This is a genomic window from Microbacterium sp. T32 (genome assembly GCF_001619615.1).
GTDB lineage: Bacteria > Actinomycetota > Actinomycetes > Actinomycetales > Microbacteriaceae > Microbacterium.
Window position 1 is genome coordinate 1 of sequence record NZ_LQQP01000020.1, and the last position, 55,802, is coordinate 55,802.

56 protein-coding genes and 2 pseudogenes (1 of these 58 running past the window's edge) are annotated in these 55,802 nt (G+C 68.6%); 25 read left to right on the plus strand and 33 right to left on the minus strand.

Annotated elements, in window-relative coordinates; translation table 11 throughout:
• Positions 1–185 precede the first annotated feature (185 nt).
• Entirely contained in the window at positions 186–884 is a 699-nt protein-coding gene (locus AVW09_RS11605; protein WP_156496075.1) for a nucleoside-diphosphate sugar epimerase, read from the minus strand.
• Positions 885–917: 33 nt separating this feature from the next.
• Between AVW09_RS11605 and AVW09_RS17730 the strand changes: the two genes are divergently transcribed.
• Positions 918–1,427 (plus strand): hypothetical protein, encoded by a 510-nt coding sequence (locus tag AVW09_RS17730; RefSeq protein WP_156496076.1) that lies wholly within the window; start codon positions 918–920, stop codon positions 1,425–1,427.
• A gap of 334 nt (positions 1,428–1,761) precedes the next feature.
• Here AVW09_RS17730 and AVW09_RS18470 read toward each other — a convergent pair.
• Positions 1,762–2,249, minus strand: a pseudogene (locus AVW09_RS18470) (MmyB family transcriptional regulator).
• Here AVW09_RS18470 and AVW09_RS18255 point away from each other — a divergent pair.
• Complete coding sequence (locus tag AVW09_RS18255) at positions 2,152–2,442, plus strand: hypothetical protein (protein WP_231901833.1); 291 nt, start codon at positions 2,152–2,154, stop codon at positions 2,440–2,442. The pseudogene AVW09_RS18470 and the gene AVW09_RS18255 sit on opposite strands and share 98 nt — an antisense overlap.
• Positions 2,443–2,455: 13 nt before the next feature.
• Here the strand turns inward: AVW09_RS18255 and AVW09_RS18260 are convergent, their stop codons facing one another.
• The 5 genes from AVW09_RS18260 to AVW09_RS11635 form a co-directional block, all read right to left on the minus strand.
• Positions 2,456–3,523, minus strand: coding sequence for a hypothetical protein (locus tag AVW09_RS18260; RefSeq protein WP_231901827.1), 1,068 nt, complete (start codon positions 3,521–3,523; stop codon positions 2,456–2,458).
• Between the two features lie 2 nt (positions 3,524–3,525).
• Positions 3,526–4,167, minus strand: a complete 642-nt coding sequence (locus AVW09_RS11620; protein ID WP_442922746.1) for an ATP-binding cassette domain-containing protein — start codon at positions 4,165–4,167, stop codon at positions 3,526–3,528.
• Positions 4,155–5,051, minus strand: a complete 897-nt coding sequence (locus AVW09_RS11625; protein ID WP_082822942.1) for a peptidoglycan-binding domain-containing protein — start codon at positions 5,049–5,051, stop codon at positions 4,155–4,157. The genes AVW09_RS11620 and AVW09_RS11625 overlap by 13 nt, the downstream gene beginning before the upstream one ends.
• Positions 5,052–5,181: 130 nt before the next feature.
• The gene (locus AVW09_RS11630) at positions 5,182–5,811 is read right to left on the minus strand and encodes a hypothetical protein (protein ID WP_156496077.1); all 630 of its coding nucleotides are present in this window, start codon (positions 5,809–5,811) and stop codon (positions 5,182–5,184) included.
• Positions 5,812–6,423: 612 nt separating this feature from the next.
• Positions 6,424–7,185, minus strand: a complete 762-nt coding sequence (locus AVW09_RS11635; RefSeq protein WP_063258288.1) for an alpha/beta hydrolase — start codon at positions 7,183–7,185, stop codon at positions 6,424–6,426.
• 185 nt (positions 7,186–7,370) lie between these two features.
• Between AVW09_RS11635 and AVW09_RS11640 the strand changes: the two genes are divergently transcribed.
• Positions 7,371–7,949: a hypothetical protein gene (locus AVW09_RS11640; RefSeq protein ID WP_063258289.1), complete on the plus strand. Its 579-nt coding sequence runs from the start codon at positions 7,371–7,373 to the stop codon at positions 7,947–7,949.
• A 42-nt stretch (positions 7,950–7,991) separates the two neighbouring features.
• Here the strand turns inward: AVW09_RS11640 and AVW09_RS11645 are convergent, their stop codons facing one another.
• The gene (locus AVW09_RS11645; protein ID WP_156496078.1) at positions 7,992–8,285 is read right to left on the minus strand and encodes a hypothetical protein; all 294 of its coding nucleotides are present in this window, start codon (positions 8,283–8,285) and stop codon (positions 7,992–7,994) included.
• The gene (locus AVW09_RS11650) at positions 8,282–8,821 is read right to left on the minus strand and encodes a PadR family transcriptional regulator (RefSeq protein ID WP_063258236.1); all 540 of its coding nucleotides are present in this window, start codon (positions 8,819–8,821) and stop codon (positions 8,282–8,284) included. The genes AVW09_RS11645 and AVW09_RS11650 overlap by 4 nt, the downstream gene beginning before the upstream one ends.
• A gap of 56 nt (positions 8,822–8,877) precedes the next feature.
• On the opposite strand from AVW09_RS11650, the gene AVW09_RS17980 reads away from it, so the two are divergent.
• The 4 genes from AVW09_RS17980 to AVW09_RS11670 all read left to right on the plus strand — a co-directional run bounded on the left by AVW09_RS17980 (position 8,878) and on the right by AVW09_RS11670 (position 10,903).
• Positions 8,878–9,153, plus strand: a complete 276-nt coding sequence (locus AVW09_RS17980; RefSeq protein WP_063258237.1) for a hypothetical protein — start codon at positions 8,878–8,880, stop codon at positions 9,151–9,153.
• A 10-nt stretch (positions 9,154–9,163) separates the two neighbouring features.
• Positions 9,164–9,457, plus strand: coding sequence for a YciI family protein (locus AVW09_RS17985; protein WP_063258238.1), 294 nt, complete (start codon positions 9,164–9,166; stop codon positions 9,455–9,457).
• A 153-nt stretch (positions 9,458–9,610) separates the two neighbouring features.
• Positions 9,611–10,015 (plus strand): hypothetical protein, encoded by a 405-nt coding sequence (locus AVW09_RS11665; protein WP_231901828.1) that lies wholly within the window; start codon positions 9,611–9,613, stop codon positions 10,013–10,015.
• Positions 10,016–10,060: 45 nt separating this feature from the next.
• Complete coding sequence (locus AVW09_RS11670) at positions 10,061–10,903, plus strand: formate/nitrite transporter family protein (protein ID WP_063258240.1); 843 nt, start codon at positions 10,061–10,063, stop codon at positions 10,901–10,903.
• 18 nt (positions 10,904–10,921) lie between these two features.
• Here AVW09_RS11670 and AVW09_RS11675 read toward each other — a convergent pair whose 3' ends face one another.
• Both AVW09_RS11675 and AVW09_RS11680 read right to left on the minus strand, forming a co-directional pair.
• Positions 10,922–12,514, minus strand: coding sequence for an ABC transporter permease (locus tag AVW09_RS11675; protein WP_063258241.1), 1,593 nt, complete (start codon positions 12,512–12,514; stop codon positions 10,922–10,924).
• A complete protein-coding gene (locus tag AVW09_RS11680; protein ID WP_063258242.1) occupies positions 12,511–13,419 on the minus strand; it encodes an ABC transporter ATP-binding protein in 909 nt (302 codons plus the stop codon). The genes AVW09_RS11675 and AVW09_RS11680 overlap by 4 nt, the downstream gene beginning before the upstream one ends.
• 86 nt (positions 13,420–13,505) lie before the next feature.
• Between AVW09_RS11680 and AVW09_RS11685 the strand changes: the two genes are divergently transcribed.
• Positions 13,506–14,120, plus strand: a complete 615-nt coding sequence (locus tag AVW09_RS11685) for a TetR/AcrR family transcriptional regulator (protein ID WP_063258243.1) — start codon at positions 13,506–13,508, stop codon at positions 14,118–14,120.
• 12 nt (positions 14,121–14,132) lie between these two features.
• Here AVW09_RS11685 and AVW09_RS11690 read toward each other — a convergent pair whose 3' ends face one another.
• The 5 genes from AVW09_RS11690 to dnaB form a co-directional block, all read right to left on the minus strand.
• Positions 14,133–16,268, minus strand: a complete 2,136-nt coding sequence (locus AVW09_RS11690) for an MMPL family transporter (protein WP_063258244.1) — start codon at positions 16,266–16,268, stop codon at positions 14,133–14,135.
• 6 nt (positions 16,269–16,274) lie between these two features.
• Entirely contained in the window at positions 16,275–16,934 is a 660-nt protein-coding gene (locus AVW09_RS11695; RefSeq protein WP_063258245.1) for a hypothetical protein, read from the minus strand.
• Between the two features lie 68 nt (positions 16,935–17,002).
• The gene (locus AVW09_RS11700) at positions 17,003–18,388 is read right to left on the minus strand and encodes a sensor histidine kinase (protein ID WP_156496080.1); all 1,386 of its coding nucleotides are present in this window, start codon (positions 18,386–18,388) and stop codon (positions 17,003–17,005) included.
• Positions 18,385–19,092: a response regulator transcription factor gene (locus AVW09_RS11705; protein ID WP_063258247.1), complete on the minus strand. Its 708-nt coding sequence runs from the start codon at positions 19,090–19,092 to the stop codon at positions 18,385–18,387. Before AVW09_RS11705 ends, AVW09_RS11700 begins: the two co-directional genes overlap by 4 nt.
• Positions 19,093–19,144: 52 nt before the next feature.
• A complete protein-coding gene (gene dnaB / locus AVW09_RS11710; RefSeq protein WP_063258248.1) occupies positions 19,145–20,515 on the minus strand; it encodes a replicative DNA helicase in 1,371 nt (456 codons plus the stop codon).
• Between the two features lie 591 nt (positions 20,516–21,106).
• On the opposite strand from dnaB, the gene AVW09_RS11715 reads away from it, so the two are divergent.
• A complete protein-coding gene (locus tag AVW09_RS11715; protein WP_063258249.1) occupies positions 21,107–22,087 on the plus strand; it encodes a hypothetical protein in 981 nt (326 codons plus the stop codon).
• Between the two features lie 81 nt (positions 22,088–22,168).
• Positions 22,169–23,686 carry a DUF320 domain-containing protein gene (locus AVW09_RS17990; protein ID WP_063258250.1) on the plus strand — a complete coding sequence of 506 codons (1,518 nt, stop codon included), beginning with the start codon at positions 22,169–22,171 and terminating at the stop codon, positions 23,684–23,686.
• 906 nt (positions 23,687–24,592) lie between these two features.
• Here AVW09_RS17990 and AVW09_RS11725 read toward each other — a convergent pair.
• From AVW09_RS11725 to rpsF, 6 genes are all read right to left on the minus strand, one after another.
• A complete protein-coding gene (locus AVW09_RS11725; protein WP_063258251.1) occupies positions 24,593–25,024 on the minus strand; it encodes a cupin domain-containing protein in 432 nt (143 codons plus the stop codon).
• Positions 25,017–26,342 carry an amidohydrolase family protein gene (locus AVW09_RS11730; protein WP_063258252.1) on the minus strand — a complete coding sequence of 442 codons (1,326 nt, stop codon included), beginning with the start codon at positions 26,340–26,342 and terminating at the stop codon, positions 25,017–25,019. The genes AVW09_RS11725 and AVW09_RS11730 overlap by 8 nt, the downstream gene beginning before the upstream one ends.
• A gap of 92 nt (positions 26,343–26,434) precedes the next feature.
• Positions 26,435–26,887 carry a 50S ribosomal protein L9 gene (gene rplI / locus AVW09_RS11735; RefSeq protein ID WP_022879874.1) on the minus strand — a complete coding sequence of 151 codons (453 nt, stop codon included), beginning with the start codon at positions 26,885–26,887 and terminating at the stop codon, positions 26,435–26,437.
• Positions 26,888–26,897: 10 nt separating this feature from the next.
• Positions 26,898–27,152 carry a 30S ribosomal protein S18 gene (rpsR, locus tag AVW09_RS11740; RefSeq protein WP_013584646.1) on the minus strand — a complete coding sequence of 85 codons (255 nt, stop codon included), beginning with the start codon at positions 27,150–27,152 and terminating at the stop codon, positions 26,898–26,900.
• 101 nt (positions 27,153–27,253) lie between these two features.
• Positions 27,254–27,757: a single-stranded DNA-binding protein gene (locus AVW09_RS11745; protein WP_022879873.1), complete on the minus strand. Its 504-nt coding sequence runs from the start codon at positions 27,755–27,757 to the stop codon at positions 27,254–27,256.
• Between the two features lie 5 nt (positions 27,758–27,762).
• On the minus strand, positions 27,763–28,155 hold the full coding sequence (gene rpsF, locus AVW09_RS11750; RefSeq protein ID WP_022879872.1) for a 30S ribosomal protein S6: 393 nt from the start codon (positions 28,153–28,155) through the stop codon (positions 27,763–27,765).
• A gap of 178 nt (positions 28,156–28,333) precedes the next feature.
• Here rpsF and AVW09_RS11755 point away from each other — a divergent pair, with 178 nt between their 5' ends.
• A complete protein-coding gene (locus tag AVW09_RS11755; RefSeq protein ID WP_063258253.1) occupies positions 28,334–29,422 on the plus strand; it encodes a hypothetical protein in 1,089 nt (362 codons plus the stop codon).
• A 72-nt stretch (positions 29,423–29,494) separates the two neighbouring features.
• Here the strand turns inward: AVW09_RS11755 and AVW09_RS11760 are convergent, their stop codons facing one another.
• From AVW09_RS11760 to AVW09_RS11785, 6 genes are all read right to left on the minus strand, one after another.
• The gene (locus tag AVW09_RS11760) at positions 29,495–31,174 is read right to left on the minus strand and encodes a dipeptide ABC transporter ATP-binding protein (protein WP_063258254.1); all 1,680 of its coding nucleotides are present in this window, start codon (positions 31,172–31,174) and stop codon (positions 29,495–29,497) included.
• A complete protein-coding gene (locus AVW09_RS11765; protein WP_082822943.1) occupies positions 31,171–32,235 on the minus strand; it encodes an ABC transporter permease in 1,065 nt (354 codons plus the stop codon). The genes AVW09_RS11760 and AVW09_RS11765 overlap by 4 nt, the downstream gene beginning before the upstream one ends.
• Position 32,236: 1 nt before the next feature.
• The gene (locus AVW09_RS11770; protein WP_063258255.1) at positions 32,237–33,310 is read right to left on the minus strand and encodes an ABC transporter permease; all 1,074 of its coding nucleotides are present in this window, start codon (positions 33,308–33,310) and stop codon (positions 32,237–32,239) included.
• A gap of 65 nt (positions 33,311–33,375) precedes the next feature.
• On the minus strand, positions 33,376–35,007 hold the full coding sequence (locus tag AVW09_RS11775; protein WP_063258256.1) for an ABC transporter substrate-binding protein: 1,632 nt from the start codon (positions 35,005–35,007) through the stop codon (positions 33,376–33,378).
• A gap of 199 nt (positions 35,008–35,206) precedes the next feature.
• Positions 35,207–35,956 carry a 3-hydroxybutyrate dehydrogenase gene (locus tag AVW09_RS11780; protein WP_063258257.1) on the minus strand — a complete coding sequence of 250 codons (750 nt, stop codon included), beginning with the start codon at positions 35,954–35,956 and terminating at the stop codon, positions 35,207–35,209.
• A gap of 5 nt (positions 35,957–35,961) precedes the next feature.
• Positions 35,962–37,329: an MFS transporter gene (locus tag AVW09_RS11785; RefSeq protein ID WP_063258258.1), complete on the minus strand. Its 1,368-nt coding sequence runs from the start codon at positions 37,327–37,329 to the stop codon at positions 35,962–35,964.
• A gap of 104 nt (positions 37,330–37,433) precedes the next feature.
• On the opposite strand from AVW09_RS11785, the gene AVW09_RS11790 reads away from it, so the two are divergent.
• Both AVW09_RS11790 and AVW09_RS11795 read left to right on the plus strand, forming a co-directional pair.
• Positions 37,434–38,336, plus strand: coding sequence for a LysR family transcriptional regulator (locus AVW09_RS11790; protein ID WP_063258259.1), 903 nt, complete (start codon positions 37,434–37,436; stop codon positions 38,334–38,336).
• A 145-nt stretch (positions 38,337–38,481) separates the two neighbouring features.
• Positions 38,482–39,543 (plus strand): LLM class flavin-dependent oxidoreductase, encoded by a 1,062-nt coding sequence (locus tag AVW09_RS11795; RefSeq protein WP_197462619.1) that lies wholly within the window; start codon positions 38,482–38,484, stop codon positions 39,541–39,543.
• A gap of 326 nt (positions 39,544–39,869) precedes the next feature.
• Here AVW09_RS11795 and AVW09_RS11800 read toward each other — a convergent pair whose 3' ends face one another.
• Both AVW09_RS11800 and AVW09_RS11805 read right to left on the minus strand, forming a co-directional pair.
• Complete coding sequence (locus AVW09_RS11800) at positions 39,870–41,174, minus strand: O-acetylhomoserine aminocarboxypropyltransferase/cysteine synthase family protein (RefSeq protein ID WP_063258260.1); 1,305 nt, start codon at positions 41,172–41,174, stop codon at positions 39,870–39,872.
• Positions 41,167–42,108 (minus strand): ATP-grasp domain-containing protein, encoded by a 942-nt coding sequence (locus AVW09_RS11805; protein ID WP_063258261.1) that lies wholly within the window; start codon positions 42,106–42,108, stop codon positions 41,167–41,169. The genes AVW09_RS11800 and AVW09_RS11805 overlap by 8 nt, the downstream gene beginning before the upstream one ends.
• Positions 42,109–42,247: 139 nt before the next feature.
• Between AVW09_RS11805 and AVW09_RS11810 the strand changes: the two genes are divergently transcribed.
• From AVW09_RS11810 to AVW09_RS11850, 9 genes are all read left to right on the plus strand, one after another.
• A complete protein-coding gene (locus tag AVW09_RS11810) occupies positions 42,248–43,078 on the plus strand; it encodes a class I SAM-dependent methyltransferase (protein WP_063258262.1) in 831 nt (276 codons plus the stop codon).
• Positions 43,079–43,167: 89 nt separating this feature from the next.
• Entirely contained in the window at positions 43,168–43,518 is a 351-nt protein-coding gene (locus AVW09_RS11815) for a DUF6507 family protein (RefSeq protein WP_156496082.1), read from the plus strand.
• The gene (locus AVW09_RS11820; RefSeq protein WP_063258264.1) at positions 43,518–45,395 is read left to right on the plus strand and encodes an alpha/beta hydrolase; all 1,878 of its coding nucleotides are present in this window, start codon (positions 43,518–43,520) and stop codon (positions 45,393–45,395) included. Before AVW09_RS11815 ends, AVW09_RS11820 begins: the two co-directional genes overlap by 1 nt.
• On the plus strand, positions 45,392–45,877 hold the full coding sequence (locus tag AVW09_RS11825; protein ID WP_156496083.1) for a hypothetical protein: 486 nt from the start codon (positions 45,392–45,394) through the stop codon (positions 45,875–45,877). Before AVW09_RS11820 ends, AVW09_RS11825 begins: the two co-directional genes overlap by 4 nt.
• Positions 45,878–45,926: 49 nt before the next feature.
• Entirely contained in the window at positions 45,927–46,397 is a 471-nt protein-coding gene (locus AVW09_RS11830; protein ID WP_063258266.1) for a hypothetical protein, read from the plus strand.
• A gap of 77 nt (positions 46,398–46,474) precedes the next feature.
• Positions 46,475–47,410 (plus strand): ABC transporter ATP-binding protein, encoded by a 936-nt coding sequence (locus tag AVW09_RS11835; RefSeq protein WP_063258267.1) that lies wholly within the window; start codon positions 46,475–46,477, stop codon positions 47,408–47,410.
• Positions 47,407–48,204: an ABC transporter permease gene (locus tag AVW09_RS11840; protein WP_063258268.1), complete on the plus strand. Its 798-nt coding sequence runs from the start codon at positions 47,407–47,409 to the stop codon at positions 48,202–48,204. The genes AVW09_RS11835 and AVW09_RS11840 overlap by 4 nt, the downstream gene beginning before the upstream one ends.
• A 20-nt stretch (positions 48,205–48,224) precedes the next feature.
• Positions 48,225–49,367, plus strand: a complete 1,143-nt coding sequence (locus AVW09_RS11845; RefSeq protein ID WP_082822944.1) for a sensor histidine kinase — start codon at positions 48,225–48,227, stop codon at positions 49,365–49,367.
• A gap of 46 nt (positions 49,368–49,413) precedes the next feature.
• On the plus strand, positions 49,414–50,019 hold the full coding sequence (locus tag AVW09_RS11850; protein ID WP_063258292.1) for a response regulator transcription factor: 606 nt from the start codon (positions 49,414–49,416) through the stop codon (positions 50,017–50,019).
• A gap of 1 nt (position 50,020) precedes the next feature.
• On the opposite strand, the gene AVW09_RS11855 is transcribed toward AVW09_RS11850, so the two are convergent.
• On the minus strand, positions 50,021–50,332 hold the full coding sequence (locus AVW09_RS11855; RefSeq protein ID WP_156496084.1) for a hypothetical protein: 312 nt from the start codon (positions 50,330–50,332) through the stop codon (positions 50,021–50,023).
• Between the two features lie 400 nt (positions 50,333–50,732).
• Between AVW09_RS11855 and AVW09_RS17745 the strand changes: the two genes are divergently transcribed.
• The 3 genes and pseudogenes from AVW09_RS17745 to AVW09_RS18265 all read left to right on the plus strand — a co-directional run.
• Positions 50,733–50,963 (plus strand): hypothetical protein, encoded by a 231-nt coding sequence (locus tag AVW09_RS17745; protein WP_197462620.1) that lies wholly within the window; start codon positions 50,733–50,735, stop codon positions 50,961–50,963.
• 102 nt (positions 50,964–51,065) lie between these two features.
• A complete protein-coding gene (locus tag AVW09_RS11860; RefSeq protein WP_063258270.1) occupies positions 51,066–52,247 on the plus strand; it encodes a hypothetical protein in 1,182 nt (393 codons plus the stop codon).
• Positions 52,248–52,674: 427 nt separating this feature from the next.
• A pseudogene (locus AVW09_RS18265) lies at positions 52,675–52,869 on the plus strand (DNA-binding response regulator); the annotation flags it as partial.
• 91 nt (positions 52,870–52,960) lie between these two features.
• On the opposite strand, the gene AVW09_RS11870 reads toward AVW09_RS18265, so the two are convergent.
• Together AVW09_RS11870 and AVW09_RS11875 are read right to left on the minus strand one after the other, a co-directional pair.
• The gene (locus AVW09_RS11870; RefSeq protein WP_063258272.1) at positions 52,961–54,052 is read right to left on the minus strand and encodes a DNA cytosine methyltransferase; all 1,092 of its coding nucleotides are present in this window, start codon (positions 54,050–54,052) and stop codon (positions 52,961–52,963) included.
• A gap of 56 nt (positions 54,053–54,108) precedes the next feature.
• Positions 54,109–55,802, minus strand: partial view of a DUF1998 domain-containing protein gene (locus AVW09_RS11875; RefSeq protein ID WP_331709264.1) — the 3' portion only. 223 nt of this gene lie beyond the right edge of the window; 1,694 of the gene's 1,917 nt are visible here — the last part of the coding sequence; its start codon lies beyond the right edge, outside the window; it ends in the stop codon at positions 54,109–54,111.

Here is a 55,802-nt window from a genome sequence, read left to right on the forward strand (position 1 = left end):
CCCCCCCCCCCCCCCCCCCACGAATCGTAGCGACGCGACCGTCGACGCCGCCTCGTCCGCCCAGTCGCGATGCAACTGGCGCGTTTGCCAGCAGAGGAACAGCAACCGCATCGGGTTCGGACGCGTCGCCGGATCATCCGGATGGATTGCACGCCCGACCAGCAACGCCCCCAGCGAACTACCCTTCAGCCCGCGAACGCCGGCGCGATGACCTCCTCCGCGAACTGGCGGAACGTCGTCGGGGTCGTGTTCTCGGGAGTGCGGGGCACGACGAGGTCAAGACCGTTCTCTTTCGCGGCATCCAAGTCGATCATCGCCTGGGCGACGGCATCCGAGAATCCGTAGCCGATCAGGGTGTTCTTGGTCTCTTCGCGCGAGCCGCGCTCGTACCGGATCGGCGTGCCCAGCACCTCGCTGAGCGTCGTGGCCATCTCGGCGAGCGAGATATCAGCGGCGCCCAGGAGGTCTACCGTGTCCTGCCCGACCCACCCGCGGTCGCGCAGCAGCCGGTCGGCGACTTCCGCGATATCCCGCGTCGCGACCGCGGGAAGCGCGAGGTCTGTCGGGTGCGTGCCCGTCAGAACCCCCGCGCGCAGCGACGGCAGCTGGCGCAGCACGTTGTCCATGAACGACGGGTTTGCGAGCGCCCGCACGTGCACGCCGGTCGAGCGGAACAGATCCTCCATCGCGAGCGACGCCGACACGTGACCCGCGTACACCCCCGAACCGCGCCCGAGCGCCGACACGATGACCACGCGCTCCACCCCGTGCCGATGCACGGCCTCCGCCCCCGGGATGCTCGCCGTCACATACGTGTCGAAGATGTCGGTTAAAGGTCGCTTTGTCAGTGATGTTGTTGGATGGACCGGCAGATAGGTGCTCACGGGAAGGTCGTGTCGCTGGCTACAATCCCAGTCATGACCGAGCAGACGCAGCCCGCCCCGACGCCAGACGAGGCGGGTCGCGCTCGCTTTGCCCGTGTTCGACTTCTGAACGAGGAGCTTGACAAGCTGACGACCGACGCCGCAGACCGTACAGCGAGCGTGACCAATAAGGCGTCATTTCTTGCAGTCTCGGCCGGCGTGCTGATAGCCGCTTCTACCGCGCAGCTCTGGACGCGGCTCGCGTGGTTTGGTGTCGCAGCACTGGCACTCGCCTGCGTCGCCCTTGCCTGCGCTGCCGTTGCGGTACGCCCAGGTAAACGTCTGGGCATCCAGGCGCGGCGCCTTGTCGACCGTTTCGTGGATAGCCCGTTCCCAGCAATGCAGGTCGAATCGTTGATCCTCGAAGACAAGGCGAATTCCCTGGTCCAGCGAGAAGAGGATTTGCGCGGTCGCGCTTTCTGTGTCTGGTGCGGATTTGCTGCGCTCGCTGTCGCTGCGGCGTCGCTGACCGTAGTATTTGCAGGGGAAGTGCTTGGAGGGTGAGCTATGGGACGACCTGACTACGAAGATAGCGCCGCGGGCGGTGAGTACGATGCGGGTCATCTGTATGCAGTTGGCGACTCGACGGGCTCCCTGACCGCTAGCGGCGCTCGCGACCCTGGCTCCGTCTCTGGCAGGCTTCAGGAAAGCGACAATGGGACGCCCTGACTACGACGATTCTGTCGCCGGAAGCGATGACCCACCGGCACACCTGACAACGCAGGGCGACACCACTGGGTGGCTTCAGCATGGTCATGACCTGGGCGAAATCGAGTTCCGCGGCCGGGAGTGATGGCGTGGCGGTCGAGCTCAGCACCCCTGCGCGTGCACAGAGTGATCAACCGCGCAGCGCCAGCGCATCCGCCGCCGCGCTCCCCACCGCCGCCGTGTGCGTCAGCAACCGTTGGCCGTTGCTGTCGGGGAGGTGCAGCACCTCGTAATGCAGGTCGAGGTCGCCCACCTGCGGGTGGTGCAGCCGCTTCGTCCCGCTCGAACACAACCGCACGTCGTGCTTCGCCCACAAGTGCGCGAACTCCGACTGTTCATCGACAACGCCCCCACCAGCTCGGCGAGCGCGCGATCGTCCGGATACTGCGCCGCGACGAACCGCAGCGACGCGACCGCCGACGCCTCCTCGTCCGCCCAGTCGCGATGCAGATCTCGCGTGTGCGGGTCGAGGAACAGCAGCCGCATCTGGTTCGGACGCGTCGCCGGATCATCCGGATCCGTGAACGCCAGATGCCCCGCCACCAGCGCATGCCCCAGCGGATTCCACGCCAAAACGTCATTCCGCCGCCCCAGCAACAACGCCGGCACCGACGGCATCGACCCCAGCAACGCCAACGCCCCCGGCACCGCCACCTCCGCACGCGACACGCGCTTCCGCCGCGCCGGAACCGGACGCGCCAGCGCGAACAGATGCCGCCGCTCGTCGTCGTCGAGGTCGAGCGCCCGCGCGAGCGCCTCGATGATCGCGTCACTCGCGTTCGACGACTGCCCCTGCTCGAGCCGCGTGTAGGTCGGAGCGCGATTCAGATCCGCCGCTTGAACGATCGGAAGAGACGGCTCTCGGACAAGAAGGCGATCGGCGCGATTCCGCCCAGTACGGCTCCAAGCACTGCCACCACAATGCTTGAGACGTAGGCCGGCAGTAGCTGGTCGGTGGCCGCGGGGAGGAGCAATCGAACGATCCACGCAACCACCGCGAAGGCCGCCATGCCGACGACGAAGACCGTGATGAGTGACTCGAAGAGGGTCACCATCACGAGATCGATGTGCGTCGCTCCGGCATGCAAATTGCTCGACATCTCAAGGCGCCGGCGGGCCGTTGCCCCGGCGGCCACGATCGCCGCGACCACGACGACCGCTAGCAACCCGTACTTGCTCGGCCTCTCCTGGAATTCGCGGTACCCGTCGGCTCCAACGTGCACGGCGGGGTTGAAGGCAGAGATCTGGATATCGGCCGTCGTCACAGCATCGGGAGCGACGGCAGTGCGGAGCAGGTCGTCGTAGCTCGAGCCGGCTCCCGGCGGCGTCTCCATCCAGCACTCGGACGCCATCTTCATCACCGCGAGGTCTACGAACGCGTTCGCCAAACGGGGATCGCGCCCGTCGGTCTCGTCGAACTCGAACGTCCCCAGCAACTCGCCGCGTCCGGAGTCGGTCTCGATAAGGCTTCCCGTGTGCATCCCCCATTGCTCCGCAAGGCTCGTCGGGAGGTAGAAGCCCGCCCGGTCGACAACGTCGATACCCAGGAGGTCCGCTGCCCCGGGAGAAAGTGCGTAGTGCGGAACCTTCAGTCCCGGCATCGCATCCATGACCACAGGAGCCTGCTCCTGCACGGCGCCCGAAGCCACGACACCAGCGATTCGGCCCAGCCGTTCACACGCGTCGACATCGACACCATCGCGCGCGACGAGGACGCGCACCGCGCCCCCGGCCTCTCGAAACGACTCGGCCTTCGAGGAGATCAGCACCACGCTCACGGTGTCGAACAAGATCGCGACGAGCACGACGACAAGAATCACGACGGCGAGAAGACCCGACCGTGCGGTTCCCGTTCTGACATTCGCGAACGCCTCGCCGATCGGAAACGACACCCTCACCTGGTCGAACTCGCATTCCGTCGGCGCAGGCCCTCCAGATCCAACCGGTACTCGCACGCGTTCATGGTCTGCGCATCATGGGTCGCCACGATGACGATGGCTCCCCGCATGGCCAAGTGACGCAGCACACCGTTCACCACTTCGGCCGCCGCACGATCGAGCTGGGCGGTCGGCTCGTCGACCAAGAGCAGGTCAGCCTTCGTCGCAACGGCGCGCGCGAGCATCAGCCGCTGAGCCTCACCCCCCGAGAGGCTGGAGAATGCACGCTCCGCGACGGCCGTGAGCCCGAACAGGTCCAGGATGTGTGTCGCCTCTTCGAGAGCGTCGGCTCTCGAAGAGCCTGCCGCGGCGAGGGGATAGATGACGTGGTCGACCGCCGCGCGGTGGGGCTGACCGTGGGGGTTCTGAAAGATCCACGCCGTCCTGTTCACCCCTACCCGATTCACGGCACCGGACGACGGCTGCTCCCACCCCGCGATCAGCCCGAGCAAGGTCGACTTTCCGGAGCCCGAGGGCCCGGTCAGTGCCCACGATTGACCGCCGTGCATGTGCGCTTGCAGTCCGCAGAACAGGGGTGGCTGACCGTCGTACGCAAAGCTGAGACCCGAGAGCTCGACCCGCGAACTCACGCCGCGCACCCGGTGCCCGCGAGCGATGAACCCAGGACGACCTCGCTCGGCGTCGAACCACCGGGAAATCGCACCAACGTCGCGCCCATGCCCGTACCGACGATCTCCACCGGTACAGCGCCGACAGGACCCTCCACACACGCGGCTGATCCGGACACATCGAACAGAGCCGCCGGTGGGAGGGAAACGACCTGGACGGGTGTCGCGAGGGCGCTCTGCGCGGTGAGTGGCGTGGATTCGATCGCTGCGAGCGTTGCCGCGAAGGTGGGCGCGGATTGGATGTCGCTGACCTGCTCAGGATCATCGACCACGCCGTCTTCTGAGAGGCTGGCCTGTACGCCGAGTACCGTGACCCGACGCGGACCCGGCACCATGACATTGTCGACGTCCTGCACGACGCGAAGTGACCGCAGATCACCACGGACGGTCGCGAAGAGATCTCCTCCTGCATAGGTCTGCCCGAGCGAGAGCGAACATTCGCTCGGGACGGTCTGCGCGTTCGGAATCCACAGAATCGACGAGAGCAGCAGGGAACCGTCCGCCGGCTCGATACCGCGGTCTCGTTGAAAAGCTGCGACGGCGTCGTGAAGATCTCCGCCATACCTTCCCGACGCGGAGACCGAGTATTCGAGGTCGCGGAGTGCGACCCGCAACCCGTCAACGTCCGCTCCTTCCGCGCCCCACGTGATGTCGCGATAGAACGGCTGCTCGCTCGCGAGCGCTGCTACGGGCTGACCGTCGATCCGCATCGCGATGTCTCCGCTTCCCAGCACTCGACCCTTGCTGCAGGCCAGGGCCGTCACTCGTCCGCTCGCCGACGAGCTGAGCTCTATGGACGGAGACATGTCCATCTCGAGCGGCAACGTTCTCGGGTCCGCGAAGGCCGAGGTCACGACCTCGAAGGTCGTGGGCCGGTTCCCCGGGGCGAGACTCGTCGGCGGAGATGGGAGGGCGGCATACGCCAGCAGTGACCCGGCTGCCAGGCCGACCGTTACGACGAAAGCGATGAGGAGGCGCGAGACTTCACTCCGAATCGTCAATGTCGTACACCATCCCTGCCGCGTAGAAGCACGACTTCACACCCAGGTCGTGCGCATCGAAGGGGTACTGGTTCCGGTGGCTCTCCGTCAGGAAAGCCGAGACCTGGGCGACCGTGACATCACTGGTGATCAACGAATGATCTTTCAAGCACGTATATGCGATTGTTGCTGGATCTGAATAGAGGCCGGGGTTGCCTTGCTGAGTCTCGTACCCCATCACCACGAAGACCGACGTGTTCTCTCGACAGAGTTGATCCGCTGTCATCAATGCATCCACATCGTCAACAGCGGGTGGGGGCTGCACGTTTATCACGCCCGTCGAGTACCGAGTTCGCTGGAGCTCATACCCGGAATCAGACATGCAGGAGATGTACAGGTCGAGCGCTTTTTGATACTGCGCTTGGGTGATGGATCCCGTCTTCACGGCCTCTTCGAGAACATCCCGGTCATAGTCCGTGGCCTCCGGCGAAGAAAGCCACTGAGAGAAAAGATCCTGCAAAGACGAAGCGATTTTTGCAGTCGAACTGCCGTCTTGCGCTTCGGAGCAGCCGCTCATGGCAACAGTTGCTGACACGAGCAATGCGGCAGTAAGAAATGGGGTGGCGCGTCTCACGCGAACTCCTCGCACGATAAGTGGGCCCCCACCTGAACACGTGAGAGCCCACAGTGGATTTTCAGTCGCAGAAGACCGAGTTCCCGCGTAAAATCTTGCCGTCGTGGGTCGTGCTGTAGCCGGTCCGGCGAGCAGACGTATTGCTACTACTGCTCACGCCCCACGTGACAGAATTTCCGAGTTGTGCGTATGCCCGGTAGACGGTGCTGTTCCCGGCCGCAGTCAACGCCCCGTATGCCTCGAACCAGTTGCTCCCGCAACTGTAGAAGACGGTGGCCGCGTGCGCGGGCGCCGCCGTGACCACGGCACCCGTCGTCATGAGCGCGAAAGCGCCCACAATCGCCGCAACACGAGAATTCCAGCGTCGCCAATTACCACTAGCCATATTTGCCCCTTTGAGTTTTCTGTATTTCATGCACCCGATTCCGACTTCGGACACACGCGGGCGAATCTATACGCCAAGCACGCATAGGGACTACTGATTTCGCCCACAGGATCACCCCGGCAAATGTCTTGCGCAGAGGCACACGCAGATGACGCATACGGCGGGGCCGGAGCAGGCGAGGCACAGCGCGATGCGGGAACACCCCGCTTGCCGACAAAGGATCGCTCTTACTGGGCCACGGTTGCGCCTGTGAGGTGCCGGACGAAGAACCTCCCGGCATCCTTCCCCGCGAACGCGGGAACGCCCGTGTGCCCGCCCATGTTGGCGACGAGCGTCTTCTCGTGCGAGCCGAACGCGTCGAACAGGTCCAGGGCCGCCTGACGGTCGTTGCCCTCGTCATCCCACTGCAGAAGGACATGGATCGGGATGCCGGTCCCCCGCGCCTCCTCCATCGTCGAGCGGGGCACGTAGCTTCCGGCGAAGAGCCCCGCAGCCCCGATGCGCGGCTCGGTGGCGGCGAGGCGGACGCCGACGGCGATGACTCCGCCGGAGAAGCCCACTCGTGTGCCGATCTCGGGGAGCGCGAGAACCGCGTCGAGCGTCGTCTGCCAGTCCGGGACGGCCTGGTCCACGAGCGGCAGGATGAGCCGGTCGATCACGTCCGCGCTCGGCGTCTCGCCCGCGGCGAGCGCGGCGCGCAGGTCGGCGCGCGCCTCGTCCGCACCGGGAAGCGGTGGGCGGTCGCCGGTGCCGGGGAGCTCGATTGTCACCGACGCGAAGCCCTCTGCCGCGGCGGCTGTCGCGCGGGCGACGAGCCGCGGGTACATCCGGCGCGTGCCGAAGTCGCCGGGCTGGTTCAGGAGGAGCAGCGGCACCGGCGAGGACGGGGTGGCGGTGGGTGGCATCCACAGGATGCCGGTGAAGTCGGCGAGCGTGAATTCGCGCTCGAGGACGCCGTCGTCGAGCAGGGTGTGTGTAGTGAAGCGCATGATCATGCCTTTCGGGAGCACCGGGTGGGGGGCTCCCGGGCGACCTAGCGCCGGACCGTGACTCCGCGGAGGAGCACCCACGTCGATTCGTTCACGGGGACCACCTCCTCAGGCTTCAGCACGGATGGATGAACTGTATCCCGCCGGTCTGGCCCGTGTCGGTGCCCGGGAGTACGGTCGGCGCCATGAAAACGGACGAGCTCTTCCTCCTCTCCGACGCCGCGCTGCGCGACGTCATCGACCGCATCGATCCCGCCGACTTCTCGGCCCCCGCGCCGCAGGAGTGGACGCAGTTGCCGTCGCCCACGCTCCGCGACATCATCGGGCGCCACGCCTACGACGAGGCGTGGATCCCCGACGTGATCGCCGGACGCGCTGCCGCCGACGGTGACCCGTTCGCCGACGCCGACCTGCTCGGCGACGACCCGATCGCGTCGTACGACGCTCTCAACGATGCGGCCGGGACAGCTGTGCGTTCTGGTCAGTTCGCGGAGACGTTCCGGTTCACGTACGGCGACTACACCGCCGCCGACGGCTTCTCCCACCTGTCGATGTACCGCGCGTTCCCGGCCTGGTCGATCGCGAAGCACTTCGGCATCCCGTTCCACCTCTCCCCCGAACTCATCGCCGGACTCAACGAACACGTCGTCCCGTACGCCGACGAGTGGCGGCAGTGGGGCGTGTTCCCGCCCGCGATCGAGCCGCCCGCCGGCGCGGACGAGGAGACGCGGCTGCTGTGTGCGGTGGGGTACTGGGTGGAGTAGACGGCTCGCGCCGCGACGCCGTCCGCGGGACCGATGGCACGGTCAGGCGGCGACGAGCGCGAGAACGAGAAGCGCGTAGATCACGGCCGCCACGAGAGCCAGCAAGCCGCTCATCCACTGCCACCGTGTACGGACGGCCGCAACCACGAACGCAATTGACAGCAAGAGCCACACCCCCGCATGCCCCCACCGCGGTAACAGGGCCAGAGGTCCGGTGAGATGTGGCGCGGAGACACCGTCCCCGGCGGCGAGGAACACCACGGCCACGGCGCCCGCGACGACGGCAGCGCCGCTGAACACCCGTCGCCTCAGATGATCGGAGGACGAACTCGTCATTCGCTTGCCGCCCTCTCTCGCGATGCGAGCTCCGAGAACCAACGCCCGGTGGTGGTGTAGTGCGTGATCCCCTGCTCGAGCACCAGCCGCTGGTAGCGGATGATGTCGGCCAACTCGGACGGGATACGTGCCGAGTCGATGACATCCGCGATGCCGTTGAGTTCCGTTGCCTTGGCGTCGTAGAGCGCACCGAACCGGTCGAGGACCTCGGGCCGATCTTCGCTGTCCACCAAACCCAGGAAGAACAGCCGACCCAGGATGCCGGTCTCCACATCGCTGGCATCCGGCTCGGATTTCAACCACTCGAGGAACACGCGGCGCCCGTCGACCGTCGCCGAGTAGACGACCTTGCGCCGACCCTGGCCCGAGGGCTCCCCTCGCTCGATGAGTCCCGCGTTCACCAGCCCCGTGAGCGCCGAGGTCAGACTGCCGAAACTCGCCCGGTAGAAGAGCGAGACGGACGTCTCGAACTGTTTTCGCAGTCCGTACAACGTGTCGGGCCGGAGGAGGAGGAGTCCCAACACCACGAATTTCATGTTCCCAACAATATCTCGAATAGGTATATTGTTGCGAGCCAAGAGGAGGCAAGGAAATGGTCACGTGGCTCTGGCTCGCCGTCACCGGGGTGTCCCTCACCGTGGCCGTGGTGTTGATCGTGCGCGGCGACGGTTCCCGCGTGCAGAAGCTCCAGCCCGTGCATGCGGCGGTCTGGGTGCAGTTGGCGCTGGCGTTCGGTTTCGCGGCGATCCTGGGCGGTTGGAACGTCATTTCCGGCGGCATTGCGGGGTGCGCCGCCGCCACCTACGTCATTTTCCTCGCGCTCCTGCGAAACGCGACCACCCCTCCCCGACACCAAGACCGACGATGAACGGAGCCCCATGAGCACCTTCGCCTACACCTTCGCTCCGCGGCGGAGCGACTTCCTCACCACGATGAGCGAGGCCGAGCGCAGCGCATTCGGCGGCCACGTCGGGTATACCGATGAGTTGTTCGCCGCCGGTGTGATCCTCTTCAAAGGAGCCGCACAGGATGGCTCCCTCGGCATCGTCGTCTTCGAAGCCGACGACGACACGTCGGCACGTCGGATCGTGGATGCCGACCCTGCCTCCTCCGTGACGGACCTGGAGATCCGGCTCCTGCCGTTCTCCGTCGCAGCCATACGGAGTCGATGACGCCTCTCCGACGCCGCGCTGCGCGGGGTCGTCGATCAGATCGATCCCGCCGACTTCTCGGCGCCGGTACCGAAGGACTGGAGTCAGCTCGAGTCGCCGACTCTGCTCGGCATCCTGGGCCGGCACGCGTACGACGAGGCGTGGATCCCCGACGTGATCGCCGGACGCGCCTCCGCGGACGGCGACCCCTACGCCGACGCCGACCTCTTGGGCGACGACCCGATCGCGTCGTACGACGCGCTGAATGACGCGGCTGGGGCGGCTGTGCGTTCTGGTCAGTTCGCGGAGACGTTCCGGTTCACGTACGGCGACTACTCCGCCGCCGACGGCTTCTCCCACCTGTCGATGTACCGCGCGTTCCAGGCCTGGTCGATCGCGAAGCACTTCGGCATCCCGTTCCACCTCTCCCCCGAGCTGATCGCCGGGCTCAACGAACACGTCGTCCCGCACGCCGACGAATTGCGACAGTGGGGCGTCTTCCCGCCCGCGATCGAGCCGCCCGCCGGCGCGGACGAAGAAACTCGGTTGCTGTGCGCGGTGGGGTACTGGGTGCCGTAGACGCGCGACGGCCCCGGCGACACGGGCGACTGCGAGACTGGCACGATGAGCGACTCGCGCGAAGCACGCGCAGAGCAACGACGCCAAGACGGCTCCAACGACGAAGCGGTCGAAGAAGAGATCGAGGTCGAGTTCGAAGAGGTCGTCGGCGAAGGAGCCGAGCGACTGCACCGGACGTTTCGCGCGACCCTCGTCACCGGCTTCCTGGGCGGAGTCGAAGTCGGCGTCGGCGTCCTCGTCTACCTCGGCATCCTCCCTGAAACGGGCGACCACCTGCTCGCCGGACTCGGCTTCAGCGTCGGATTGATCGCGCTGCTCCTCGCGCACAGCGAACTCTTCACCGAGAACTTCCTCATGCCGGTCGCCGCACTCGTGGCCCGCGAGGGCACCGTGATGCACATGCTCAAGCTCTGGGGCGGCACCCTGCTGGCCAACCTGATCGGCGGGTGGCTGATCATGGCGATCATCGTCGCGGCGTTCCCCGACTGGCATCCGGTGCTCTCCGAAACCGCCCTGCACTTCATTGATGCGCCGTTCAGCCTCGAGTTCGCGGCGCTGGCGATCCTCGGCGGAGCCGTCATCACGCTCATGACCAGAATGCAAGCCGGCACCGACTCCGAGCCCGCGAAGATCGTGGCGGCCGTCGCCGGCGGATTCATGCTCGCGGGGTTCCAGCTGTTCCACTCGATCCTGGACTCGCTGTTCGCGTTCGGAGCGATCATCAGCGGGGCCCCGATCACCTACCTCGACTGGCTGCTGTGGTTCCTGCCCGTCCTGGGGCTGAACCTCGCCGGCGGGATCTTCCTCGTCACCCTGCTGCGCATCGTCCGCACGGGTGAGCTGTTCAAGCTCCGCCGCCGCCGGAACGAAGAACGCAACGACCGGTAGGGGTCGGCGCACACCCACTCACCGGGCGATGTCGCGCCTCCGGAACGCGGCGAACGCCAGCGCGAGAAACACCGCGACCACCGCGACCGTTCCGAACACCCCGGTCAGGTCGGCACCCTCCTCGATCACCGGAATGTGCCAGAACGGGCTGATCGCCAGGACCTCATCGCTGAAGTCGAACGTCGGCCCGAGGATCGTGAGACCGAACGTGGCGACGACGCCCACCCAGGCCACCACGGCCACGTGCGGACGCGCCGCCAACACGACAGCGGCGAGCGCGACGAGCGACCACACGGCCGGGAGCGACGCGAACGACTGCAGGAACGCCCCGTCGAACGTCAGCCCGATGTCCGCCCCGGCCGCCAACAGCGCCACGAGCACCCCCGCGAGCAGGACGCACACGGTCGACAACCCGAGAGCCATGACGAGGTTGCTGCCGAGATACGTCGCGCGGTGAATTCCCCCGGCGAGGACGGGTTCGACACGATCCGCGGCCTCCTCGGTGCGCATCCGGAGCACGACCTGCACGCCCGGAATCGCGGCGAGGATGCCGATGAGACTCATCACCGTGAGCAGGAACGCCGACATCAGCTCGTCCGACGTGGTCGCCCCGGCCGCGAGCACCTGGGCCACCGCGGGGTTGTCGCCGAGCAGATCCTGGATCGACGTCACGAAGTACCCGAAGACGAGCCCGAGCGCGAGGAACGCGATCACCCACACCACCGCCGACGGAGCAATGAGACGTGCGGCGAGCGCCCCGGTCGAGCGGACGCGCCCGCGCGCGGGCCCGGGGCGCGGCGCGATCACCCCCTGCCCGAAGTCGCGACGCGCCTGCAGGGCGAACGCCGCCGCCACCAACGCGGCCGCGAACACGACCGCCCACAGCAACGGCCACCAGTCATCGCCGCTGGCCGGGCGCGTCTCGGTCATCCACCCGAGGGGATTCGCCCACAGCGTCCACTCGGGCGCCTCGACCGCGTAACTGAACCCGCGCAGCACGAACAGGACGCCGAGAACCCCGACCGCCAACGAGCTCGCCGTCCGCGCCTCCGATCCCAGCTGCCCGGCGACGGCTGCGACACCGGTGAACATCCACCCCGTCGCGGTGAACGTCGCTCCGAGCAGCAGCGATGACCCCACCGCTCCCCCGCACGCGATGGTCGCACCGGCGGCGACGATCCCGATCACCAGCGAGCCGATCGCCGCCATCGCCACCCCCGAGAGCAGCCGCGACGCCCGGCTCAGCACCCCCGACGCGAGAAGCTCCGCCTGACCCGAGTCCTCCTGCTCGCGCGTCGCCCGCACCACCGTGAAGATCGCACCCAACGCGGCCAGGAAGCCCCCGAGCGCCAGCGACCGCCACGCGGCAAAGCCGTCGCTGGTGGTCAGATCGAACGCCGGCCCGAGGATGAGACTCAGCGCGGGGTTGGCGCCGACGGCGGTCGCCAGCGCGGTGCGGTCGGCCTCGTCGGGAAAGATCCACGGGAAGACGAGAACCGAGGATGCCGCGAGCACCGTCACCCCCACGGTCCACGGCGCGAACGAGCGGCGTGCGTCGTACCGGATCGAGGCCCGCAGCAGAGGGCCCGTGCCCGCGATCGTGTCGTTCATCGCGCAGCCTCCGCCTCGGGTTCGGACTCGTACAGGCGCAGGAAGAGCGACTCGAGCGACGGTGGCTCGACGGTCAGTGCCGACAGGCCGGCCGCGGCGAGCGCCGTGATCGCCTCGCCGATGCGGGCGGCGTCCGCGGTCGCGCGCACCTGCGACCCCTCGACGTGCACGTCGTGAAGGAGGGCGAGGGCCGCCGCGTCGGGAGCCTGATCGAGGGTGGCGTGGATGGCCGTGCGGGCATGGCCGCGCAGTTCGGCCAGCGTCCCCGTCTGCACCGTCCGGCCGCCGCGGATGATGGAGATGCGGTCGGCGAGCGTCTCGACCTCGGCGAGGATGTGGCTCGACAGCAGAACCGACACTCCGCGCGCCTTCGCTTCGGCGACGACGTCCTGGAACACCGCCTCCATCAGCGGGTCGAGCCCGCTCGTCGGTTCGTCGAGGATGAGCAGCTCGGCATCCGAGGCGAGGGCGGCCACGATCGCCACCTTCTGGCGGTTGCCCTTCGAGTACTGACGCCCGCGCTTCGTCGGGTCGAGCTCGAACCGCTCGATGAGTTCCCGTCGTCGCGCCTCGTTCAGCCCGCCGCGCAGCGACCCGAGCAGGTCGATCGCCTCGCCGCCGGTCATGCTCGGCCACAGCGAGACGTCGCCGGGAACGTAGGCGAGACGCCGATGCAACCGCACCGCGTCGCGCCACGGGTCACCGCCCAGCACCCGCGCCGTACCGCCATCGGCACGCAGTAGCCCGAGCAGGATGCGGATCGTCGTCGACTTCCCCGCGCCATTGGGTCCGAGGAAGCCGTGCACCTCGCCCGCGTGCACCTCGAGGTCGATATCGGTGAGCGCCCGGAACCGCCCGAACGACTTGGTGAGCGACGTCACGTCGATCACGGGGTTACCTGTCATGGCCCTTCCTCCTGTCGATGTGGCGCCATCGTAGCGTGTTAATTCCTCGCGTGGGGAAATAATTCTCCACGCGATAGGATCGCACGATGACGACGGCGGAAGATCCCGCTCCGCAGCGCTCCCCCGGGCGGCGAGGGGCGGGGAGCGGCACGCGAGAAGCGATCCTGGATGCCGCTCGCGACCTCTTTGCGGCACAGGGGTTCGAGGCCGTCTCCGTGCGCTCCATCGCCGCGAAAGCCGGCGTCGACCCGGGCCTCATCCGCCACTTCTTCGGCGACAAAGACCGGCTGTTCGCCGCCACCGTGGCCGATCGCACCGTGATCCCGCAACGCATCGCGCAGGCCCTCGCCGGACCTCCCGAGACGATCGGCGTGCGGGTCGCCGACACCTACTTCTCGCTCTGGGAGGACGAGAAGACGCGGCCGATCTTCGAAGGGCTCGTGCGCACCGCGATCACCTCGCCCCACGGGGTGAGCATGCTGCTCGACGTGCTCGGCGGCCGCGTGCAGCAGACCACCCCGTTCCCACCCGGCCGGGAAGGCCGGATGCGAGGAATGGCACTGACGTCGTCCCACCTGTTCGGTGTCGCCGTCGCGCGCTACATCCTGCAGGTGCCGATGCTCGCGGACATGCCCCGGGACGAGCTCATCGCCGCGATCGCCCCCACCCTGCAGCGGTATCTCACCAGCCCCGACATCTGACGCGGCGCGGCGTCATGCCCGGGCCCCAGAGCCCTCCCCCGACGAGGGCGCACCGCTTCGCCGTCGGGGCCTGCCCGGCCACCACCACGCCGCCCTGCCGAGCAGCGTCATGATCGCCGGCACCAGCAGGAGCCGGATCACGGTCGCGTCGACGAAGACGGCGACCGCGAGCCCGACGCCGAAGACCTTGATGACCGGGTTCGGGCTCAGCGTGAAGCTCAAGAACACCGCGATCATGATGACGGCGGCGGCCGAGATGACACCGCCCGTCTCGGCGAGGCCCGTGGTCACGGCATCCTTCGCCTGCGCTCCCCGAAGCCACGCGTGACGCACCGACGAGAGCAGGAAGACCTCGTAGTCCATCGACAGCCCGAAGAGCACCGCGAACAGCATCATCGGCACGTACGGGTCCAGCGGCATCGGGCCGTCGAGACCGAACAGCTCGACGCCGTGTCCCTCCTGGAACACCCACACCAGCACCCCGAAGGCGGCGGTGATCGACAGCCCGTTGCACAGCGCCGCCTTCACCGGCAGCACGACCGACCGGAACGTGAAGGCCACGAGCATCATCGCCGCGGCGATGACGATGCCGATCAGCCACGGCAGCCGTTCCGAGATCCGGTCGCTCAGGTCGATACGGGTCGCGACCGCACCGCCGACGTGCGCCGACACGTCGCTCGACGGGATCACCTCCGACCGCAGGGCGTGGACGAGATCCGCGGTCGCCGGGTCGCTCGGACCCGTCTCGGGCACGACTTGCATCGTGATCACGCTGTCGGCCGAGGTCGCCGGAGAGACCGACGCGACGCCGTCGAGTCCGGTCACCTCGGCGGCGAGATCGGCCCACGTCGCCGGATCGTCACCCTCCCCCACGAGCAGAAGCGGCGCGTTGTACCCGGCACCCCAGTGCTCGGCCAGCAGATCGAACGAGACGCGCTGATTCGACTCGGGCAGAGCGTTCCCCGGGCTCGACTGCCCCAACTGCAGCGCGAGCGCCGGAAGAGAGATGGCCAGGAGAAGAGCGAGGGATGCCACACCCGCGACGATCGGGTGACGGGTGAGCCGCGGCGCGATCCGGGTCCACACACCCGGCCGCGACCCCGCCGACGTCGGGGAGATCGATGCCCGGTCGCGACGGCGCAGCGCCCGCCGTCCGATGATCGCCAGCACCGCGGGGGTCAACGTCAGGGTGGCGGCGACCGAGAACAGCACCACGACGGCGGTCGCGAACCCCAGCCACGCCACGAACTCCACGCCCGAGATCGCCAGCCCCGTCGCGCACACGGCCACCGTCACCCCCGCCACCATCGCGGCCTCGCCGGCGTCATGGCCCGTGTCGGCGACGGCATCCACCACGTCCCGCCCGTCTCCGAGAGCCTGGCGGAAACGCGACAGCAGGAACAGCGCGTAGTCGATGCCGACGCCGAGCCCGACCATCGTCGCGAGGGTGACGGCGCTCTCGGGAATCGAGAACCCGTTGCTGAGCAGCCAGATCGACGCGATCCCGCCGGCCACGGCGATGATGCCCGTCGCGACGGGCACGAGAGCCGCCAGCGCCGACCCCAGCGCGATGAACAGGACGATCACCGCGGCGATGACCCCCACGAGTTCGCTGTTCACGGTTCCCGCGCGGTCGAGCTGGGTGCCCAGCGGAGCTCCGATCGCCACCTCGAGCCCGGCGTCTCGAGCGGGATCGAGCGCGGCATCCACCGCTTTCTGCCAGTCCTTGCCCTCGATCTTCGGATCGCCCGGCACGCTCAGCCGCACCGCGTCGCCGTCCGGGGAGATTCGCCCGGTGCGCGCCGCCGCGATCGGGTCGTCGAGCGGGTTCTCGATGCTCTGACCTGCCGCATCGCCCACGGCGGCGACGACGTCGTCGATGACCTCGGTCTGGCTCGCGATGTCGTCTCCCGCGATCACGATCTGGCTCGACGGAGTGTCCTCGGCGGTGTCATCGTCGCCGGCGGTGGTGAGCAGCTGCGCGGCGGACTGGCTGTCGCTCCCCGACACCGCGACGTCGTCCTGCAGGGCAGGCCCCACGACGTACGCGGTACCGAACACACCGGCGACCACGACGACCCACGCGATCAGCGTGAGCCAGCGATGGCGCGCACTGGCACGAGCCAGCGCAGAGACGGTTCGTTTCATGGTTCGTCACCCTTCCGGGTTCTCGGAGCACTCGCGGAAGCGAGCGATCCCCGCTCCCTCCCCGGTGCTCGGGCTGGCGAAAGCGGTTCGTGCGTCGAGGATGGCAGCGCCGTCCACGAAATGCACCGCCGTGACGGTGAATCGCCCGTCACTGGGGAGCGGGATGCCATCGAGCAGCCGCGACACCGCGGAGGAACCCGGCCCGTCCGTGCCGCCGAGCATCTTCAGCGCGCGCGTGGCGGGAAGGGAGATACCCCCGGCGCTGACCGAATCGGCGACCACGACCCAGGCGCCGTCCTGTTCGCGGGCCACGAGCCTCACCTCCACGGGCAGCGTCATCCCGCGCACCGTGCGCTCGGTCGCGACGATCAGCGCACCGTCGACCGCGTGGACCGTGAAGCCGCGGTCCGCGCGGCAGTTCACGAGCGAATCGAGGGCGTTGTCGGGCACGCGCATCTCGGCATCGATCCGGCCGAGCGCCACCTGGAGGAGCGCGGGACCGCCCGCGAGGGAGGTCGTCACGCCCTGCACGGTGTCAGCGGCGGAGGCGAGTCGACTCTCGATCTGACCGCGGGCGACCGCCTCGCCGGTCAGCGCTCCGGCGACGAGGAGGCCGACGCCGATCGCGATCCCGACGACCCGGCGCCGTCTGCGAAGTGCTGTCACGTGAGCACTTCATCGTGTCGTCCTCCCGGAATCCGGGCGTCGGCCTGACGAAATGCTGACGATGCGGCTCACTCGTCCGCCGAGGGTACGCGCACGGTGACGCGTGTGCCCTTCTCGACCTCGGATGCCAGGTCGACGGTGCCACCGTGCGCTTCGACGATCGCCTTCACGATCGCCAGCCCCAGACCCGTGCCGGTCTGTCGATCGCCGGTGACGAAGCGCTCGAACACCCGCGTTCGGATCTCCGGGGGCACTCCCCTGCCGTCGTCGCTCACCGTCAGCTCGACCCGACCGTCGACGGTCACCGCGGACAGCACCACGGTCACCCCCGGGCCGCCGTGGCGCAGAGCGTTCCCCATGAGATTCCGGACGACCTGCGTCCACGCCGCGCTATCTCCCCACACGGCCGCGCCCGCGGAGTCGGCCGCGAGAACGGTCGCCTCCGACTCCCACCGCGCCACCTCGTCCGCCGCCTCGCGGCACAGGGCGGCGAGGTCGACTCGCTCCCGCGCAGGGGCGGTGCTCTCGGCGCGGGCGAGCTGGCCGAGCTTGTCGACGATCACCCGCATCCGTTCCGATTCGTCGACGACGCTCTGGAACGCCTGGTCGGTCACGGCCGCCTCCCCCGCGCGCTGGAAGTGCAGCTCCGCCCACCCCTGGATCTTCGTCAGCGGCGTGCGGAGTTCGTGCGAGGCATCCGCGACGAACTGGCGCAGCCGCCGCTCCGTGGCATCCCTTCGCTCGTCCAGTTGCGCGATGGCGTCGGCGATCGCCTCGATCTCGACGAAGTCGGCCGCGGGCGGGTCGGCGAGGCCATCGAGCTCGCCGCGTTCGACGCGTCCGGCGAGCGCGGTGAACGACCGCGTCGTGCGCGAGACCACGGCGGTCACGACCGCGGCGGCCAGCACCAGGACGAGACCCAGCAGCGCCAGTGCCACCGCGGCGGACGCGGCGACGAGCCGGTCCGCCCCCTCCACCCCGATACCCACCAGGGCACCGGCCACGGGGATCTGCGTGCCGTCGTCGGCGAAGACGACGCCTCCCGGCAGCGAGATCTCGGTGAAGAGCAGCGTGCGCGACCCCACGTCCTGCCGCACGGTCTCCCCCGGCGACAGCGTCGAGGCCAGCGACTCGGCTACCGACACCGTCAGCGACGGGGTCGAGGTCGCGGCAACCACTCGTCCCTCGGCATCCATGAGGGCGACGACGGTGGATGCCGAGTCGCCCGCGTCGAAGTGACCCGCGTCGATGACCCGGATGCCATCGCGGTCGGCTCCCCACGTGCGCACCGCCTGGGCGGCGATCTCGACCTGCCGCTCGGCGTTGCGATCGGTGAGGACGCGCAATCCGCCGACGCTCACGATGCCCACGAGGATCATCGCGACCGCCACGACGGCCAGCAGCCGGTAGCGGAGCGCTCGAACCATCGACCGGCGGGCGGGGGGACGTGTCATCCCTCCTCCTCGCGGAGGCAGTAGCCGAACCCCCGCACGGTCTGGATCAGCGGCGCACGACCCGCGTCGACCTTCTTGCGCAGGGTGGACACGGCCTTCTCGACGACCTCTCCCCCGCCGAAGTCGTACCCCCACACCTGCTCGAGGAGCTGACCGCGCGAGAGCACGCGCCCGCCGTTCTCGAGAAGGAACTGCAGCAGACGGAATTCGGTCGGTGTCAGCGCGAGCGAGGAACCGGCGCGCCACGCCCGGCGTCCTGCGAGATCCATCTCGACGTCGGAGTAGCGCAGCGTGTCGGGGTTGGCCGCCGGCACCCGCGCGCGGCGCTGGACCGCCTCGATCCGAGCGATCACCTCTGACACGTGGAACGGCTTCGTCAGGAAGTCTTCGGCTCCGGCGCGCAGCCCGGCGACCCGCCCGTCGAGATCGTCGATGGCGCTGAGCATCACGATCGCCGCCCCGGGGAGCGCGGCCCGGAGGGCGGCGACGATCTGCACGGCATCCGTCTCGGGCAGGAACCGGTCGAGCAGAACGGCGTCGAACTCCTGCGCGCGCGCAACCCGCAGGGCGTCGGCGGCCGTGCCCACGCTGGTGGTCACGTAGGCCGGTGGCGCCAGCACGGTCTCGAGCAGCGCGCAGATGCCGTCATCGTCGTCGACGATCAAGACCGCGACCGAATCCGTGCCCCGACGATCGCTGCTCATGCTCACCAGGGTAGGAGGCGAGGGGAGTCCCGGTTGCGCGCTCGGTCTGTCGTCACATCCCCGGCGCCATGTCGGCGAACCGGGAGTAGTGACCCTGGAACGCCACGGTGATCGTGTCCGTCGGACCGTTACGGTGCTTCGCCACGATCAGGTCGGCCTCACCGGCACGCGGCGAGTCCTTCTCGTACGCGGCCTCGCGGTGCAGGAGCACCACCATGTCGGCATCCTGCTCGATCGAGCCCGACTCACGCAGGTCGGACAGGGCCGGCTTCTTGTCGGCGCGCTGCTCGGCACCACGGTTCAGCTGCGACAGCGCGATGACGGGAACCTGAAGCTCTTTCGCCATCAGCTTCAGCGCACGCGAGAACTCGCTGACCTCCTGCTGACGCGACTCCACGCGCTTACCGCTCGTGAGCAGCTGCAGGTAGTCGATGACGACCATCTTCAGACCCTCTCGCTGCTTCAGGCGACGGCACTTCGCCCGGATCTCGACGAGCGTCATGTTCGGGCTGTCGTCGATGTACAGAGGCGCGTCGTTGATGCGACCGCGCGTCGCGGCGACCGTCGTCCAGTCGCGCGAATCGAGCGTGCCCTTGCGCATGCTCTGCAGCGGGATCGCGCCCTCGGCACTCAGCAGACGCATCGCGATCTCGCTGCGCCCCATCTCGAGCGAGAAGAAGATCGTCGGGGCGTTGCTCCGGATCGCCGCGGCGCGGGCGAAGTCCAGCGCGAGCGTCGACTTGCCCATGGCGGGACGCGCGGCGAGCACGATCATCTGCCCCGGGTGCAGACCGTTCGTCAGCTGATCGAGGCCGGCGAAGCCGGTCGGGATGCCGGTCATCGACCCGTCGCGACCGCGAGCGGCCTCGATCTCGTCGACCGCGGCATCCACCGCCACCGTCAGGGGGATGTAGTCCTCGGCGCTGTCGTCGCCCGAGACGTTGTAGATCTCGGCCTGCGCGCTGTTGACGAGCTCGGTCGGGTCGCCCTCGCCCGCGTAGCCCATCTGCACGATGCGCGTCCCGGCCTCGACCAGGCGGCGCAGCAGCGCGCGCTCGGCGACGATCGACGCGTAGTACCCGGCGTTGGCCGCGGTCGGCACGATCGAGGTGAGCGTGTGCAGGTAGTCAGCGCCGCCGGCGCGCTGCAACTCACCGGTCTTGATGAGCTCGTCGGTGACCGCGACGACGTCGGTCGGCTCGCCGTGCGAGTACAGCGTGAGAATCGCCTCGAAGATCAGCTCGTGCTTCGGCACGTAGAAGTCGGGCCCGCGCAGCGTCTCGATGACGTCGGCCACCGCGTCCTTCGAGAGCAGCATGCCGCCCAGGGCGCTCTGCTCGGCGAGCATGTCGTGGGGCGGGGTGCGCTCCGGCCGGGGCTTGGCTCCCCCGAGACGCTCGTCGGCGATGTCGGCAATCGACACAGGCACTCCTTCTCGGTATCGGACGCACTCCCCATCAGGACGATTCACGCACGCGAAGCGCAATGAACCTTCGGGATGTCGACCTCGGGCAGCATCGAATCACGGACCCCCGACATGGACGCGGGGTACGACACGGGTGTGCCCGATGGGATGCACCCACGCTAAGGACGACCCCTCCTCCACGCAAACAAGCCTGTGGATAACCCTGTGGAGAGTCTGCGAGAAACGCCGCGATTGCTGTGCACAACTCCTGTGGAGAACTCGGTGGATGATGTGGAATCTCTCGCGCAATACCTCCCCTGACCTGGACTTAATCTCTCCACAGAAAACCTGTGGGAATCCTGGTTGAAGCAGGAGTTGAAGGTTGCTCGACTTGACAAAAGTGTGTGGACAACCCGGGGGAAAACTCAGCGCCACGGATATCCAGAACGGCGCGCGGTGTCAAGTCATGTTCACGTGCGGCGTGTCGGTTGGTTACGCGGCATCCACTTCGTGCTATCTGCGTGTTCGCTGAGACTCTGGCCTTCCCCGGGGCGCGGGCGTAAAGTCGCCCGTCAGAGATCACCGTCGATCGACTTTGGGGAGTCAGACATGGATGCCGCGACCGGGCGAAGCGCATTCGGTGCGCTGCGTCTGCTCGGTCTGGCCTTCCTCGCTGCTCTCGCGTGGGTCGTTCTGTCGCTCACTCTGTCGACCGCTTCCGCGTCCGCGAACGACGATTCGGGCTCGGGGCTTCTCGGTGCGGTCTCGAACACCGTGATCGGCACGACCGACACGGTGAGCGGGGTCGTCGACACCGTGGCATCCGTGGTCCAGGCCGTCGAGCCCGCGGCGGCTCCGGTCGTTCCCGCCCCCGTGAGCGCGCCCGTCCAGGCGGTGACCGACACCGTGAACGCGGTAGTCGACACGGTCGAGGACACCGCGGCGAGCGCTGTGAACACCGTCTCGGACGTCGCCGACTCGGGCGTCGTCGGAGCGGTCGTGACCCCCGTCGTCGACACCGTCGTCTCGGTTCCCGTCGTGGGTGACGTCGTGTCGGGCATCGGCCTCGATGACGTCGTGACCGGCGTGGTCGACACGGTCGACGGGACGCTTCCCGTCGTCGTCGGCGAGGCGCCCTCCACCGACCCGCTGCCGCCGGCCCTCCCCGGTGGCAGCGCCCAGCCCGTCGCCCCGGTCACGAGCGTCGATGCGGCAGCGCCCGTGGCCGCTCCCCCCGGAGCACCGGCCGCATCGGCAGAACCCACCGACGCCGTCCGGGCGACCGCCGCGTCCTTCGCCGCGGCCGCGAGCACCGCGTTCACCGAAGCCGGGTTCGTGGCCGGCGCGTCCGTCGACGGCTCCGCCCACACCGCGGCCCCTCCGGCCGAAACGCCTCCCGCGTATAGCCTGGGCGATGGCATCCCGGGTTCTGCCTCGGCATCTTTCGCGTCCGGCGGAAGCGGCCCCGCGGCCGCGCGCCTCGACGACCGTTCGGGATCGCCGACCTTCGTTCTTCTCTTCCGCAGCGCACTCGTCGACGACGATCTCCCCGGCGCTCCCACCTTCGCCACCGACGTCTCTCCCGACTGAGGCGGACCGCGTCGTGCCACGGCACGACAGACGGTCCCGCGCGTTCCGCGCACCCTCATTCACAACCAGGAGAGAACTCTCATGCGCAAGATCTACTCGCGCGCCATTCTCGGCGCGCTGATCGGCGGCGGCTTGGCCGTCGTCGGAGCCGGCATCGCCAATGCCGCGGAGACGTCGGGCACCGACGGCCTCCTCTCGGGCGATCAGGCGATCATCTCGGTCGACCTGCCCGTCACCATCGGCGGGAACGCCGTGTCGCTGATCGGCGACAGCCATTCCTCGGATGCCACCACCTCAGCGCCCGCGTCGGGGGGCTCCGGCGACGTGGTTACGGACGGCGGCGACAGCCTTCTCGGCGGCAACCAGGGCCTCGTGTCGGTGGACGTGCCCGTGACCGTCGGCGGGAACGCCGTGTCGGTCATCGGGGACAGCTCGTCGACGGATGCCAGCACCTCGACGCCCGCGTCGGGGGGCTCCGGTGACGTGGTTACGGACGGCGGTGACAGCGTCGGCGGCGGGAACCAGGCTTCCGTCCCCGTGTCGGTTCCGGTCACCGTCGGCGGGAACGCCGTATCGGTGATCGGTGACAGCTCGTCCACGGATGCCAGCACCGCCGGCGGCTCGGCCTCGGGCGGTTCCGGAGACGTCGAGACCGACGGCACCGACAGCCTCGGCGGCGGCAACCAGGCCGCGCTGCCCGTGTCGGTTCCGGTCACCATCGGCGGGAACGCCGTGTCGGTCATCGGCGACAGCACCTCCGAGCACGCCACCACCACCGGCGGCACCACGACGGGCGGTTCCGGTGACGTCACCACCGACGGCACCGACAGCCTCCTGGGCGGCAACCAGGCGGTTCTTCCCATCTCGCTGCCCGTCACCATCGGCGGGAACGCCGTGTCGGTCATCGGCGACAGCACCTCCGAGCACGCCACCACCACCGGCGGCTCGGTTTCGGGTGGCGCGGGTGACGTGCTCACGGATGGCTCGGACAGCATCCTCGGCGGGAACCAGGCCGTGCTCCCGATCTCGCTGCCCGTCACCATCGGCGGCAACGCGATCTCCGGCATCGGCGACAGCACCTCCACCGACGCCACCACGACCGGCGGCACCCCGGGCGGCCTGCTCGGCGATGTCACCACCGACGGCTCGGACAGCATCCTCGGCGGCAACCAGCTGATCATCCCGATCAGCCTCCCGGTCACCATCGGCGGCAACGCGGTCTCGGTCATCGGCGACAGCACCACGGACGGCTCGGAGACGGGCACCCCGGGTACCCCCGGAACGCCTGGCACCCCGGGAACCCCCGGCACCCCGGGCACTCCTGGAACCCCCGGCACCCCGGGCACTCCTGGAACCCCGGGAACGCCCGGGACCCCCGGCACCCCGGGAGCCCCGGGAACCCCCGGGACCCCCGGCGTCACCGGCTCGGTCGCCTCGGTGTCGTCGGTCTCGGCGGTGTCGTCCATGGCCTCGGGTAGCGGTCAGCTGGCCGTGACCGGGGTCGAGAGCGGCATGCTCTGGATCCTGCTCAACGCCGCGCTGGTGATGCTCGGCCTCGGAGGCGTCCTGCTCGCCCGCCGTCGCCGCGCGATCGCCTGACACCGACGTCGGGAGGGCTTCGGCACCTCCCGACTCCGGCACCGGATGCCACCCCATTGGGGGGCGTGACATCCGGTGTCCGGTGTGTCCGGGCTCATCCCCACCTCCGCCGCGGGAGGAGAATCGCGGAGCGGAGGCTGCATGGCATCCATTCCGTCCTCCGCTGGCCGGATTTCCTCCCCTCGCCACCGCGCAGATCATCGGAACAGCCCGCGGGTGCAATTAGGGCTCGCTGCGACGCGAGGAGAATCGCCGAGCGGAGGACGCGGGGCATCCCTCCCGCCCTCCCTCCGCCGAATCCCCTCCCCCGTGCCCGCGGCACTCAGCCCGCCCCAATGCCATGGCGCTTCGCGCAGCATGGACCTCGTGGCATCCGCCCTCTCGGCCGGGAACCTGGATGCCATCACCCCCACGCCCGTGACGAAGGGAGGATCAGGGGCCAACGGAGGATCCCCGGGCGCAGAAACCACCCTCCGCTCCTCCCACACCCTCCGCCCCTCACACGAAACCGCGGCTCAGTCGTCCAGGCGCCAGTGCTCGAGACGCAGCAGAGAGGCGTGGCATCCCCACGCCCGTGAAGACGGGAGGGTCAGGGACGTACAGAGGAGCCGCGGCACCGCGAGCGTCCTCCGCCCCTCACACGCCCTCCGCCCCTCACACGCGCACCGGCTCACTCGCACGGCGGCGACGCCTGGCATCCGCCCTCTCGGCCGGGAACCTGAATGCCATCACCCCGCGCCCGCGAGGGAGCCCCCACGCCCGTGAGGAAGGGAGGACAGGGGGCCAACGGAGGAGCCCCGGCGCAGAAACCGCCCTCCGCTCCTCCCACATCCTCCGCCGGTCACGCGCGACGCCGCCCCGCGCCCACGAAGCCGCCCGCACGCGTCCGCACGCACCAAGAGCGGCTCAGTCGGCGAGGCGCCAGTCTTCGAAACTGAATCCGGGCGAGACGAGGCAGCTCACCACGGCCTCGGTGTCGTCGATGAGGCGCGCGGACTGCCACACCCCCGCCGGCACCGTGGCCTGCAGCCGCTCCCCCGCCGCGAGGTCCGCGCCGAGCACCATCGACTCGGCGTCCGAAGGCGCGGAACCGGACCCCCCGAACGACAGCTCGAGGCGGCCCGGACCGTGCCACAGCCACACCTCGTCGCTCGTCACGACGTGCCACGCACTGTGCTCGCCGGGCGTGAGCAGGTAGTGGATGAGCGTCGCCGCGGGCCGCGCGCCCGCGGGGGTGTCGACGGCGTACGTGCCGGTCCACATGCGGCGGAACCACCCGCCCTCGGGGTGGGCTTCGAGGTCGAGGAGCTGGGCGGTGGTGGGGCGGTCGTCAGTCACGGGACACTCCGGTCTCTCGGGCGAAGGCGGGGGATGCGAAGCGCACGTCGCCGTCGATGAACGTCGCGGCCGCGCGCCCGGCGCCGTCGACGACGAGGTGCTCGAGCATGTCATCCGCCGCGGCGACGTCGATGTCGAAGAACGCGAGGTCGGCCACGGCGCCGACGGCGAGGTAGCCCGTGCGCTGCGGGCCGGTGTCGAGGCCCATGGCGTGTGCTCCGCCGAGCGTCGCGGCGCGCAGCAGCAGCGCGGCCAGGTCGCGGTGCGCGTAGCCCTGGTGCCGCGCGAGCCGGTGCAGCGCGGCCACATCTCCCAGCAGGTCGAGCGACGGAGACGACGACACCGAGTCGGTGCCGACCGCGATCGCGTTGCCCTCGACGAGGTACGCCGCGACGGGCGGCTCGTCGAGCCCGATCACGGCGTTCGACCGCGGGCACAGGGCAACGGTCGTCCCGCGCTGCCGTAGCACCGAACGGTCGCGGGCCGTCATGTAGACGCCGTGCGCGATGTGGCAGTCGGGTCCGAGGACGCCGAGCTCGTCGACGAACTCCGTCGCTCCCGTGCCGAAGCCCTCGTCGCGCAGCGCCTGGAAGCTCGCCGGACGCCGCTCGCGCCACGGCAGCGCCTCGCCGTGCTCACGCTCGAACGCGGCCTCGCCGAGGTGGATGTGCAGCCTGCTCCCCCGCTCGCGCACGATGTCGGGGATCTCCAGCGGCGGCTCGACGTCGAGCGAGTAGGGCGCGTGCGGTGACAGGCCGGTTCCGGGCGGCGACGGCAGCGAGTCCAGCCGCGCCTCGACCTCGGCCCTCCCCCGCTCGGCCCACGCGGCGTTGGTCCAGCTCATGACCTCCCAATAGGTGATGCCGTGCAGCCCCGCGTCGTGCAGCGCGGAGGCCGCTTCGACGTCGGTGACGATGTCGGCCACGGCGGTCGTGCCGGCAGCGATCATCTGGGCGGCGCCGGTCCTGGCATCCGCCGCCCAATCCAAGCCCGACTCGTAGACCGGCTGGAAGGCCGCGGCCCACTCCTCGAACCCCGCGTACGATCCCCGCCCGACCTCGGCCATGCCCGTGTACTGCAGGTGCGAGTGCGCGTTGACGAGGCCGGGAGTCAGGATGCCGGGCCAGTGCACCTCGTCGAACTCCACGCCGCGCTGGCGCAGCTCGTGCCGCACCCACTCGCGGTCACCGACGTGCCGGATGCGCCCGCCCGCGACAGCGATCGCCCCCTCGACGATCGGTGGGGCGGTGATCGGAAGGACGAGGGATGCCGAGTACAGCACGACCCGCGGGCGCTCGGGTGCGCGATCGACGGTCATGCCGACCAGCCTAGGATCCCCGTGTTTCGGGTTCGGACACGCAGAACGGCCCCGACCCGCCGAAGCGGGACCGGGGCCGTATCCGAAGCGAATTACTTCGCGGCGACCACCTGGAGGGTGATCACGGCGGTGAGGTCGTCGCGGAGGCGAACGGTCGCCTCGTGCTCGCCCACCGACTTGATCGCCGAGGTGATCTGGATCTTGCGCTTGTCGAGCTCACCGAGACCGGCGGCCTTGACCGCGTCGGCGACGTCGCCCGTCTTGACGGACCCGAAGAGGCGACCCTCGGCACCGGCCTTGACGGCCAGCTTGACGGTGTTCGACTCGAGCGTGTTCTTCAGGGCCACGGCCTCTTCGTGGTCGTGGATCGCGCGGGACTCGCGAGCGGCGCGGATCGACGCGACCTGCTTCTCGCCACCGCGGCTCCAAGCCACGGCGAAGCCCTGCGGGATGAGGTAGTTGCGGGCGTACCCGTTCTTGACCTCGACAACGTCACCGGCGCTACCGAGCCCGGTGACCTCATTCGTGAGAATCAGCTTTGCCATCGGGTGCTCCTTAGCGGCCGGCGCCGGCGTAGGGCAGGAGAGCCATCTCGCGCGCGTTCTTGATGGCGCGGGCGATCAGGCGCTGCTCCTGCACGGAGACACCGGTGATACGACGGGCGCGGATCTTCCCGCGCTCCGAGATGAACTTGCGGAGGGTTGCGACGTCCTTGTAGTCGATGACGCCGACGCGGATCGCCTTCGCGGGGGCTGCGTTCTTCGCGCCCTTCCGCGGCTTGCGGCGGTCGCCAGTGGCCTTTCCAGCCATGCTTCCTTCTTTCGTGTGGATTCGGATGCCGGGGGCGCTTGCGGCGTCCGGACTCGGCATCCGGAATATCGGGGTTCGTCACGCCGTGAGGCGCAGCGAGATCAGAACGGGGTGTCGTCTCCGTAGGAACCGGGAGTGCTCCAGGCGTCGGCGCCGCCCTGGCTCGACCCGGGGGTCGACCACGGCTCGTCGGAGCCCTGCTGCACCTGCGGGCGCCCGCCGCCACCGCCGCCGCCCGAAGAGGCGGCGCGGGTGACCTGGGCGGTCGCGTAGCGGAGCGAGGGGCCGATCTCGTCGACCTCCAGCTCGATCGAGGTGCGGTTGTTGCCCTCGCGGTCCTGGTACGAGCGCTGCTTCAGGCGACCGGTCGCGATGACGCGGGAGCCCTTCGTCAGCGATCCGGCGACGTGCTCGGCGAATTCGCGCCACACCGAGGCGCGCAGGAAGAGCGCCTCGCCGTCCTTCCACTCGTTCGCCTGACGGTCGAACGTGCGGGGGGTCGACGCGATGGTGAAGTTCGCCACCGGCAGCCCGTTCTGCGTGTACCGCAGCTCGGGGTCGGCCGTGAGGTTCCCCACGACGGTGATGACGGTTTCGCCGGCCATCGTCGTTACTTCGCAGCCTTCTCGGCGGACTCGACCTTGCGGGGAGCGGCGGCCTTGCGAGCGGCCTTCTCCTCGGAGCGCTTCGCCTCGGCGGCGACCTGCGCGATGGCTTCCTCGGCACGGAGGACCTTGGTGCGCATGATCTGCTCGCTCAGCTTCAGCTGGCGGTCGAGCTCCTGCGTGGCCTCGCTCGTGGCGGTGAAGTCGACGACGGCGTAGATGCCCTCGTTCTTCTTCTTGATCTCGTAGGCCAGACGGCGGCGTCCCCAGACATCCACCTTCTCGATGGTTCCCCCATCGTTGGTGATGACCTTGAGGAACCCGTCGAGCTTCGGAGCGACCTGGCGCTCGTCGATCTCGGGGTCGAAGATGACCATGAGTTCGTACTGGTGCGTCACTAACCCACCTCCTTCGGACTAGAACGGCTGACGGGCATTTCCCGGCAGCAGGAGGGTGTGGTGCACGTCGTCTCGGGCTTACACGCGCATGGGCGTCGCCAGACAACCTTCGTAGTCTAACGGATGCCACCCCGCAGCGGGAATCGAGCTTCGCCGACGCCCTCGGTAGCGTGGGGCCATGAGCGGTACTCCCCCGGACACCTCAGCCCTGACCGCCCCGGTCGATCGCGCCGCCGTCCGCGCGTTCACCGCCCAGCTCCGCCGCGAGGGGAAGCTGAACAGCGTCGTCGTCGCCACGATCGGGTTGGTGGTGGTGGGCGGCATCCTTCTGGTGTCGGCGATCCTGATGGCATCCGTCGTGAGCTTCGCGCTCTTCGCCGACGACGGGCGGCCGAGCCCGGTCGGCATCGGCTTCCTGATCTTCTTCGCCGCGGTCATCGCCATGCTCGTGTTCGGATTGACGGCGATGTTCCGCGGCCGCGCGGTGCGCCGCTACCGACTCGCGCACTTCGCCGAGGCGAACGGACTGACGTGGTTCCCCGCCGTCCCGAGCCCCGACCTGCCCGGCATGATCTTCGCCGAGGGCCATTCGCGCGAGGCCACCGACGTGATCCACGGCCCGCGCCCGCGCTGGGTCGAGGTCGGCAACTACACGTACAAGACCGGCTCGGGGAAGAGCGAACAGACGCACAAGTGGGCCTACGTCATGCTGCGGCTCGACACCCCGCTCCCCCATATCGTCCTGGATGCCGTGGGCAACAACGGCCTGTTCGGGGCGTCGAACCTGCCGGCGACGTTCTCGCGCGACCAGCGGCTGAGCCTCGAGGGCGACTTCGACCAGCACTTCGCGCTGTACTGCCCGACCGGATACGAGCGCGACGCGCTGTACCTCTTCACCCCCGACGTCATGGCGCGGTTCATCGACAATGCCGCGGCGCTGGACGTCGAGATCATCGACGACCGGCTCTTCCTCTACGCGCGGCGCGAGCTCTCGACCCTCGACCCGGCCGTGTGGCAGTGGATCTTCGGAACGGTGGATGCCATCGACGCGAAGCTCGGACAGTGGGCGCGGTGGCGCGACGAGCGGTTGGCCGCGGCGCCGGCGCCCGTGGCATCCGGTGTCCCGCTCCTCACTCCCCCGCCCGTCGGGGTCGCGCGCGAGGGACGCCGCCTGCGCCGCGGCTTCTCGTGGGTGGGCGGCGTGCTCGCGGTGCTGGCGATCGGCTGGTGGCTGCTGACGGTGCTCTCGGACACGTTCTTCCGTTGATCCGGCGCGTGAGGGGTCAAAAACTGTCGCCTGAGCGGACGCGAAGCGACAGTTTTTGACCCCTCACGCGGGTCAGCGCCGCCAGAGCTCCCGACGCTGCTCCTGGGCGACCGGGTCGGGCACCGGGAGGGATGCCAGCAGCCGCTTCGTGTAGTCGTCGGTGGGCTCCGTGAGCACCTGCACCGTCGTGCCCTGCTCGCGGATCACGCCCTGCCGGAGCACGACGATGCGGTCGGCCACCTCGTCGACGACCGCGAGGTCGTGGCTGATGAAGAGGCACGCGAAGCCGAACTCTTTCTGCAGCTGCGCGAACAGCTGCAGCACGCGGGCCTGCACCGACACGTCGAGCGCCGAGGTCGGCTCGTCCGCGATGAGCAGCTTCGGGTCGAGCGCGAGCGCCCGGGCCAGGGACGCGCGCTGACGCTGGCCGCCCGACAGCTCGTGCGGGTACCGGTCGCCGAACGCGGTCGGGAGCTGGACGGCATCCAGGAGTTCGTTCACGCGCGCACGCGCGGCGCGGGCCCCGGACGCGCGCCGGTGCACCAGGAGCGGCTCGGCGATGCACTCGGCGATCGTGAGGAGCGGGTTGAAGCTCGTCGCCGGGTCCTGGAACACGAAGCCGATGTCGGGGCGGGTCTTCGCGAGGGCGCGGGGCTTCGCGCCGCGCATCTCTGTACCGAGCACCTTGAGCGATCCGCCGACGACGGAGGTGAGGCCCACCATCGCGCGGCCGATCGTGGTCTTGCCCGAGCCCGACTCGCCGACGAGACCGAGCACTTCGCCGGGACCGATCCAGAAGTCCACGCCCTTCACGGCGATGACGCCGGTCGTGCCGAAGCGCCCCGGGTAGCCGATCTCGACCTTCTCGGCCACGACCAGGCTGCCCTCGGGCGGCGCGGTCGGGGCGGGGGTGTCGAGCTTCTGCTCCGCGCTCTTCCCACGACCGACGTGCGGCACGGCGGCCAACAGCTCGCGCGTGTACTGCTGCTGCGGAGCGGCGAACAGCTCGCGCACGGGCGCCTGCTCGACGATGTCGCCGCGGTACATCACGATGACCCGGTCGGCGAGGTCGGCGACCACGCCCATGTTGTGGGTGATGAGCACGATCGTCGCGCCGAACTCGTCGCGGCAGGTGCGCAGCAGCTCGAGGATCTCGGCCTGCACCGTGACATCGAGGGCCGTGGTCGGCTCGTCGGCGATGATGAGGCCCGCGTTGAGCACGAGCGCCATGGCGATCACGACGCGCTGCTTCTGCCCGCCCGAGAACTGGTGCGGGTAGTCGTCGACGCGCTTCTCGGGATTCGGGATGCCGACCCGGCGCAGGATGTCGACGGCCTGGGTCTTCGCTTCGGCGCGCGACAGCTTGCCGTGGGCGCGCAGGCCCTCGGCGATCTGCCACCCCACGGTGTACACGGGGTTCAGCGCGGTCGAGGGCTCCTGGAACACCATCGCGGCGTCGTGTCCGCGCATCGCGCGCAGCTGCGCGTGGGTCGCGTGGACGATGTCGGTCTCGTCGCCGTCGCGCCCGCGGACGATCACGGCGCCCGACAGGGTCGCGGTCTCGGGCAGCAGCCCCAGCAGCGTGTTGGCCGTGACGGTCTTGCCCGACCCGGACTCGCCGACGATCGCGAGCACCTCGCCGGCGTGCGCCTCGAGCGAGATGCCGTTGATGGCCGCGACGGGCTCGCCGTCGGTGGCGAAGGTGACCCGCAGGTCGTCGATGCGGGCGACGGGCGCGGTGGTGCCGGTCATGAGGGGCTCCCCTCGGAAGAAGTGGATGCCGGCGGCCCGGCGGGAGCGGCGGTCGCCGAGGTCGGAGCCGGGGCGGGGTCGACCGCGGTGACGGGCGCCGGGGCGCCTCCGGCGCGGCGGCGCGTGCGCAGGCGCGGGTCGCTGAGGTCGTTGAGGCTCTCGCCGACGAGCGTGATGCCGAGTACGGCGAGGACGATCGCGACGCCCGGCGGGACGGCCGTCCACCAGATGCCGCTCGTCACGTCGCTGACCGAGCGGTTGAGGTCGTAGCCCCACTCCGCCGCGGCCGTGGCCTCGATGCCGAAGCCGAGGAAGCCGAGGCCCGCGAGGGTCAGGAGCGCCTCCGAGGCGTTGAGCGTCACGACGACCGGTAGCGAGCGCGTGGAGTTGCGCAGCACGTGACGGAGCAGGATGCGCGCGGTCGGCACACCGATCACGCGGGCCGACTCGACGAACGGCTCCGCCTTCACGCGCACCACCTCGGCGCGGATCACGCGGAAGTACTGCGGCACGAAGACCACCGTGATCGAGATCGCGGTGGCGAGGATGCCGCCCCACAGCGTCGACTGCCCGCGCGTGATCGCGATGGACATCACGATCGCGAGGAGCAGCGACGGGAAGGCGTAGATCGCGTCGGCCAGCACCACGAGGATCCGGTCGATCCATCCACCGAAGTAGCCGCTGACCAGCCCCAAGAAGATGCCGAGGAAGATCGAGAAGACGATCGCGCAGAGGATCACCAGCAACGCGGTCTGCGCACCCCAGATCACGCGGGACAGCACGTCGTACCCGCCGACCGTGGTGCCGAGGAGGTTCATCGCGCTCGGCGCCTGCTGCGTGCCGAACTTCACGCCATTCGCCTCCTGCTGCGCGAAGCCGTAGGGGGCGAGGAGCGGCGCGAGAGCCGCGACGAGCACGAAGACGATCGTGATCACCAGGCCGATCACGAGCATCGTGCGCTGCAGGCCGACGCTGCGACGCAGGTGCGACACGATCGGCAGACGGTCCCGCAGCGGGACCTTGCGCTCGGTCAGGGCCGCGGGGGTCGTGGCATCCGTCATGTCAGTACCTCACTCGCGGGTCGATGATCGCCGCGATGACGTCGACGAGGAAGTTCGTGACCGCGACGATCAGCGCGATCATCACGACGATGCCCTGCACCGCCACGAAGTCGCGCGCCTTCAGGTACTCGCTGAGCATGAAGCCCAGCCCCTTCCACTCGAACGTGGTCTCGGTGAGCACCGCGCCACCGAGCAGCAGGGCGATCTGCAGTCCGATCACCGTGATGATCGGGATGAGCGCGGGACGGTACGCGTGCTTCGTCACCAGGCGGAACTCCCCCACGCCGCGCGACCGCGCCGAGGTGACGTACTGCGCGCCGAGCGTGCCGATCACGTTGGTGCGCACGAGGCGCAGGAAGATGCCGGCGGTGAGGATGCCGAGCGCCAGACCCGGCAGGATCGCGTGGGTCAGCACGTCGCCCACCGCGGCTCCGTCGCCGAGGCGGATGGCATCCAGGAGATATATGCCGCTGGGGTTATCGAGGCCCTGGAGCTTCAGCTCGGTGCGGGTGCTGGCGCGACCGGCGACCGGCAGCACGCTCAGCCACACCGCGAAGACGAGCTTGAGCAGGAGGCCGACGAAGAAGATCGGGGTGGCGTAGCCGAGGATCGCGCCGATGCGCAGCACCGCGTCGGGCCAGCGGTCGCGGCGGTAGGCGGCGAGAAGACCGAACGGGATGCCGACCAGCAGCGCCACGACGAGCGCGTAGATCGCAAGCTCGAGAGTGGCCGAGCCGTATTGGAGCAGGATGCCGAGGACCGGACGGTTGTCGGTCAGCGTGGTGCCGAAGTCGCCGCGCAGCACTCCCCAGATGTACTCGAAGTACTGCTCGTAGAGAGGCCGGTCGTAACCCGCCTCATGGATGCGCTCCGCGAGCTGGTCCGGTGGGAGGCGCCCTCCGAGCGCGGCGGTGATCGGGTCGCCCGTGACCCGCATGAGCAGGAACACCACGGTCACGAGGATGAAGACCGTGGGGATGATCAGCACGAGGCGGACGAGGATGTAGCGCCAGAGACCGCCGCCCTTCGGGGCGACGGGCGCAGCGATGACGGGGGCGTCGACGGCGGTGGCCATGGGAACCTAACGAGAGGAACGCAGCGGGTGCCCGGCCCCGCGAGGGACCGGGCACCCGGCGTCGATTACTTGTTCAGCGGGGCGTAGCGGAACTTGAAGGAACCGTCGAGGACGGCGCCCTTCACGCTCGAGCCGACGATCGCGACCTGCTTGCCCTGGAGCAGCGGGAGGGTCGAGAGGTCGGCAGCGACGGCGTCCTGGATCTTGCCGATCTCGTCCTCGCGCGTGGCCTTGTCGGTCTGCGTCGCCTGGTCGACGATCATCTTCTGGACGTCGGCGTTGTCGTAGTGGTTGCCGAGGAAGTTGTCCAGGGAGAAGAACGGGGTCAGGTAGTTGTCGGCATCCGAGTAGTCCGGGAACCAGCCGAGCTGGTAGGCGGGGTACACGTCGGCGACGCGGTCCTTGGTGTACTGCACCCACTCGGTCTGCGCGAGGTTCACGGTGAACAGACCGTCCTTCTCGAGCTGCGCCTTCACCGCGGCATACTCGTCACCCGACGAGGGGCCGTAGTGGTCGCCGTTGTACTGCAGGTTCAGCGTGACGGGCGTCGTGATCCCGGCAGCCTCGAGCGTGGCCTTGGCCTTCGCGGCATCCGGGGCGCCGTTGCCGTCGCCGTACAGACCCTTGAGCGCCTCGTTGGCGCCCGCGAGACCCTGCGGAACGTAGGAGTAGAGCGGCGAGTAGGTGTCCTTGTAGACGTCGGTCGCGATCGCCTGGCGGTCGATCAGGTCGGCCGCGGCCTGACGGACGGCGAGCGACTTGGCGGCGTCGGCCTCGGGGGTCTTCGCGCCGAAGGGCATGGTGTCGAAGTTGAAGACGATGTAGCGGATCTCGCCACCGGGGCCGTCGACGACCTTGACCGCGTCGTTCTTCGACAGGTCGTCGATGTCGGTCGCGCTGAGGCTGCGGTACGCGACGTCGATCGCACCCGACTGCACGTCGAGCTTCAGGTTCGAGGCGTCGGCGTAGTACTTCGCCGAGATGCCGCCGTTCGCGGGCTTGGGCAGCGAGCCCTGGTAGTCGGCGTACGGCGTGTAGGAGATGAGCTCGTTCAGCTTGTACGAGTCGATCGTGTACTGACCGGCGAAAGCCTTGCCCTCGACGATGGTGTCGTCCGGCGTGACGGCGTCGGCGGAGAAGACCTCTTCGTCGACGATCGGGGCGGCCGGGCTCGACAGGATCTGCGGCCAGACCTGGTCGTTGCCGTTCTTCAGCGTGAAGACGACGGTGGTGTCGTCGGGAGTCGAGACGCTGTCGAGGTTGCCGAGCAGCGACGACGGGCCGTTGGGGTCGGCGATCTTGACCTGGCGGTCGAACGAGAACTTCACGTCGGACGACGTGAGGTCGTGGCCGTTGGCGAACTTCAGGCCCGACTTGAGCTTGACCGTGTACTCGGTCGGCGAGGTGAACTCGGCCGACTCGGCGATGTCGGGGGTGACCTCCGACGTGCCGTACTGGCTGTTGAGGAGGAACGGGTAGACCTGGGTCATCACGGCGAACGAACCGTTGTCGTATGAGCCGGCCGGGTCGATCGAGCTGATCTTGTCCGTCGTGCCGATGACGAGCGGGTCGGTCGAGCCGCTGTCCGAGCCGTTGTCTCCCCCACCGGCGGAGCAGCCCGCCAGGACGAGAGCCGAGACGCCGACGGCGCCGAGAGCGAGGCCGAGACGGCCTCGACCACTGTTGTGCAGTGTCATGGAGTTACCTCTGCTGTGAAGTGTCGATCGCGACAAGTGCCGCAGTCCTCCGGACATCCTTGTCGCCGGGAGGCCACACACCAACTCTTGGCCTGTCTTTTTACGATAACGAAACCTCGGACATTCTCCGGTTGCCCGGATGCCGCGTCGGAGATGTTCCGGGCGAGAGCGCTCCCGGCGGTGAGCTCTCGCCGGCCGGTCAGTGCGCCGACCAGCCGCCGTCCATCACGTAGCTCGTGCCGGTGACCATCGCGGAATCCGGTCCGGCCAACCACAGCGCGAGTGACGCGACCTCGGACGGCTCGACGAGCCGCTTGATCGCGGCATCCTTCAGCAAGACCGTCTCGAGCACCTCGGACTCCGGGATGCCATGTGCCCGCGCCTGGTCCGCGAGCTGCTTCTCGACGAGCGGCGAACGCACGTAGCCGGGGTCGATGCAGACGCTGGTGACGCCGTGGCGCGCGCCCTCGAGGGCCGTGGTCTTGGAGAGTCCCTCGAGTCCGTGCTTCGCGGTGACGTACGCGGACTTGTATTCCGATGCGCGTATACCGTGCACGCTCGACACGTTGAGCACCCGGCCGAAGCCGCGCTCGTACATCCCGGGGAGGGCCGCGCGGATGAGGAGGAACGGCGCCTCGAGCATCAGTCGCAGCATGAACGAGAAGCGCTCGGGGGCGAAGTCCTCGATCGGGCTCACGTGCTGGATGCCGGCGTTGTTGACGAGGATGTCGACGTCGAGGCTCAGGTCGGCCAGGGCCGCCGTGTCCGACAGGTCGACCGCCCACGCGCGGCCGCCGATCTCGGCGGCGAGGGCTTCTGCGCCCTCGGCGTTGAGATCGGCGACCGTGACGGTGGCGCCCGCCTCGGCGAACGCGCGCGCGATCGCCGCTCCGATGCCGCTGGCACCGCCGGTGACGAGGGCGCGACGCCCGCTGAGGTCGATGCTCATGTGTCCTACTTTCCCCGCGCGGCGAGCTGGGCGTCCGCGGCGTCGATGTCGCGCAGCGAGATGCCCCGCGTCTCCTTCAGTGACAGTACGGCGATCGCCGTGACCACGCAGGCCGCCACGATGTACAGCGCGATCGGCAGCCACGACCCGGTGTCCTTGAGCCACTGCGTCGCGAGGATCGGGGCGAGCGACCCCGCGAGGATCGCCGTGACCTGGGCGCCGAGCGAGACGCCCGAGTAGCGCATGCGCGTCGGGAACAGCTCGGCCATGACCGCCGGCTGCGGCGCGTACATGCCGGCGTGGAACACGAGTCCGAGCGCCACGGCGGCGACGATGACGACGGGGTTCAGCGTGTCGAACATCGGGAAGGCGAAGAACGCCCAGGCCGCGCTGAGGATCGCGCCGGTGAGGTACACGGGCTTGCGGCCGATGCGGTCGGCGAGGCGCCCGATCGGGGGGATCACGGCGAAATGGATGATGTGCGCGATCAGCAGCGCGAGGAGCAGCTGGCTCGTGTCGTACGAGTGCACGACCTTCAGATACACGATCGAGAAACTGACGACGATGTAGTAGACGATGTTCTCCGCGAAGCGCACGCCCATCGCCTGGACGACTCCCTTCGGGTAGCGGCGCAGCACCTCGACGACGCCGAACGACGTCGCCTTCTCCTGCTCGACCTGCTTCTTGGCCTCGAGGAAGATCGGTGCCTCCTCGACGTGCGTGCGGATGTAGAAGCCGACCAGCACGATCACGGCCGAGAGCCAGAACGCGACGCGCCAGCCCCAGTCGAGGAACGCGGCGGGGGAGAGGGCGAACGACATGATCAGCAGGACCGTCGTCGCAAGAAGATTGCCGACCGGAACCGCGGCCTGCGGCCAGCTCGCCCAGAACGCGCGCGAGCGGTTCGGGCTCTGCTCGGCGACCAGCAGGACGGCACCGCCCCACTCACCGCCGACCGCGAAGCCCTGGATGAAGCGCAGCGCGACGAGCATCGCGGGCGCCCAGTACCCGACGGTCGCGAAGCCGGGGAGGCATCCCATCAGGAAGGTGGCCGCGCCGACGATGATGATCGTCGCCTGCAGCGTCGGCTTGCGGCCGAACCGGTCACCGATCTGCCCGAAGACGATGCCGCCCAGGGGGCGCGCGACGAAGCCGACCGCGTACGTGACGAAGGCGGCGATGATGCCGTCGAGCGGTGAGCCCGACGACGGGAAGAAGTACGTGCCGAAGACGAGGCTCGCGGCGGTGGCGTAGAGGAAGAACTCGTACCACTCGACGACGGTGCCGGCCATGGAGGCGGCGACGACGCGGCGGATCTTGCTGGTCGAGATTTCGGGGGAGGCGCTGCGTTGCGCGGTGGTGGGGGATTCCATGCTGCTCCTTCGGTGTCGACGGTGACATCCGGGGACGAGTCTGCGGTGAGGTCGGATCCGCGGCAATGCCCAGTGCTGCCGACCGGGTGTGCAGAATTGCACACATGGATGCCACGAACGTCCGCGCCGACGACCTCCTGATGCTCCTCGCGGTCGCCCGCACCGGCCGATACACCGCCGCCGCGCAGGTCCGCGGCGTCGACCACACCACCGTCGCCCGGCGCATCGCGGCGCTCGAGGACGCGCTCGGCGGCCGGGTCGTCGCGGCCTCGGGCCGCGGGTGGGAGCTCACGGCGCTCGGAAAGCACGCCGTCGAGACGGCCGGACGCATCGAGGCCGCGATGTCGCGGCTGTCGGGCGGGGGAGAGGAACCGGACCCCGTCTCGGGCGTCGTGCGGATGTCGGCGACCGATGGCTTCAGCGCGTACGTCGCGGCTCCCGCGATCGCGGCCCTGCGTCAGCGGCATCCGGAGCTGACCGTCGAGATCGTGGCCACGCAGCGGAGGGCCGCGCTGCACCGTCCGGGTCTGGACCTGGAGGTCGTGGTGGGGGAGCCGCAGTCGTCGCGGGGGACCGCGACCCGTCTCGGCACCTACACGCTCGGCATGTACGCCTCGCGGGCGTATCTCGATCGGGAGGGGACGCCCCGCGACCTCGCCGAGCTCGAGCAGCACCGGCTCGTGTACTTCGTCGACTCGATGCTGCAGGTGGAGGCGCTCGACCTTCCGCGGCGACTCGTGCCGCGCATGCGCGACGGCGTGACGTCGACCAACGTGTTCGTGCACGTCGAGGCGACACGCGCGGGTGCCGGAATCGGCATGCTTCCGTGCTTCGCCGCTGACCGGCATCCGGATCTTGTGCGGCTGCTGCCGTCGCTCGTTGCGGAGAGACTGTCGTACTGGATGATCGTGCGCGCGGATTCGCTGCGCATCCCCGCCGTTGCAGCGTTGGCCGACGCACTCCGCGCCCAGACCGCCGCCGCGCAGTCCATGCTCGACGGGGCATAGACGGCGCCCTCTGTGGTTGAGCGTCAAGACACGCCGTATCGCGAGGTCCCGATGCGGCGTGTCATGGAGACTCGCGGGGGGTCAGCGTGACCTCTCGTTGCAGCGGGGGAGCCTGGCGTCCGGATGCCGGGTGAGGATGGATGCCATGACCTCCCCCCAGCGCGTGCGTTTCGGCTACTGGACCCCGATCTTCGGCGGATGGCTCCGCAACGTCGACGACGAGCAGACGCCGGTGTCGTTCGCGCACATCGCGGAGATCGCGCGGGCGGCCGAGGAGGGGGGATTCGACCTCACACTCATCCCGGAACTGAACCTCAACGACATCAAGGGCGTCGAGGCGCCGTCGCTCGACGCGTGGGCGGTGACCGCCGGCCTTGCCGCCGTGACGTCGAAGCTCGAGCTGCTCGCAGCCGTGCGGCCGGGGTTCCACAGCCCGTTCCACACGGCGAAGCAGGCGGCCACGATCGACGAGATCAGCGGCGGGCGGTTCACGCTCAACGTGGTGTCGGCGTGGTGGGCCGAGGAGGCGAAGCAGTACGACGGCCTGTTCAGCGCGCACGACGACCGGTACGCCCGCACGATCGAGTGGGCCGAGGTGCTCCGCGGCCTGTGGACGGAGACACCGTTCGCCTACGCGGGGGAGTACTACTGCACCGAGGGCACGTTTCTCGAGCCGAAGCCGCGCGTGATCCCGCGCCTGTACGCGGGCGGCGAGAGCGAGGCCGGACGCACCGCGATCACGCGCTTCGCCGACGCGTACCTCACGCACGGCGGCACCCTCGACGAGCTGGAGGCGAAGGTCGCCGACATGCGACGCCGCCGCACCGAGGCCGGCGCCGCGCCCTTCGAGGCGTTCGGCATGGCGGCCTACGGGATCGTGCGCGACACCGAGGAAGAGGCTCTGGCCGAGGTCGACCGCATCACCGACGTGCGCGGGGGAGCGGCCTACGGCTCGTACCAGGAGTTCGTGAGCAAGTCGAAGCTCGACACCCCGGTCGACCTCAAGGAGTACTCGGTCTCGAACCGCGGCCTGCGTCCGAACCTCATCGGCACGCCCGACCAGGTCGCCGAGCGCATCGTCGCGTTCGCGAACGTCGGCGTCTCGACGCTGCTGCTGCAGTTCTCGCCGCACCTGCCCGAGCTGCAGCGGTTCGCCGCCGAGGTGATCCCGCGCGTGCGCCGACTCGAGGCGCTGCGCGACGCCTAAGGCGGGGGGCTGCCCGGGCTCGGCTGCCATCGGTGCCGCGCGTGAAGGTTCGGTGTCCAACACACGCGGACCGGATGCCATGGCATCCGCGTGTCCTGGACACTCAACGGGGAACTACCGCCGCGACGAGCCTCGCACTCGGCCGCCCTCGACGCCGTACCTGCCGGTTCAGTGTCCAAGACACGCGGACCCGATGCCATGGCATCCGCATGTCTTGGACACTCAAGGTCGAAGCGCCGCCGCACCGCCCGCCGCGCCGACCCGCGGAACTACGCCGCCGCGTCAGCGCCGCGCGCCCGCGCCGGTTGCGCGTGAGAACCCCGCGCCTACGCCGCCGCGCGGAGCGCCTGCTCGAGGTCGGCGATGAGGTCGTTGGCATCCTCGAGCCCGATCGACAGGCGGATGAGCCCGTCGTGGATGCCGAGGCGGTCGCGGATCTCCTGCGTGAAGCCGAGGTGCGTCGTCGTCGCGGGGTGCAGCGCCATCGAGCGCGTGTCGCCGATGTTGGTCATGCGGCTGAAGAGGCGCAGGGCGTCGAAGAAGCGCTCCGCGCCGTCGCGTCCACCGCGCACGGTGAACGAGAACACCGAGCCGGTGAGTCCGCCGTAGTCGCGGACGGCGAGCGCGTGCTGCGGGTGGGACGGGAGTCCCGCGAAGTCGACGCTCTCGACGAGCTCGTGGCCGTCGAGCCACTCGGCGATCTCGCGGGCGGATGCCAAGTGCTGACGCATCCGCACCGACAGCGTCTCCATGCCCTGCTGCAGCAGGAATCCGTTCAGCGGCGACAGCGCCGGGCCGGTGTCGTTGGCGATGCCGAACCGCAGGTACAGCTCGAAGGCGCGGGGGCCGAAGGCCTCGACGAACGACGGGTACCCCGCGGCGGGGGTCTCGGTGATGCCCGGGTACGGTCGCGCTGACCCGGCCCAGTCGAACGTCCCACCGTCGACGACGGCACCGGCGAGGTTGGCGCCGTGACCGGACAGGAACTTCGTCGCGGAGTGCACGACGATGTGCGCGCCCTGCTCGAGGGGACGCAGCAGGTAGGGCGTCGCGATCGTGTTGTCGACGACGACCGGTAGCCCGTGGCGCGCGGCGATCCGCGCGACGTGCGAGATGTCGACGACGTCGTTCTTCGGGTTCGGGAGCGTTTCGGTGAAGATCGCCTTCGTTTCGGGGCGGATCAGGGCGTCCCACTCGGCGTCGTCCTCGGGGTCCCAGACGTACTCCACGGTGACGCCGAGGCGCGCGAACGTTCGGCCGAACAGCACCCGCGTGCCGCTGTAGATGCTCGCGGTCGACACGATGTGCTCGCCCGCACCCGCGAGACCGAGCAGCGTCGTGGTGATCGCGGCCTGCCCCGACCCGACGACGAGCGCACCCGTCCCGCCCTCGAGCGACGCGAGCCGTGCCTCGGCGACCTGATTCGTGGGATTGAGATTGCGCGAGTACAGGTGCCCCAGGTCGGTGCCGGCGAAGCGATCGGTCGCCTCCTGGAACGACGCGAACCGGTACGCCGCCGAGAGGTGCACGGGTGTCACCCGCGAGCCGTGGGTGAGGTCTTCGACCTCGCCGGCGTGCACCTGTCGGGTCGCGAACCCGAAGCCGTCCCAGGCGCGGTGGGGTTCAGCCACGCACGCCCACCGCCTCGTGCGGCAACAGCGCGCCGAGCCAACGCGCGATCTCGCGCGGTCCGGAACGGGGAGCGGATGCCTCGACGTCGGGGTTGTAGTTCGTGTTGGTGTTCACGTCGTAGGTGACGACGCGTCCGTCGCGGGTCTCGATGAACTCGATACCGGCGACGCCGATGCCCTCGGCCGCGAGGAACGCGAGGTACCGGTCGATGAGGGCAGGGTCGACATCGTCGCGGAGCCGGAACAGCGGCTCGGGCTCCACGCCGTCGGCACCGGGGATCGCGCACGCCTCGGCCGGGCAGAGTTCGAAGCTGCCCGCGCTCGTGTCGACCCGGACGGCGTAGACGAACTCGCCCCCGACGAACTCGGCGCGCGTCACGAACGGGCCGCGCGCGACCAGCAGTTCCTGCAGCAGCGTGATGCCGTCGGGGGACGGCTCGAAGTCGGGGCTGTCGACCCACGCCGCGAACTCGGCGTGCGACTCCCACCGGCGCACGCCCAGGCCCTTGCCGCCCTGGTTGGGCTTGCTGATGAAGGGCGCCTCGAACTCGCGGGCCTTCGCGGACAGCCCGGCCCGCCCGAACACGGCCGTGGTGCGCGGAACCTCGATGCCCGCGTGCCGCAGCGCCGCGTGCTGCGCGACCTTGCTGACCTCGAGCTCGAGGACGTCGGCGCCGTTCACGACCGTCCGGCCCCACGAGGCGAGCCAGCGCAGCACGGCACGGCCGTACTCCTTGCTCGCCGCGTGGTCGCGCGTGTGCGCGGACGCGCTCAGCCGCGACCAGAACACGCCCTCCGGGGGCTCGACGGACAGATCGATGGCCCCGTCGGTCAGCAGCCACTCCTCCAGCGGCACCCCCTCCGCCTCGAAGGCCGCCTGGAACGGCGGAAGCCACTGGGGGTTCTCATGGATCACGTACACACTGCCCGACATGCCCGTCAGGCTAACCCGGGCCTCCGACACCGGCACAGGCCCTCGTCACGCGCGGTCACGACGGCTGACGACCCTCGAGCCTGGCGCCTTGGCATCCACGTGTGTATCGTCGCAAGGCTGTGCCGTCGGAAGGGATGCCATGACCACCGAGTACCTCGATGCGAACCGCGCCAACTGGAACGAGCGCGCCACCCTGCACGCCGCCCGCGACGGGTCGGGCTACGGCGTGCTGCGCTACGTGGAGGACCGCGACGCGCTCAGCGATGTCGTGCGGTTCGACCAGCCGCTGCTCGGCGACCTCTCGGGGAAGCGCGCCGTGCACCTCCAGTGCCACATCGGCACCGACACGCTGTCGCTCGCGCGCCTCGGCGCCCGGGTGACGGGCCTCGACTTCTCGGAGAACGCCGTCGCGGAGGCGCGGCGGCTCGTGGCCGAGACCGGAGATGCGGTCGATTTCGTCCAATCGGACGTCGCGCACGCCCTCGACGTCCTCCCGAAAGGCGCGTTCGACCTCGTCTACACGGGCATCGGGGCGCTGTGCTGGCTGCCGTCGATCACGGAATGGGCCGGTGTCGTCGTGGATCTGCTGGCTCCCGGTGGCACGCTGCACATCCGCGAGGCTCACCCCATCCTGTGGTCCACCGACGAGACCCTTCCGGGTCTGACGCTGGCGTTCCCGTACTTCGAGCAGCGCACGCCGCTGCAGTGGGACGACGACAGCACGTACGTCGAGGTGTCGGAGCCGCTGCGTTCCACGCGGACGTACGAGTGGAACCGCGGCCTCGGCGAGATCGTCACGGCGCTGCTCGACCGCGGGCTGCGGCTCGACGCGCTCATCGAGCACGACAGCGTGCCGTGGGAGGCGCTGCCGGGCCGCATGACCCTGCGTCCCGATGGCGAATTCGCGCTCACCGAACAGCCGTCGGTGATGCCGCTGAGCTACACGATCCGGGCGTCGAGGCCGGTCTGACCGGGACTTCTCCCGACCGAAGATGAGAGCAAGATGAGATTGTCCACAACCCTCTGAGGGTGACAGGCGGCCCCGATTAGGTTGGGACGATGCGGTATTCAGTGGACGCCACGGCTGTGACAGCGCTCGTCACCGACGTCGCGTCCTGCCTGGACGACGCGACCACCGCCGCCGCACAGGCTGTCGCAGCCGTCGATGATGCGACGGCCGCCCTGAAGAACGATGCAGCCGCGGTACGGGCCGCACTTGATGCGGTATTCGCCTCGCGCCGACAGAGCGGCCCATCCCTGACCGCACACGCGGCCGAGTTGATCGCCGGCATTCAGAAGGCGACCGTGGCCTACGTGGCCGGCGACGAGGAGATGGCATCGACGACGTCGAGTGCCTCAAGTGCGGTAGCGCCTCTCCGTGGACGCGGATTCGGGCGGGCGGTCTTCTGATGGCGATCGTGGATGCCAGTTCGGTTCCGGAGATGCCAGCAGATCCGACGGCACTTCTCGCGGCAGCGGCCACCATATCGCCAGCTGCCGCGTCGGTGGGCGAACGAACGGCGGACGCCGTAACCCGATGGAGTACGCTCGGCGACGCCTTCGACACGCCCGACACCAGCACCGCAGTCGGCCGGGCGCAGCCCCTTGTCGCGATCGCGGATGATTTCGAAGAGGCTGGATCCGCGGTTGCGGACGCGATACGCGCCCTTGGAGAGACGCTGGCCGCACTCGAGCGAACTCGGGCTCAGCTGGCCGCGGAAGTCGAAGCGCACGTCACGGAGGTCAGCCGGTATCAGGCCAGCGTGGCCGGTCAGGATGAGATGGCGAGGGGCATCCTCGATGGCATGGGCCTCAGTGGTTGGTCCCAGAACGAATCGCTCCGACAGCGGTGCGCTCAACTTCGGGCCCAGTTTCAGGCAGCGCTTCTCGCCTGCGAGCAGGACCTTAGGCGGATTGGCGACCCCGCCGTATCCCTGCCGACGGCTGCACCTGCCCCGTCGGCACCCCTAGGCGAGCGTGCGACGGTGTTCGCGGACGCCGTGTCGATGTCCGTCCTCCACCGGTTGGCATCAGCGCCACCCGGCGACGTGGAGAAGCTCCTGGCGGCGCACCCGGATTGGATTGCGCTCGTGCGCGACCATCCCCCCACACCAGACGAAATCTCCGAGTGGTGGAAGAGCCTGGATTCCACGTCGGCGGCAGCACTCGTCTCCGGCGCTCCGGTCCTCATGGGCAATTTGGACGGCGTCGCATACGGCGCCCGCGACCAAGCGAACCGCAAGACGCTTGAACGGGAGATCACACGACTGCGCGCGGAGTTGGAAGATCTGGATTCTCTGGACGCCGCCGGGTGGGAGCCTGGGTACGGAGTAGGCGGCGGCACCGGCGCGCAGAAAGTCATGATTGAACAACAAGTAGCGAATTTGACCAACATCGAGGGCGCTCTACGTTCTCCGCGGAATGCTGCTTCGCGATACCTCATAGAACTCACCGGCGACATGCCGCCGCTCGCAGCCATCGCGATTGGAGACCTCAACTCAGCGCGTACAGCGACCTTCGCTGTTCCGGGCATGGGAACTACCACCCGGGACATGACGGGGTGGACCAACGCTGCCCAGAACCTCTTCGATGAGCAGACACGTGTTTCTCAAGACGGCGATCGGGCCGTCGTCGCCTGGATCGGGTATCGAACACCGCCCATTCCCGTCTCCCAAGGTGGCTTCGACGTTCTCGACAACACACTCGCCGAACAGGGCGCAACAAACCTTAGTTCGGCGTTATCGGGGGCGTCGGCCGTCCGAGAGGACACGTTGACCCTCAACGTCCTCGGGCATTCGTACGGCAGCACGACCGCATCTATTGCGCTTACACGGAACAGCACGCCGCGGGTGGACACGTTCGTTACCATCGGCTCCGCCGGCCTCCCCTCCTGGATTGACTCTGCATCCCGTCTGAACGTGGGGGCGGTATACAGCGGCCAGGCCCGCAACGTTATGCCCTTCCTCGAGAACCAACAGGGCGACCAGTGGGCGTGGACGGGCCGAACCAGTACTTCGCATCCTGTTGACCCCACGAATTCCGGGTTCGGCGGAAACGCATTCGGGGCGGACGGAGACAACGGAATGTATCCCGTCACAGATCATGGAGTCTTGGTCGATTCCGGCAAAGGCTGGGGTTATCTCAATGGCGGTACGGAATCACTGTTCAACGCAGCGCTCGCGACCACCGGAAAGGGTGATGAGGTCACACCGGCGGTAGAGAAGGGCCTGACCGATCAGCAAACGATGTGGAGAGACGTCATGCTTTCCGGTGGGGGTTCACTATGAAGCGCCGATCGCTTGCCGCGGTCGCAGTACTCATCACGTTGGTACTGACGAGCTGTTCACCCAAGGAGAACGTCATGACACCGGAACAAGCTCGCGCGCAGACGCTCGAGATCCTCCAAGCGACAATCGCGGTCTCCGGTGCGTCGGATTGGGTTCTCGACCGCGACGACGTGCCCCTGCCGCAGCAGTGTGAGATCGATGGCAAGGAAGGAGTCGCCTTCAACCACGGCGGATACGCGGTAACCGAAGGGGCCGACCCCGCCGCGGACGCTCAACGCGTCGCAGACTACTGGGCGTCTGTGGGCATCGACGCTCGAGTGGTCAGCGACCCCGTACCTCGCGTTTTCGGTGGGGGCGGACCCGTCGACGCGATCTCGTTCAGCACGTCTCCCGGCTACACGATCAGCGTGGGTGGTACGTGCGTGCCTGGCAACGCGTTCGATTACTACGACGACACCCCGACGCCAGCGCCGAGTTCGTGATGCGCGGGCTCGATCACCGCGCAAGAATCGCCCGACCGCCGCGAAGCAAGTGAAGGCCACCCGCCCCGCGCTCGCACTTCTCGCGGCAGCCGCGCTCACCCTCACCGGGTGCGCGCCGACCCCGCTGCCGACCTATGAAACGGTGCGCAGCGAAGCGCAGTCGGCGATGCAGCGCGTCGTCGACGAGCTCCCGACCGGCCTCCGGGTCGACAAGAATCCCTCGGACAAGCCCTTCGGATGCTCAGGGGACGGGGTCTTTTACACGGGTCAGTGGACCATCGAGACCCCGGAAGGCTTCGATGGTCAGGCGTTCGTCGATGGGCTGCCCGCAGCCCTCGGCGAGGACTTCGTCGTTGAGGAGACACGCCTCAAGCTCAGCTACCCGGCGGTCAGCTTCATCGCGACGGGCTATAAGAACAGCACTCTCGACGTTTCCGTCCTCACGCGCGACGAGGGAGTCGTCGTCGACCTCCTCTCGACCTCCCAGTGCGCGCAGCCGCCCGCCTCGCCCAGTCCGTAGCACCCATGACGAACGTCACCCCCACAAGGTGACCCCCGCCCCAGGTACGTGGCCCGGCGCCGGGCCAGCATGAGGACATGACCTCCTCCACCACCGGCCCCGCCGCGATCGACGCGCGGGGCGTCGTCAAGAGCTTCGGCTCCGTCCACGCCGTCCGCGGCGTCGATCTGCGGGTGCAGCCCGGCGAGATCGTGGCGTTCCTCGGCCCGAACGGCGCCGGCAAGACCACGACGATCGACATGATCCTCGGCCTCACAAACCCCGACTCGGGCTCCATCAGCGTCTTCGGGCACACCCCGCGCGGCGCGGTCTCGCGCGGCCTCGTCTCGGCCGTCCTGCAGACGGGGGGTCTGCTGAAAGACCTCACCGTCCGAGAGACGGTCGAGCTCACGGCGAGCCTGTTCGCCGAGAAGCGTCCCGTGGACGAAGCGCTGGAGCGGGCCGGCATCCGGGATCTGGCGAACCGCCGCGTCGGACTCTGCTCGGGCGGTGAGCAGCAGCGGCTGCGTTTCGCGATGGCGCTCGTGAGCGACCCCGCGCTGCTGATCCTCGACGAGCCGACCACCGGCATGGACGTCGAGGCGCGCCGCTCGTTCTGGAACGCGATCCGGACGGATGCCGCCCGCGGCCGCACCGTGATGTTCGCGACGCACTACCTCGACGAGGCCGACGAGTACGCCGACCGTATCGTGCTGATGCGCAGCGGCCAGATCGTCGCCGACGGCACCACTGCCGAGATCAAGAACCTCGTTTCGGGTCGGGTCGTCCAAGCGACGATTCCGGATGCCGACATCACGGCGCTCGCGTCCCTCCCGGGCGTCGATTCGGTCGAGGCCGCCGGAGAGCGCGTGACGCTGCACACGCGGGACTCCGACGCCCTCGCACGTCAGCTGCTGACCACCACCGCCGCGCGGGATCTCGAGATCACCGCGCAGAACCTCGAGAGCGTGTTCGTCGCGCTCACCATCGACTCCCCGGCATCCGCCGACGTCTCGAACGGAGCATCCCGATGACCGCCATCAGCCTCGACCGTCCCGCCCCCGTCCTGGGCGGCTTCACGCTCACGTATCTGCGGATCGAGCTGCTCCGCAAACTCCGCAACCCGCGGGCGCTGATCTTCACGGTCGCGTTCCCGGTGCTGATGTTCTTCATCATCGGGTACCAGATGCTCGATCTGCCCCTGACGGATGTCCCGGTGGCATCCGGGGGAGTGTCGGTGGCCGCGTACATCATGGTGTCGATGGCGATGTACGGCGCGATGATGTCGGCGACCCAGACGGGTGCCGCGGTCGCGTTCGAGCGCGCGCAGGGGTGGACGCGTCAGCTCCGCCTCACGCCACTGAACCCGCTCGTCAACGTGATCGTGAAGCTCCTGGCGGGCATGCTGTTCGGACTCATCGCCGTGATCGCGACGTATGTCGTGGCATCCATGGTCGGGGTTCAGCTGTCGGCGGCGCAGTGGATCGTCACGGGGCTCGCCGCGTGGCTGCTGGCCGGAGCGGTGTTCACGACGCTCGGTCTCATGGTCGGGTACATGGTGCCGGGCGAGAACGTCGCGCAGATCACGAGCCTCGCGGTGGTGCTGCTGTCGTTCCTCGGCGGACTGTTCTACCCGCTGTCGACGATGCCCGACTTCCTGCAGACGATCGGCAAGCTGACGCCCGTGTACGGCATCGCCGAGCTGGCGCGGGCGCCGCTGACGGGGGATGCCTTCGACCTCGGCGCCCTGATCAACGCGGTGGTGTGGCTCACGGTGTTCATCGTGGGCACCGTGTACTTCTTCCGCCGGGACACGCGGCGTTCGTGAGCCGCTCTATCGTGAGGGACATGGACGAGACGACCAGCCCGGGGCGCTTCGGTGCCCCGGGCATCGGTCGTCGAGCGCCGGGCTTCGGTCGTCGCACCCCGGGCTTCGGTCCGAGCGACCGCGGGTGGTTCATCGGCGGCGGAATCGCGCTGATCTGGACCTTCCCGACGCTGCTGTCGCTGTGGGAGCTGCCCGACCTGTGGGCCTCGATCGCGGGCACCGTCGTCGAGGTGCTGTTCGCGGCGGTGTTCCTGGTCTCGGTTCCGGTGATCCGCCGCACACGGCAGCGGTTCGCGCGTCTCCTGCCGGCCGGCATCCTGTTCGGGCTGAGTCTGCTGCTGCTGCCGCTGATCGGCGACGGCGTGCGGTGGACGTGGACGTTCGTCGGCGTCGCAATCGCCGTGTCTCGAACGGGGCGTTCCGTGGTCTTTCCCCTCGTGGGGGCACTCTCGCTGGGCGCGTTCGTCGTCGGGGCGCCGGAAGACAGCTTCCTCAGCGCGCTGAACGCCGCGGTCATCCTGTCGGTGTCGTTCATGATGTTCTCGTTCGTCGAGAACATCGTCACGCTCGAGAAGCTGCGTACCGCTCAGGACCAGGTCGCCGAACTCGCCGCCGAGCGCGAGCGCAGCCGCGTCGCGCGCGACGTGCACGACATCCTCGGCCACTCGCTGACCGTGATCACGGTGAAGGCCGAGCTCGCCGGAAGACTGATGGATGCCGGCTCCCCCGCCGCCCGCAACGAGGTTGCGCAGATCGAGCAGCTGTCGCGCGGTGCGCTGGCCGACGTCCGCGCGACGGTGCACGGATATAGAGGTGTGAGCATCAGCGGAGAGCTCGCGGCTGCGCGGGCGGCGCTGGAGAGCGCCGGGGTCGCGGCGGAGTTGCCGGGGTCGACGGATCAGGTGCCCTCCGACCGGCGGGAGCTCGCGGGATGGGTGGTCCGCGAAGCGGTGACCAACGTGGTGCGGCACGCCGAGGCATCCGTGTGCCGGGTGTCGCTGGATGCGCGCTCCGTCGAGGTTGCCGACGACGGGCGTGGGCCGTCGGGCGCGTCGTCCGGGTCGGGGCTGACCGGACTGCGCGAGCGCGTGGAGACCGCCGGCGGCCGCATGTCCGTGGGGCGCAGCGACCTTGGAGGGTTCCGAGTGAGGGTGACGTGGTGATCTTTGTGACCGTGGGGCGCAGCCGCCTCCGTGTGAGGGAGACGTGGTGATCCGACTTCTCATAGCCGACGATCAGGCGCTCGTGCGCGGCGCCCTCGCCGCGCTGCTCGGTCTGGAGCCCGACATCGAGGTCGTCGCCCAGGTCGGCCGCGGCGACGAGGTGGTCGAGGCCGCGCGCGCGTCCGAGGCCACCGTGGCGCTGCTCGACATCGAGATGCCCGGCATCGACGGCATCGCCGCCGCCTCCCTTCTGCGCACCCAGGTTCCCGGATGCCGCGCCCTCATCGTCACGACCTTCGGCCGGCCGGGCTACCTGGCGCGCGCCATGCAGGCTGGCGCGTCGGGGTTCGTCGTGAAGGACACCCCCGCGGCGGAGCTGGCGGATGCGGTGCGGCGGGTGTCTGCGGGGTTCCGCGTGGTGGATCCGGCGTTGGCTGCGGAGTCGCTGGCGCAGGGTGACTCACCCTTGACGGAGCGCGAGACCGACGTGTTGGCCGCGGCCCGCGCCGGCGGGTCGATCGCCGATATCGCGCGGATGGTGCACCTGTCGGAAGGGACGGTGAAGAATCACCTATCCAGCGCGATCGGGAAGACCGGCGGCAGGAATCGCGCGGATGCCGTGCGGGTGGCGGTGGAGCGGGGGTGGCTGTGAGTCAGGGCTGCCCGCGGTGACCCGTCATCGCGAAGATCGGTAGAGGTGCGGCGAGAAGAAGAATCAGCCCGAGTGCAGCCGACCATGAGCCATCGACTGTCACGGCGTTCGACCCGTTGGAGTCGACAAACCCCCGGAATGTCGCCACGAACGGGATGTCGATGGTGATGCCGTCCGCGAACGCGAAAGCCGCGAGCAGTGCCGCTCCGACGAAGGTAACGCTGATCGCGATGGCGAGGGAACTCACAGCGATCGCCGTGACTCCGGCAACGGTCACACTGAGTCGGTGGAACGAGAGGGTTCCTCGGGACACGAGATCCTCCTGATTCCGGGTATGCCTGAGCGAAACAGGCTAGTGAGCATTCGCATGCTTACGTGTCCGCAGAAGGGAACACCACCCGTTCATCGGACGCAATCACCACGCAAGGGGCAGCTCAGGACGACGTGATGCGCGGAGTGCTCCGCGTAGCGCGCCTTTGACCGGGCATCGAACCCTCCGCGGATGCGACTCGCCGTCGCTTACGGCGCCTGGGCTGCCTACCTCCACATTCAGGCAGCGGCAGCGAAGCGCCAGTGACCGCGAGGATGCCTGTACATCCTGGTCACACCGTTACCTGGCGCGATCTCGCACACGTGCTGCTGAGCGGCGCAACTCGGGACGTACTTTCTGGAACTCATCCGGACGCCGGTGGCCATCTGCGTGCTGTCGGTCGGTGTCGGTGTCGGGCTCTGCCTCGGCGACGACGCCCACCGTCGAGTCGCGGCTGCGATCCCGCTCGTGGTGGCCATGGATGGCCGCGGGTCTTCTCGTCGGCGCGCTGGCGCCCGACGCGTCGCTGGTGACGCCTACGCTGGCGTTGGCATTCATCCTGCCGATCTTGGTGCGTGGCGCGAAGGACCGTCGGATGACAACGCAGTCGGACGAGACTCTCCAGTCGACGTGACGCCGCGGGGGAGCGGCGCCAAGTGCACCGCTCCTCCCAGATCGGAGTGGGCGGGCGCCGCCCGAGAACGCCCTGGCAGGCCTCCTCCCGTATGTTGCTCCTATGGCAAACGACCGAGCGTTGGAACAGCACATCGCAATGTTTGGCGAAAGTGGCAGCGGCAAGACCGTCCTCCTTTCCTCCTTCTACGGAGCCGCGCAAGAGTCTTCGAACAAGAAGCGAAGCGGGTTCCGCGTGCTCGCCGAGGATCCCGGACAGGGGACTCGTCTGAGGAAGAGCTACCTGGGCATGAAGAACTCCGGGTCACTCCCCGCCGCGAATCACTTCCGGTCGACCGCGTACTCGTTCCTCGCGCAGCCGATCGCTGATGCGAGAGCGAAACCAGCGAAGTCGAGTAGTGCCGAACAACTTCGCCTCGTTTGGCATGACTACCCCGGCGAGTGGCTCGAGCAAGACGTCAGCGGGCCCGCGGAAGCGAAGCGCAAAGTCGAGACCTTCCGCTCACTTCTGAGTTCAGACGTTGCGTTACTTCTCGTAGACGCCCAACGCCTCCTTGAAAACTCCGGCGAGGAAGAGCGCTACCTCAAGTCGTTGTTGACCTCATTCACTAACGGACTGCTCCTGATAACGGACGACATACTGGATGACGGTGTCCCTCTCACTCGATTTCCCCGCATCTGGACGCTCGCTCTTTCCAAGTCCGACCTCGTACCGGATATGGATGTCTCAGAATTCGCGGATCTCTTGATCGAGAAAGTCGGCGACGAAATCAACGAACTCCGCGATGTACTGGGCGGGATCGTGGCGGAACGCGACGCCCTCTCGGTGGGCGAGGACTTCGTGTTGCTGTCCTCGGCAAGATTCACTCCGGGAGAAATTCATGTGCATGAGCGTGTCGGGGTGGACCTTCTCCTGCCCATCGCCGCGGTGCTCCCGCTGGAACGAAAACTCAAGTGGGCGGAAAGGCTGAACAATCGAGGCAAGGTAGCCTCCGAACTGTTGGGAGGCGTCGGTGTTCTCGCCAAAGCTCTAGGCGGAGTAGGTGCACTCGGTGCGTTGATCGGAGCCAAGGGAAAAGGCAAGCTCGCCGGCGCACTGCTCCTCGGTCTGGGCCTGTTCGGGTCGAAGCTCGAGGAAGCGGCGAAGGCCGGCGGCGAAAGGCTCAAAGCAGCTCATGCCGATGCAGTAGCGAAGCGCGACCGCATCCGAGCCATCCTGACAGCGTTCGCGATTGAGTTGGAGGATGCGGAGTCCGACGGAATCCTTCTCAGGAGTCCTCGATGACACTCATCTGGGTTACCCGCGGGAGGCGATGGGGCTTTCGCTTCCTCATGGACGGCGGGTTCTCAGATCCGCTGCCCGAGTACGACAAGGCGTTCTCTTGGGTGGCTGATCAGCCTGAAGTCTGCCGACGCACGGATGACAGAGTCGCTCTGCGCTTTCCTGATCCGGAGGGGCGAAGGGATCGAGCCGGGAGGGTCATCCCCCACGAGTTCGTCATCCTTGGCCCGGAGGCCCATGAGATTCACTCCGTTGAAGATGGGTACCGACTGGTGTGGCCCCGAGTGCGGGACGCATACGGACACGCGTGGGACGCGCCAAGCTCAGCTGTCCAGGGCGGTCACGTCACTTAGCGTCCGGTTCGGTATCCGCACGGCCGTTGCAGGTTGGGCGGCCGCGAACCTGGCGCATTCCGCTTGGAGGTGACCTAGTGATCCGACTTCTCCTCGCCGAAGACCAGGCGCTCGTCCGCAGCGCCATCGCCGCCCTGCGCGGTCTAGAGCCCGAGATCGAGGTCGTCGCCCAGGTCGGCCGCGGCGACGAGGTGTTCGATGCTGCTCGCGCGTTCGAGGCGACGGTGGCGCGGCTCTGTGTCGAGACGCCCGGCATCGACGGCATCGCCGCGCGGCTTTGCATGGGTTCTAGGGGGACAGACTTCAACGCCGAGTCCCAGGATCACCAGGCTTTGAGAGCCTCCAGTACTTCTGTCCGCGAGATCAGAAGACGCTGGCAAGCAGCCGCCCGATCGCCGCACCGAGTGGGATCGGCACGGCGTTCCCTATCTGTCGGGCGATATCGGTACGGGAACCCACGAACCGGTGCCTTGAACCGAACCCTTGAAGCAGGGCTGCCTCATAGTGAGTAATCGCGCGATGCTCCTCGGGGTGAATGTACCGCCCCTTCTCCGGCTTGAAGAACTCGGTGCGGATCGTTACGGATGGACGGGCCCAGTGAAGCCGGCCCATCACATCGCCGGAACCCGTCTTATGCCTAGTCCAGCAGGCCGCCATGAGGTGCGGGTACGATTCAAGATCGCGGCGGTTCCCGCCCGCAGGGATCACGGCGAAGCGGTCCTTCGACAGTTGCGTGTAGTTCCGGCTCCAGTGGAGATCGCGAACGGCGAATGCCCCGGCGAACTTCTTGCCTCGGAACTCCGTGCTACGCGCGTCGAAGACGGCATCGCGGTCGGGGGTCCTTGGCACCGGGTCGAGTACATCCCTCACCGTGACCCAAGCTGGCAGATTGCTCTTGGGGTCTGCCGAGTGCGTCGGCACGAGCTCGCCTGGGAAGCCCAGATCGCGGTGATAGCCGATGATGACGGTCCGGCGACGAGTCTGGGCTGCTCCGAAGTCGGCAGCATTGTAGACCTTGGCCTTGAAGGCATACTCGGGCAGCATCCCGCCCTTCGCGGTAGCTTCCTCGAACAGGCGGAACTGCGGCGACTTCTTGAACTCGGCGACGTTCTCGACGATGAAGTACTTCGGCGCGGCCCGACGGATGGTCTGCGCGTACTCGCGCCAGAGGAAGTTCCGCTCGTCTTCAACGTCCTGCTTGCCGAGGCTCGAGAACCCCTGACAGGGCGGCCCGCCGATGATCACATCCGCACCCGGCACGTCGCCCTTGAGCCACTCCTTGATGTCACCCGCGAACACCAGGCCTCTTCCGTAGGTCGCCTCGTACGAAGCCGCCGCGGCAGCGTCCATCTCGACGGCAGCTACCGTTTTGAACCGATCCGAGGCGGCATGAAGCCCCGCGGTGAGGCCCCCGGCTCCTGCGAACAGGTCCAGAGCCTTGATCTCTTGGGTCACCCTGCGATCGTACGGAGCCGAAGGCGGCTCACCGCGCGGGCGCGCCGGCGCAACCATCAGGCCACTCCTAATGACGCCCGGACGGAGGGAAGCACGTCCGCGAGTAGTCCGCTGACCTCGCTGCCGCCAAGCACGAGCTGACGGTCGAGCAGCCGATTTCCCGTCTCGCAGGATGTCTCGCTGACGAGGGCACAGCCGTGGCATGCCGAGAGGTTTAGCTGGGATGATCCCTGGCGATCGCTCTCGATGCACACGGGGTCGTTCGAGCACACGTCGGCGTCGTCCAGTGCCGCAATGAGCAGGGGGATCAGCTGGTCTGGTTCACCGAGACGGACCAGCCCCCCGAGGGTTCCTTGCGCGTCGCCAGCCGCCGTGTAGATGAGGATGCCCGCCGTGTTGTCGGTCCGTTCCGTACTTGCGTAGATCCGTTCCTGTAGGGCCGCTGACGTGTAGCCGCTCGAGAACGCGAGCCGACGGATCAGCAGGTGGGCGATGGTGTGCAGCGCGATGAAGCGAGGCTCCGGCACGTCGAGACGCGAACGGGCCCATTCCAGCTGCTCACGCCGATCCATGAGGATGTGCGCGCGAGCCTGCACGTCGGGTAGGGACTCCCAAGCCCGCAGCGCATCCTCGTCGAACCGAAGGAAGATCCCCTCGCCGAACAGTTCCAGGGACGGATACACGGGGCGCTGCTTCGGATCCTGGCCCAGGTCTGCGCTGACGAAGGTCGCCGTCGGACTGTGCCTGCGGAATCCCTTCAGTGCGCGCACCTCGCGGACGCGATGCACCTGTCCGATCCCCGAGATCACACCTCGAAGCTCGGCCGGCCCGGACGTGATCGACCCTGCGGACCACCCGTCGACGACGAAGTCACTGAGCTCCCGATCCTTGCCTGCGACGATCTTTTGCACGAAGGCGGCCCATTCACCGTCCTTGAGCACATGCATCCCGGTCTCCTCGGATCGCTCGCCGCCTAGGGCCACAGCGAGGACCATTTCAGCGCCGACACCGAAATCCTCCGCGATCCAGCCCGCGATCGTCTCGGACTTCGGCCCGCCGTTGTCGTCGATCAGTCGCTGGAAGTAGTCGTGCGCCCGGACCTTGTCGATCAGCTCCTGCGACGCCGTCTTCTCCTCGGGGATGTCGAGCGCGGAAACGCGCTCGGCAATGTAGTTGCCGGTCGCGCCGCGCTGGACCGCGACGAGGTCCGCGTCGCACGGTTCAACCACCGAGTCATCAGGCTCCCACGGCTGACGTCCCTCGCATCGGATGCCGTCGCGGTGAAGCGCCCCCTCACCCACGAGCTCGGACAGCGGACGCGAACGCTTGCACCCGCCGCAAACGACTCGAAGAGAGGCTAGGCCCTCGCCACTCGTGTTCGAACGCACGAAGCGGAGCTCCTTGTACGCGCGACAGACGCGGACTTCCTCGGTCACGCCCCTGTCGTGCCCGCGGTGAGCCCACATGAACCAGGGCACGTCCTGGACGTGACTGCCCGTTCTGCAGACTGCGATGTACCGCATGGGCACGAGCAGGCCACCGCAGCCGCACCGGTTCCGGAAGCGCCCCTTGTCGATGGTTGTCAGCTTGGACAGCTTGAGGCATCGCTCGCAGAAGCGCCATGCCGGGAATCGCCAGTAAGGCAGGCTCGCGGTCTCCTGCCCGGCCCTCCCGGCATGCGACGGGGCCTGGCGGAGCACGGGACGGGGCCGTCCGGGCTCCACGAGCTGGTCGACGAGGCGGCTGCAGT

Excerpts from the sequence above, each read along its gene's own strand:
- AVW09_RS11700 (WP_156496080.1), bottom strand. The coding sequence starts at position 18,388 with ATGACACGTCCCCCCGCCCGCCGGTCGATGGTTCGAGCGCTCCGCTAC.
- AVW09_RS11760 (WP_063258254.1), bottom strand. The coding sequence starts at position 31,174 with ATGACCGGCACCACCGCGCCCGTCGCCCGCATCGACGACCTGCGGGTC.
- AVW09_RS11840 (WP_063258268.1), top strand. The coding sequence starts at position 47,407 with ATGACCGCCATCAGCCTCGACCGTCCCGCCCCCGTCCTGGGCGGCTTC.
- AVW09_RS11795 (WP_197462619.1), top strand. The coding sequence starts at position 38,482 with ATGACCTCCCCCCAGCGCGTGCGTTTCGGCTACTGGACCCCGATCTTC.
- AVW09_RS11685 (WP_063258243.1), top strand. The coding sequence starts at position 13,506 with ATGACGACGGCGGAAGATCCCGCTCCGCAGCGCTCCCCCGGGCGGCGA.
- AVW09_RS11715 (WP_063258249.1), top strand. The coding sequence starts at position 21,107 with ATGGATGCCGCGACCGGGCGAAGCGCATTCGGTGCGCTGCGTCTGCTC.
- AVW09_RS11785 (WP_063258258.1), bottom strand. The coding sequence starts at position 37,329 with ATGGAATCCCCCACCACCGCGCAACGCAGCGCCTCCCCCGAAATCTCG.
- AVW09_RS11635 (WP_063258288.1), bottom strand. The coding sequence starts at position 7,185 with ATGCGCTTCACTACACACACCCTGCTCGACGACGGCGTCCTCGAGCGC.
- AVW09_RS11765 (WP_082822943.1), bottom strand. The coding sequence starts at position 32,235 with ATGACGGATGCCACGACCCCCGCGGCCCTGACCGAGCGCAAGGTCCCG.
- AVW09_RS11690 (WP_063258244.1), bottom strand. The coding sequence starts at position 16,268 with ATGAAACGAACCGTCTCTGCGCTGGCTCGTGCCAGTGCGCGCCATCGC.
- AVW09_RS17980 (WP_063258237.1), top strand. The coding sequence starts at position 8,878 with ATGGTCACGTGGCTCTGGCTCGCCGTCACCGGGGTGTCCCTCACCGTG.
- AVW09_RS11775 (WP_063258256.1), bottom strand. The coding sequence starts at position 35,007 with ATGACACTGCACAACAGTGGTCGAGGCCGTCTCGGCCTCGCTCTCGGC.
- AVW09_RS11810 (WP_063258262.1), top strand. The coding sequence starts at position 42,248 with ATGACCACCGAGTACCTCGATGCGAACCGCGCCAACTGGAACGAGCGC.
- AVW09_RS11805 (WP_063258261.1), bottom strand. The coding sequence starts at position 42,108 with ATGTCGGGCAGTGTGTACGTGATCCATGAGAACCCCCAGTGGCTTCCG.
- AVW09_RS11780 (WP_063258257.1), bottom strand. The coding sequence starts at position 35,956 with ATGAGCATCGACCTCAGCGGGCGTCGCGCCCTCGTCACCGGCGGTGCC.
- AVW09_RS17730 (WP_156496076.1), top strand. The coding sequence starts at position 918 with ATGACCGAGCAGACGCAGCCCGCCCCGACGCCAGACGAGGCGGGTCGC.
- AVW09_RS11640 (WP_063258289.1), top strand. The coding sequence starts at position 7,371 with ATGAAAACGGACGAGCTCTTCCTCCTCTCCGACGCCGCGCTGCGCGAC.
- rpsR (WP_013584646.1), bottom strand. The coding sequence starts at position 27,152 with ATGGCTGGAAAGGCCACTGGCGACCGCCGCAAGCCGCGGAAGGGCGCG.
- AVW09_RS11745 (WP_022879873.1), bottom strand. The coding sequence starts at position 27,757 with ATGGCCGGCGAAACCGTCATCACCGTCGTGGGGAACCTCACGGCCGAC.
- AVW09_RS17985 (WP_063258238.1), top strand. The coding sequence starts at position 9,164 with ATGAGCACCTTCGCCTACACCTTCGCTCCGCGGCGGAGCGACTTCCTC.
- AVW09_RS11770 (WP_063258255.1), bottom strand. The coding sequence starts at position 33,310 with ATGGCCACCGCCGTCGACGCCCCCGTCATCGCTGCGCCCGTCGCCCCG.
- AVW09_RS17990 (WP_063258250.1), top strand. The coding sequence starts at position 22,169 with ATGCGCAAGATCTACTCGCGCGCCATTCTCGGCGCGCTGATCGGCGGC.
- AVW09_RS11675 (WP_063258241.1), bottom strand. The coding sequence starts at position 12,514 with ATGAACGACACGATCGCGGGCACGGGCCCTCTGCTGCGGGCCTCGATC.
- AVW09_RS11860 (WP_063258270.1), top strand. The coding sequence starts at position 51,066 with ATGGCAAACGACCGAGCGTTGGAACAGCACATCGCAATGTTTGGCGAA.
- AVW09_RS11705 (WP_063258247.1), bottom strand. The coding sequence starts at position 19,092 with ATGAGCAGCGATCGTCGGGGCACGGATTCGGTCGCGGTCTTGATCGTC.
- rplI (WP_022879874.1), bottom strand. The coding sequence starts at position 26,887 with ATGGCAAAGCTGATTCTCACGAATGAGGTCACCGGGCTCGGTAGCGCC.
- AVW09_RS11845 (WP_082822944.1), top strand. The coding sequence starts at position 48,225 with ATGGACGAGACGACCAGCCCGGGGCGCTTCGGTGCCCCGGGCATCGGT.
- AVW09_RS11670 (WP_063258240.1), top strand. The coding sequence starts at position 10,061 with ATGAGCGACTCGCGCGAAGCACGCGCAGAGCAACGACGCCAAGACGGC.
- AVW09_RS11730 (WP_063258252.1), bottom strand. The coding sequence starts at position 26,342 with ATGACCGTCGATCGCGCACCCGAGCGCCCGCGGGTCGTGCTGTACTCG.
- AVW09_RS11680 (WP_063258242.1), bottom strand. The coding sequence starts at position 13,419 with ATGACAGGTAACCCCGTGATCGACGTGACGTCGCTCACCAAGTCGTTC.
- AVW09_RS11755 (WP_063258253.1), top strand. The coding sequence starts at position 28,334 with ATGAGCGGTACTCCCCCGGACACCTCAGCCCTGACCGCCCCGGTCGAT.
- AVW09_RS11820 (WP_063258264.1), top strand. The coding sequence starts at position 43,518 with ATGGCGATCGTGGATGCCAGTTCGGTTCCGGAGATGCCAGCAGATCCG.
- AVW09_RS11815 (WP_156496082.1), top strand. The coding sequence starts at position 43,168 with ATGCGGTATTCAGTGGACGCCACGGCTGTGACAGCGCTCGTCACCGAC.
- AVW09_RS11790 (WP_063258259.1), top strand. The coding sequence starts at position 37,434 with ATGGATGCCACGAACGTCCGCGCCGACGACCTCCTGATGCTCCTCGCG.
- AVW09_RS11825 (WP_156496083.1), top strand. The coding sequence starts at position 45,392 with ATGAAGCGCCGATCGCTTGCCGCGGTCGCAGTACTCATCACGTTGGTA.
- AVW09_RS11835 (WP_063258267.1), top strand. The coding sequence starts at position 46,475 with ATGACCTCCTCCACCACCGGCCCCGCCGCGATCGACGCGCGGGGCGTC.
- AVW09_RS11650 (WP_063258236.1), bottom strand. The coding sequence starts at position 8,821 with ATGAAATTCGTGGTGTTGGGACTCCTCCTCCTCCGGCCCGACACGTTG.
- AVW09_RS11645 (WP_156496078.1), bottom strand. The coding sequence starts at position 8,285 with ATGACGAGTTCGTCCTCCGATCATCTGAGGCGACGGGTGTTCAGCGGC.